General features: G+C 32.0%; 36 protein-coding genes. 34 read left to right on the forward strand and 2 right to left on the reverse strand.

Translation table 11 applies throughout. The features are described from left to right. Positions 1-230: 230 nt before the first annotated feature. Positions 231-1,691, forward strand: coding sequence for a UDP-N-acetylmuramoyl-L-alanyl-D-glutamate--2,6-diaminopimelate ligase (locus ACK2WN_RS06400; RefSeq protein WP_329998359.1), 1,461 nt, complete (start codon positions 231-233; stop codon positions 1,689-1,691). A 105-nt stretch (positions 1,692-1,796) separates the two neighbouring features. On the opposite strand, the gene ACK2WN_RS06405 is transcribed toward ACK2WN_RS06400, so the two are convergent. Continuing rightward, positions 1,797-1,967, reverse strand: a complete 171-nt coding sequence (locus ACK2WN_RS06405) for a hypothetical protein (RefSeq protein ID WP_300529122.1) — start codon at positions 1,965-1,967, stop codon at positions 1,797-1,799. A 277-nt stretch (positions 1,968-2,244) separates the two neighbouring features. Between ACK2WN_RS06405 and ACK2WN_RS06410 the strand changes: the two genes are divergently transcribed. The 20 genes from ACK2WN_RS06410 to ACK2WN_RS06505 all read left to right on the forward strand — a co-directional run bounded on the left by ACK2WN_RS06410 (position 2,245) and on the right by ACK2WN_RS06505 (position 27,763). Then, complete coding sequence (locus ACK2WN_RS06410; RefSeq protein WP_416155132.1) at positions 2,245-3,087, forward strand: metallophosphoesterase; 843 nt, start codon at positions 2,245-2,247, stop codon at positions 3,085-3,087. Positions 3,088-3,221: 134 nt separating this feature from the next. After that, on the forward strand, positions 3,222-4,241 hold the full coding sequence (gene galE, locus ACK2WN_RS06415) for a UDP-glucose 4-epimerase GalE (protein WP_300529118.1): 1,020 nt from the start codon (positions 3,222-3,224) through the stop codon (positions 4,239-4,241). Positions 4,242-4,268: 27 nt separating this feature from the next. Then, a complete protein-coding gene (locus ACK2WN_RS06420; RefSeq protein ID WP_329998364.1) occupies positions 4,269-6,074 on the forward strand; it encodes a cell wall-binding repeat-containing protein in 1,806 nt (601 codons plus the stop codon). A gap of 129 nt (positions 6,075-6,203) precedes the next feature. Further along, positions 6,204-8,069 (forward strand): HIRAN domain-containing protein, encoded by a 1,866-nt coding sequence (locus tag ACK2WN_RS06425; RefSeq protein WP_416155133.1) that lies wholly within the window; start codon positions 6,204-6,206, stop codon positions 8,067-8,069. 186 nt (positions 8,070-8,255) lie between these two features. After that, positions 8,256-9,551: a branched-chain amino acid transport system II carrier protein gene (brnQ, locus tag ACK2WN_RS06430; RefSeq protein WP_300529113.1), complete on the forward strand. Its 1,296-nt coding sequence runs from the start codon at positions 8,256-8,258 to the stop codon at positions 9,549-9,551. 222 nt (positions 9,552-9,773) lie between these two features. Further along, positions 9,774-10,895, forward strand: a complete 1,122-nt coding sequence (locus ACK2WN_RS06435) for a DUF3798 domain-containing protein (RefSeq protein ID WP_416155134.1) — start codon at positions 9,774-9,776, stop codon at positions 10,893-10,895. A gap of 10 nt (positions 10,896-10,905) precedes the next feature. Beyond that, positions 10,906-12,048, forward strand: a complete 1,143-nt coding sequence (locus tag ACK2WN_RS06440; protein ID WP_416155135.1) for a DUF3798 domain-containing protein — start codon at positions 10,906-10,908, stop codon at positions 12,046-12,048. 32 nt (positions 12,049-12,080) lie between these two features. Beyond that, the gene (locus tag ACK2WN_RS06445; protein ID WP_300529106.1) at positions 12,081-13,079 is read left to right on the forward strand and encodes a LacI family DNA-binding transcriptional regulator; all 999 of its coding nucleotides are present in this window, start codon (positions 12,081-12,083) and stop codon (positions 13,077-13,079) included. Between the two features lie 182 nt (positions 13,080-13,261). After that, complete coding sequence (locus tag ACK2WN_RS06450) at positions 13,262-15,187, forward strand: sucrose-specific PTS transporter subunit IIBC (RefSeq protein WP_329998373.1); 1,926 nt, start codon at positions 13,262-13,264, stop codon at positions 15,185-15,187. A 70-nt stretch (positions 15,188-15,257) separates the two neighbouring features. Next, positions 15,258-16,703 carry a glycoside hydrolase family 32 protein gene (locus tag ACK2WN_RS06455; RefSeq protein WP_416155136.1) on the forward strand — a complete coding sequence of 482 codons (1,446 nt, stop codon included), beginning with the start codon at positions 15,258-15,260 and terminating at the stop codon, positions 16,701-16,703. A gap of 16 nt (positions 16,704-16,719) precedes the next feature. Continuing rightward, a complete protein-coding gene (locus ACK2WN_RS06460) occupies positions 16,720-17,685 on the forward strand; it encodes a carbohydrate kinase (protein WP_329998377.1) in 966 nt (321 codons plus the stop codon). Between the two features lie 310 nt (positions 17,686-17,995). Continuing rightward, a complete protein-coding gene (asnA, locus tag ACK2WN_RS06465) occupies positions 17,996-19,003 on the forward strand; it encodes an aspartate--ammonia ligase (protein WP_416155137.1) in 1,008 nt (335 codons plus the stop codon). Positions 19,004-19,216: 213 nt separating this feature from the next. Continuing rightward, positions 19,217-20,425, forward strand: a complete 1,209-nt coding sequence (locus ACK2WN_RS06470; RefSeq protein WP_300528685.1) for a dicarboxylate/amino acid:cation symporter — start codon at positions 19,217-19,219, stop codon at positions 20,423-20,425. Positions 20,426-20,935: 510 nt separating this feature from the next. Then, a complete protein-coding gene (locus ACK2WN_RS06475; RefSeq protein WP_416155138.1) occupies positions 20,936-22,147 on the forward strand; it encodes a dicarboxylate/amino acid:cation symporter in 1,212 nt (403 codons plus the stop codon). A gap of 541 nt (positions 22,148-22,688) precedes the next feature. Further along, positions 22,689-24,071, forward strand: coding sequence for a dicarboxylate/amino acid:cation symporter (locus tag ACK2WN_RS06480; protein WP_416155139.1), 1,383 nt, complete (start codon positions 22,689-22,691; stop codon positions 24,069-24,071). Beyond that, a complete protein-coding gene (locus tag ACK2WN_RS06485; protein WP_416155140.1) occupies positions 24,071-24,556 on the forward strand; it encodes a hypothetical protein in 486 nt (161 codons plus the stop codon). The genes ACK2WN_RS06480 and ACK2WN_RS06485 overlap by 1 nt, the downstream gene beginning before the upstream one ends. A 29-nt stretch (positions 24,557-24,585) precedes the next feature. After that, positions 24,586-26,112, forward strand: a complete 1,527-nt coding sequence (locus tag ACK2WN_RS06490; protein WP_416155141.1) for a hypothetical protein — start codon at positions 24,586-24,588, stop codon at positions 26,110-26,112. Between the two features lie 161 nt (positions 26,113-26,273). Next, positions 26,274-26,807: a TlpA family protein disulfide reductase gene (locus ACK2WN_RS06495; protein WP_416155142.1), complete on the forward strand. Its 534-nt coding sequence runs from the start codon at positions 26,274-26,276 to the stop codon at positions 26,805-26,807. Continuing rightward, a complete protein-coding gene (locus tag ACK2WN_RS06500) occupies positions 26,807-26,947 on the forward strand; it encodes a CD1871A family CXXC motif-containing protein (RefSeq protein ID WP_416155143.1) in 141 nt (46 codons plus the stop codon). The genes ACK2WN_RS06495 and ACK2WN_RS06500 overlap by 1 nt, the downstream gene beginning before the upstream one ends. Beyond that, positions 26,948-27,763, forward strand: coding sequence for a 4Fe-4S binding protein (locus ACK2WN_RS06505; RefSeq protein WP_416155144.1), 816 nt, complete (start codon positions 26,948-26,950; stop codon positions 27,761-27,763). It begins immediately after the preceding gene. 583 nt (positions 27,764-28,346) lie between these two features. On the opposite strand, the gene ychF is transcribed toward ACK2WN_RS06505, so the two are convergent. Then, a complete protein-coding gene (gene ychF / locus ACK2WN_RS06510) occupies positions 28,347-29,444 on the reverse strand; it encodes a redox-regulated ATPase YchF (protein WP_416155145.1) in 1,098 nt (365 codons plus the stop codon). A gap of 218 nt (positions 29,445-29,662) precedes the next feature. Here ychF and yfmF point away from each other — a divergent pair, with 218 nt between their 5' ends. The 13 genes from yfmF to ACK2WN_RS06575 all read left to right on the forward strand — a co-directional run bounded on the left by yfmF (position 29,663) and on the right by ACK2WN_RS06575 (position 44,684). Beyond that, entirely contained in the window at positions 29,663-30,931 is a 1,269-nt protein-coding gene (gene yfmF / locus ACK2WN_RS06515) for an EF-P 5-aminopentanol modification-associated protein YfmF (protein ID WP_329998383.1), read from the forward strand. Between the two features lie 10 nt (positions 30,932-30,941). Further along, entirely contained in the window at positions 30,942-32,243 is a 1,302-nt protein-coding gene (gene yfmH, locus ACK2WN_RS06520; protein WP_199647495.1) for an EF-P 5-aminopentanol modification-associated protein YfmH, read from the forward strand. A gap of 37 nt (positions 32,244-32,280) precedes the next feature. Next, complete coding sequence (gene lgt / locus ACK2WN_RS06525; RefSeq protein ID WP_201416161.1) at positions 32,281-33,027, forward strand: prolipoprotein diacylglyceryl transferase; 747 nt, start codon at positions 32,281-32,283, stop codon at positions 33,025-33,027. Between the two features lie 57 nt (positions 33,028-33,084). Continuing rightward, complete coding sequence (gene rsmH / locus ACK2WN_RS06530) at positions 33,085-34,020, forward strand: 16S rRNA (cytosine(1402)-N(4))-methyltransferase RsmH (RefSeq protein WP_416155146.1); 936 nt, start codon at positions 33,085-33,087, stop codon at positions 34,018-34,020. A gap of 242 nt (positions 34,021-34,262) precedes the next feature. Then, positions 34,263-35,648 (forward strand): UDP-N-acetylmuramoyl-tripeptide--D-alanyl-D-alanine ligase, encoded by a 1,386-nt coding sequence (locus ACK2WN_RS06535; RefSeq protein ID WP_329998387.1) that lies wholly within the window; start codon positions 34,263-34,265, stop codon positions 35,646-35,648. Positions 35,649-35,739: 91 nt separating this feature from the next. Then, on the forward strand, positions 35,740-36,702 hold the full coding sequence (mraY, locus tag ACK2WN_RS06540) for a phospho-N-acetylmuramoyl-pentapeptide-transferase (RefSeq protein WP_300528666.1): 963 nt from the start codon (positions 35,740-35,742) through the stop codon (positions 36,700-36,702). A gap of 19 nt (positions 36,703-36,721) precedes the next feature. Beyond that, the gene (murD, locus tag ACK2WN_RS06545; protein ID WP_300528664.1) at positions 36,722-38,074 is read left to right on the forward strand and encodes a UDP-N-acetylmuramoyl-L-alanine--D-glutamate ligase; all 1,353 of its coding nucleotides are present in this window, start codon (positions 36,722-36,724) and stop codon (positions 38,072-38,074) included. A gap of 287 nt (positions 38,075-38,361) precedes the next feature. After that, on the forward strand, positions 38,362-39,462 hold the full coding sequence (gene murG, locus ACK2WN_RS06550; RefSeq protein WP_416155147.1) for an undecaprenyldiphospho-muramoylpentapeptide beta-N-acetylglucosaminyltransferase: 1,101 nt from the start codon (positions 38,362-38,364) through the stop codon (positions 39,460-39,462). A 256-nt stretch (positions 39,463-39,718) separates the two neighbouring features. Further along, positions 39,719-40,861: a cell division protein FtsZ gene (gene ftsZ, locus ACK2WN_RS06555; protein WP_416155148.1), complete on the forward strand. Its 1,143-nt coding sequence runs from the start codon at positions 39,719-39,721 to the stop codon at positions 40,859-40,861. A gap of 602 nt (positions 40,862-41,463) precedes the next feature. After that, positions 41,464-41,922, forward strand: coding sequence for a transcriptional regulator NrdR (nrdR, locus tag ACK2WN_RS06560; RefSeq protein WP_300528658.1), 459 nt, complete (start codon positions 41,464-41,466; stop codon positions 41,920-41,922). A gap of 4 nt (positions 41,923-41,926) precedes the next feature. Beyond that, positions 41,927-42,661 carry a peptidoglycan editing factor PgeF gene (gene pgeF, locus ACK2WN_RS06565; protein ID WP_329998393.1) on the forward strand — a complete coding sequence of 245 codons (735 nt, stop codon included), beginning with the start codon at positions 41,927-41,929 and terminating at the stop codon, positions 42,659-42,661. Between the two features lie 37 nt (positions 42,662-42,698). Then, positions 42,699-43,388 carry a winged helix-turn-helix domain-containing protein gene (locus ACK2WN_RS06570; RefSeq protein WP_040410400.1) on the forward strand — a complete coding sequence of 230 codons (690 nt, stop codon included), beginning with the start codon at positions 42,699-42,701 and terminating at the stop codon, positions 43,386-43,388. Between the two features lie 27 nt (positions 43,389-43,415). Further along, positions 43,416-44,684, forward strand: a complete 1,269-nt coding sequence (locus tag ACK2WN_RS06575) for a HAMP domain-containing sensor histidine kinase (RefSeq protein ID WP_300528687.1) — start codon at positions 43,416-43,418, stop codon at positions 44,682-44,684. Positions 44,685-44,828: the final 144 nt, after the last annotated feature.

Consider the following 44,828-nt stretch of genomic DNA (forward strand, 5'->3'; position numbering starts at 1 on the left):
ATCTGTCTTATTTGTGTGTTTAAAATATAAAAATAGCAGGAAAGCAAAAATCTTTCCTGCTATTTTTCTTTTAGATAACCTCATTAACAATGCTAACTTAATGACATTGGGATTTAAAACTTCTATCTTTTTTTTATGTTAATGTTAATTCTTATTTTGAGTGAATGCTTACTATTTGTGTGATATAATATATTCAGTATTATTATAGAAAGAAAGAGAAGGTATTTTTTATGAAGCTTAATCATATATTAGAAGGAATTGAAGTTCTTTCAATAGTTGGGAATGAAGATATAGAAGTTTTAAATGTTGAGTACGATTCAAGAAAGGTTGAGGAAGGTACTTTATTTATTTGTATAAAAGGGTTTGTGTCAGACGGACATAAATATATAGACTCAGCTTACGAAAAGGGAGCTAGAGTATTTTTAATACAGGACGATGTAGATTTTAAGGAAGATTGTACTTATGTAAAGGTTGAAGATACTAGAAAGACTATGGCAAAGGTTGCAGCTAATTTCTGTGAGCATCCAGCAGATAAGTTTGATGTTATAGGTGTTACAGGTACAAATGGAAAGACTAGTATAACTACATTTATTAATGAAATACTTAGAAACTGCAATAAAAAAGTTGGTCTTATAGGGACTATAAAGATATTTGACGGGGATAATGAGGTTCCATCAAATTCAACTACTCCAGAAAGTGTTGATTTACAGAAGATATTCAAAAGAATGGTAGATAATGGATGCGATTGTTGTGCTATGGAGGTTTCATCTCATTCTTTAGAGCTTAATAGAGTAGATGATACAAACTTCAAAATAGGTATATTCACAAATTTAACTCCAGACCATTTAGATTTCCACAAGACTTTAGAAAACTACAGAAAAGCTAAGGAAAAGTTATTCCACAAGACTACTCAGGCTAATATAATCAATGTAGATGATGAGGGTGGAAGAAAGATATATGAAAGTATAAAAGGTTTAGACACTCCATGCTACACATACGGAATAGAGCATGAAGCAGATTTTACTGCTAAAAATATAAAATCTGATGCTTCTGGGGTTGCATATACATTAGTTACTCCAAACCATACAGAAGATATATTCATACCAGTTCCAGGGAAGTTTACAGTTTACAATACATTAGCTGTAATTGCAGCATGTGAAATGTTAGGAATAGACAAAGAAGATTACCTAAATTCTTTAAGAAATACAGGTGGGGTTGCAGGTAGATTTGAAACAGTTCCAAATGATAAGGGAATAAGTGTAATAGTAGACTACGCACATACTCCAGATGCACTTGAAAACGTATTAAACACTGCTAGAGAATTTGTTGAAGGTGATTTAATAGCTGTGTTTGGATGCGGTGGAGATAGGGACTCTGAAAAAAGACCTCTTATGGGGGGAATAGGACAGAGATTATCTGACAGATGTATAATAACTAACGACAACCCAAGAACAGAAGATCCTGAGCTTATAATAAAAGACATATTAGCTGGATTAGATGAAAGCAATGAAAACTACAAAGTAGTAATGGATAGAAAAGAAGCTATAAAAGAAGCTATAGAATCTGCTAAAAAAGGCGATGTTATCTTAATAGCTGGAAAAGGACACGAAAACTACCAGATACTAGGAACAGTAAAACATCATTTTGACGATAAAGAAGTTGCTAGAGAAGTATTAGACTCACTAAAATAATGCTTCAAGTGAGATACTTTTTATAAAAACTAAAAATAGGCAAAAATATAGGCTAACACATTTAAAATCAATTAATGTGTTAGCCATTTTTATTGAAAAAATTATCTAATCTTCATCTGGATGAGAAAAATGAGATATTAATAGGTACGCTAGATAAATCAATCCAACACCTAAAAGGCATGCTACGACGCCAAATAATATAGTAAGTGGTGTTACTTTGTCTTCTACAAAATCTTTTGCATTTTCAAGAGGTTCAACAATTCTATTTTTGTTCATAACTTATCCTCCGATCTTTTTGCTAAATAGCAAACAAGTTGATTTTTCTGAAAATAATAAATTTTCTTATCTTTAATTACATTATACAACTTTAGAAGATAAAATAATAGTTTTTTTCTATATAAATTAATCATTATTATAGATTTATAAATGAATTCATAAATTTGAAAATATGATAGAAAAAGAAATTCTAATAGATTATAATATAGAAATAAAAGAAACAAGAATAAAAAAGAAATGCTACTGAATAAAATTAAAAATTGAAAGCGAGATATTTATGAAAAATAATAAAATAAAAATATTAACGGCATTTATCCTAATTGTAGCACTTCTATTAATCTGGGGAACTAATGATATAGTTACAACGAAGTACTTTATCAGCAGTGAAAGAATACCGTCCGACTTTGATGGGTACAGAATAGTGCAGATATCTGACCTTCATAACAAGGAATTTGGGAAAAATCAAAATAGATTAATTAAAAAAATTAAGGCTGCAAATCCCAATTTAATTGTAATTACAGGAGATATTGTTGATAGAAGAAAATGGGGAACTAAGTATATGGAAGAGTTCTTAGCTGAAGCAAAAGGAATAGCTCCAATGTACTATGTATCTGGAAACCATGAGGTATGGTCTTTTAAATACGATAAAGTTAAAAAGATTTTAGAAAAATACAATGTAAATATTTTGGATGACGACGTAAAAACTATAAAACATAAAAATTCAGAGATTAAAATAGCTGGAATAATAGATACTGGATTTGAAGATAGAGAGGAATATGTACCAGAGATATTAGGTAATCTAAAAAATAAAATAAAATCTGATGAATACAGTATATTATTATCTCACAGACCAGAGCATATAGATGATTATGCAGAATTTGGATACGATTTAGTATTTTCAGGACATGCGCATGGAGGACAGATAAGAATTCCTTTTATAGGGGGAATATACGCCCCTCATCAGGGATTTATGCCTAAGTACACAAAAGGGGTAATAAACAAGAAAAAAACAAAAGTGGTGGTCAGTAGAGGACTTGGAAATAGTGTAATACCTATAAGAGTTTTGAACAGACCTGAGATAACATTAACTGTTTTAAAAAGTGAAAAATATATGAATTAATATTATCTGTAAATTTGATGAATTTATCTAAGTGTGTTATTATATCTTTATAGCGTTTGAAATGAAAAATAGTATTTAAAAATGAAATTGTTAAAAATAAAAAAAGAAGTTAATTAGAGAAAGAGGTAAACAAAATGGCAGTATTAGTAACAGGTGGCGCTGGTTATATAGGAAGCCACACATCAATAGAATTACTTGAAGAGGGATATGAAGTAATAATAGCTGATAATTTCTGCAATAGTAATCCTACTGTAATAGAAAAAATAAAAGAATTATCAGGAAAAGACAAAGAAGTAATTTGCTACGAGGTAGATGTTAGAGATTTTGATAAAATGGATGAAATATTTAAAAATCATAAAATAGATTCAATAATTCATTTTGCAGGTCTAAAAGCTGTTGGAGAATCTGTAGAAAAACCTATAGAATACTACAACAACAACCTAATATCAACACTAACATTATTTGATTTAATGAAAAAATACGATGTTAAAAACTTTGTATTTAGTTCTTCAGCAACTGTATACGGGGATCCTCATAAGTGTCCAATACTTGAAGATTTCCCACTATCAGTAACAAACCCTTATGGAAGAACAAAACTTATGATAGAAGAAATGTTAAAAGATATAGCAAAGGTAGACGATAGCATGAATATAGCTATACTTAGATACTTCAATCCAGTTGGTGCTCATAAGAGTGGAAAAATAGGTGAAGATCCAAATGGTATACCTAACAATTTAGTTCCTTACATAACAAAAGTTGCAATAGGGCAGCTTGAAAAAGTAAATGTATTTGGAAACGACTATCCAACTCCAGATGGAACAGGAGTTAGAGATTATATACATGTTGTAGACCTAGCAAAAGGTCATGTAAAAGCAATAGACAAACTAAAAGAAAATCCAGGACTTGTGGTGTACAACTTAGGTACAGGAACAGGTTATAGTGTATTAGAAATGATAAATATGTTCTCTGAAATAAGTGGAATAGACATACCTTATGAAATAGTAGATAGAAGAGCAGGGGATATAGCTGAGTGTTATGCTGATCCTACTAAAGCCGAAAAAGAATTAGGATGGAAAGCTGAGTGTGGATTAAGAGAAATGTGTGAAGACTCTTGGAGATGGCAAAAAAATAATCCAAATGGATATAAAAAATAAATTTAGTTTGTAGGAGGATTTAGAGTAATGAAGAAACTTGTTAAAAAGTATCTCGTTGTACTAATGTCTGTTTTTATGGTGTTTGCAGCAGTCGTTCCAACAACTACTGTAGAAGCAGCCTCAAAACAGTTAATTATAGTTAATACGAAATACAACAAACTATCATTTTACAACAATGATAAGCTAGTAAAAACATTTAATGTAGCATCTGGAAAACCTAGCACACCTACACCAACAGGTAAGACTAGGGTAGCAAACAAAATAGTAAATAGACCATACTATTCTGGTGGTATTCCAGGTGGACACCCAAATAACCCATTAGGAAATAGATGGATAGGTATATTTGGTGGAAGCACTTATGGTATTCATGGAAATAACAAAGAAAGTTCTATAGGGAAACATGTTTCTGGTGGATGTATAAGAATGCACAATGCAGAAATAAGATGGTTATTCCCTCAGGTTAATGTTGGATGTACTGTATTAATAGACTACAGTACAAAAACTGACGCGCAGATAGCTAAAAAATACGGCGTTTCATTCAAAGAACCTATAAAGGCTGGATGGAAAACTGTAAATGGTCAGAAAAAATACTTAAAAGCAAATGGAAAATATGCAGCTAATGAATGGTTAACTATATCAGGTAAAAAATACCACTTCGCAGCAAATGGTTTAACTGATAAAGGAATGCAGACAATAAGCGGTAAAAAATATTACTTCGATAAAGATGGTGTTATGAAAACTGGATGGATAACTGAAGGTGATTTCAAATACTACTTCGATAAAAATGGTCCAGCTCACATAGGATGGTTAGAATTAAATGGTAAATCATACTACTTTGATCAGACTGGAGCAATGGTAACTGGAGAACAGAACATAGACGGAATTGATTACTCATTCAATGAAAATGGGGAAGCAATTTCAAAATGGGATGTAATAAAAGGAAACAACAGATTCTCTACAGCTACTGAAATAAGTAAGATGAACTACGCAACTGGTGGAACTGTAGTACTTGTAAATGGTAATGCAGTTGCAGATGGTATAGCTGCTACACCTCTTGCAGCATCAGAAAATGCTTCAATACTATTAGCAAATACAAATAATTTACCAAGTGAAACAGCTAATAGAATGAAAGAAATAGCACCTCAGAAAGTTATAATAGTAGGTGGAGAAAATGCAGTTAGCAAAGCATTAGAAGCTAAGATAGCAAATGACTATGCTGTTGAAGTACAGAGAATAGCTGGTAAAGACAGATACGCAACTTCATTTGAAATAGCTAAAAAACTTGTTGAAAGTGGAGCAGAAATAAATACAGCTTACATAGTAGCTGGAACAGGTGAAGCAGATGCGCTTTCAGTAGCGTCAAAAGCTGGAGCTGACAAACAGCCAATAATACTAACAGGAAAAGATTCTATAAATCCTGAAATGTATGCATGGTTAAAAGAACAGAACCTTGAAGATGCTTACTTCATAGGTGGAAATAAAGTTATATCAGACAATGTAATAAACTCAGTAAATGAAATAACAACAAATGATGTAACTGCAAATAGAATAGCTGGTAACAACAGAGAAGAAACAAATGCTAAAGTAATAGAAAAACTTTACACAGGTGGATTCAGCAATGTTTACGCAGCTAAATCAAATGTATTAGTTGATGCTCTTTCTGCAGGACCTATGGCAGCACAGAGAAACTGCCCAGTAGTTTTAGTAAATACAAATGGACTTACAGATGCACAGAAAAACGTGCTTTCTGGAAAATATGCAGATCATGTATATCAGATAGGTGGAGGAGTTTCATTTAAAGGAATGAGCGAACTTTACTCTATTTGTAAATAATGAGCCTAATATTTAAAATAATTTATTAGAATTAAATAAATATTAATTGATAAATAAACGCAGTTTCCGAAAAATATCGGCATTATGCTTATAAGTCGGGGACTGCGTTATTTTTAAAGGGGTGGATTTATGTCTGGGATAAGTGTATATGAATCATTAAAAAATGTAGATGGGTATATAGATTACTCAGAAAATATTGAATTTGAGTATAGATATAAGTACAATTTTATTTCCGATGTTGAAAAGAGAAATTATCGGAATATAGTTTTAAAATCCCTAATAGAAATGTACAACGGCGATAGAGAAAATATTAGATTTCCTGAAACAGAGTACCCTGTTGCTGCCTATGTTTCTAGCTTTGTAAATTCTGTAAGAGGTATTGTTTCTGAAGAAATTATCCCTAAAGAATGGGTTGAAGATTTCACTAAAAATACAATACTAAACTCTGAGAATAAAAAAGAAGTACAGATAGCTTTAGCATTAGGAGAATATTTCCTGGTTGATAATCTTGTAAATGAGGTCGGCAAGGTATTTTCTAAATCTGGGAGCTATATATTGTACGATATAGGCATTATAAAGAGAATGAAAAACTACAACACATTCCTTTTTAATCTTATAAAAAATACAGATGGTGTTATAAAGCTTTATGCGGCTGAATACATTGAGGAAATAGATATATCAATAACTAATCATATGTTTAATGAGGGGTATAAGGACAAATATTACCCTGAATTTATGGTTGGTCTTGTTATGAATACATTTAACCGTACAGCGTATTTAAGAAGAGATGATATAACAGATGAGGAAGTAAATAACTTTTGTAAGCTATTTGCAGAAAACTTCAAAATATCAGGTCCAGAGCTATTTGTAGGAGAAATAGACTTCTTAGATACACTTTTATACAAAATAGAAAAGCAAGGGAATAGTATAGAAGCTCTATACAGTATTATTGCTATAGCAGAAATTATTTTAAATGACGATTCTGTTGAGGTAGACGAGGAAGAACTTATCAAAGGAATTAGAGCATTAGCAAGTCAGCAGAGATTTAAAGATGCAGTAAAGGATGCTTTTAAAGAAGGAAACTTTGAATTCTCGTCATTAGTGATTATGGCTGAAGAAGCTGGAGTTGATATTAACTTCAAGATGGTTAAAAACTATCTAGATAAGAATAAATACGATTTGAGTATTTATAAGGAATTGCTAAAAAAAGAATCTAGTACAAATAGAGTTGAACTAGTAAATTATGTAGAAAAAAACTTAGATTTCTCAGATATAGTCGGAAATATGGAGGGAATAAGTCTTAGAGAAGAGAGAGAGTTAAACCCAAAAGAGAAAATATTTGGTTTAATTTTAGTTGAATTAAGAAAAATATACCCTGTTGGTAGAGAACTCTTAAAATTAGGAATGAAAGCAAATAGTACTAGAATTAGAAGGGCTAATGCAAAGGTATTATTAAAGCTAAAAAAACAGCTTCCAGATGAATTTGTCGACTATATATCTTCTAGATTTCCAATGGAAATTATTCCTGAAGTAAAAAAAGCCTATGAAAGGATTATAAATAGAAACGTAGATAAAAGACTGGAAAGAATTTCTACTAATGATATCAAGGTAGAAACAACTCCTAAGGATGTTTATATATTAGATAGTTATATAGCAGGTCTTGCGTATAAGGATAGAGAGATGCTTGAAAGAGAGTTGAGAGAAGACGCTAGACTATACATGAAGAGAGATTGCTCAAACGTATACGATGCTAAAGCGATAAAGATAGTATCTAAGAGTGGTTTTGTTTTGGGATTTGTACCTAAAAGAGATAACGAGATAATAAGTAGACTTATGGATTCTGGCAGATATTTCTACTGTATAGTAGATAAGGTTGATATGGAAAGACTTCATGTGGATATAAAAATATACTTGAGCTACAAGGATATTATGAATGAAGTAAGCCAGGTTGCAAGAGCTATATTGTCAGAACCTAGGGACAAAAAATTCAATTAGTAAAAAAATTTCATAAATGGGAATAGAAAATAGAAAATTTATTAAAATCATGAAAATAATTTAAAAGATTGAGGTTTTTTAGCTTAAATTGGAGATAATCTTTGAAAAAAATAGAAAAATCTGATAAAATAGAATAAAGCTAAAAAAACGGAATAATCAGAAAGTTTAAAAGGGGAGGATTTATTCATGAACAAAAAAACAACTGACATATTTGTCGTGGGGTTTGCACTGTTCTCAATATTCTTTGGGGCAGGTAATTTACTTTTCCCACCATACTTAGGTTTGGTTTCGGGACAAGATTGGTTTATTTCATTCTTAGGATTTATAATTGGTGATGCAGGACTAGCACTTTTAGTTATAGTTGTTGCAGCTAAAAATAAGGGGATACTGGATGAAATTTTAGTTAGAGGTGGAAAGAAGCTGGCAAGATTTATTGGTTGTGCAGCAATCTTATGTATAGGGCCATTCTTAGCAATACCAAGAACAGCAGCTACTACATTTGAAATGAGTATTCTACCGTTTATGCCTAATCTAGGTACTGTAGGGTCTGTTATTTTCTCAATAATATTCTTTGTTGCTACATATTTCTTAACAATAAAATCTACAAGAGTTTTAGATATTATAGGTAAATTCTTAACTCCTGTACTTTTATTGAGTTTATTAGCACTTATAATAAAAGGTGTTATAACACCAATAGGACCTATGAGTCCAGATCATATGATAGACAGAAGTCTATTCAGTGAAGGTCTTTCTCAGGGGTATCTAACAATGGATGCACTTGGAGCATCTGCAATGGCAGGTATAATGATAAGTACTTTAGTGTCTAAAGGTTACACAGATACAAAAGATCAGATATCTATGACTATAAAAGCTGGATTTGTTTCAGGTATAGCATTATCTATAGTATACGGTGGTCTTTGCTACTTAGGAGCTACTATGTCTACTATGCACGATATAAATACTTCTCAGGCTCTTCTAGTTGTTGCAGCTACTGAAGGAATATTTGGAACTCCAGGTAAGATTCTATTAGCGATAATGGTTCTATTTGCATGCTTAACAACATCAATAGGATTAACTTCATCTGCAGGTAGATATTTTGAAGATACAACAGATGGAAGATTATCTTACGAAAAAATAGTTACAGCTATATGTATATTTAGTGCAGTTGTTTCTACTTTTGGTGTAAATAAGATAATACAGATATCTATACCAATACTTCAGACTATATACCCTGTTATGATAATACTTGTTGTGCTTACAATATTCACAAAACAGATTAAAAACGACAACACATTCAAAGGTGCTGCGTACTTCACATTTGTAGCAAGTATATTATCTGTAGCAAATTCTTTAACAGGAGCTTTTGAATTTATAAATGTTCTTCCACTTGCTTCTCTTGGTCTTGGATGGATAGTTCCAGGTTTAGTCGGAGCAGTAGTAGGAAGTTTTATAAAGACTAAAGGATCTATACAGAATGTTTAAAAATTAAATTTACAAGATAAATCAAGGTGTTTGGAAAATTTCCAAGCACCTTTAATTTTGCAGTTAAAAGAGAATAATTAAAATTTATGAGAGGTATGAACAGGAGATTTGAAAGCAAGTTTTGATGTTTTTTTTCTGAAAATGTGATAAACTAAATAAGTATATTGTTTTGATAGAATAGAATTAAACTAAATAAGAATGTAATAGAGAGGAGATATATAGATGTTAAAAAAGATGACCGCATTGGCTCTTTCTTTTTGTGTAGCAATTGGAGCAGTAGGATGCAACAAGAAAGAAGCAAGTAGTGGAGGACTTACAGATGGATATGCATGTACAATGATAGTAACTCCAGAATCTGTGAAGTTGGATAAGGGGTTTTTAGAAAAATATAAAGATGTTAAGAATGTAGTACTTCCAGAGGATTACGATAAAAATTTAGATAAAATAACAGATGAGATAGCTTCATTTGCGGACAACGAAAAGGTTAAATGTATAATAGTTTGTTCAGATAAGGAAGGAATGCTTCCTGTATTTGAAAAGATAAAAGAAAAGAATGAAGATATTACAACTATTGCAGCAGGTGTTGAAGAAATACAAAATGAAGATAAACAAGATGACGTTATAATGAATGAGGATATAAATATAGGATTTAATCCAACTGACAAAGATAACAATCAAAACGCCGTTAGAATGGCTGAAACTATGGGAGCTAAAGTGTTTGTAAATTATGTTGATGAGTTTGCAAAAGACGGTGTAGAGTTTAAACAAAAGAATAGAGAAATGCAGAGAGAATGCGAAAAAAATGGAATTAAGTATGTAGAAGTATTAGTTTCTGGTATGAAAGATGAGAATGATTCAAAAACTGCTGAAGAATTTATAAAAAAGGATGCAGCTAATAAGAAAAAATCATACGGAGAAAATGTAGCTTTATACGGATGTAGAGAAGCTATGGATAAGGCTACAATAGATGCGGCTATGGAAAATAAGCTAATGGTTCCAAATATACATTCTTTAAATAGCACAAAACTATATGGAGATATACTAGGAGTGGATGTAAGTGGAAGTGATTATACTGAAATTAACTCTAAAATATCTGAAAAACTCAAATCAATGGGTATGGAAGGTAGACTAGCTGGTACAGACATACCAGAAAAAGTATTCTGTGTTGAGATAGCTTTAGATACTGCAAATAAATTGTACAAGAAAAAAGTTGAGGAAAATGAGCTATTAAGCGATATCAGAGCAGATATCAAGGAAAAAACAGGTATTTGGGCAGAATACAATAGTATGAAATACTATAATAATTTCTTAAGAACAGTGGAAATGTATCCAATACTGTACTAAGGAGGAAAATATGAAAAAGATAATTGCAATAATTTTAAGTGTAGTGATGTTATCTCTGCCTATGTCAACTTATTCAAAGGCAGAAGGCGCAGATGAAAAACAGGTCAAAGTAGGTATTGTGACAGGAACTATGAGTTCAGATAAGAGCTCTTATGAAGCTGCTAAAAAAATGGTAGCTTTATACAAACTAAAGAACAAAGATAAAAATTCAAATGATGAGATAAAACATTTTGTATTGCCAGCAAATTCAAATGGAGCTAAAAAAGTTGTAGATAAGATAGTTGCTGATGAAGATATGAATGCAGTTGTATTTTCGGGAAATGATAAAAATATGCTTGGCTATATAAAAGATATAAAAGCAAAAAGAAATGACATGCTTCTTATGGGAGCAGACTTAAATATGCCAATAGAAGAAATGAGCGAAAATTTAAATCTAAGCTTTGTACCTACAGAAATTTCTAGTGGTAAGGATACTGCAATGCTTGCAAAAGAAATGGGCGCAGAGGCATTTGTAGTTTATTATTCAGACAAAGATTTAAAGGAAAATAAAAATCTTAGTAAAAAAATAGAAGAGATGAAAAAAGAATGTGCCAATCAGAACATAGAATTTGCAGAAGTTAAGGTAGCTGATATAAATTCTAAAGAAGATGAGTATAAGGTTAAAAAGTTTATTAGTGAAGATATAGAAAAACAGATATATAAATACGGAAAAAATGTAAATCTATACGGAACAAATTCTACTATGGACGATGTAATTGTAAAAAGGGGCATAAAGGAAAGACTTATAATAGCTGAAACTAGCGATGGTTGTATTGAAAATGATTTAAATGAACTTTACAGAACTATTATGAAAACTGCTGAAAGAGGAAACTTTAGAGGAAATGTATCTCTTTTAGCTGGTAAGAATTCAAAATACAACATGGATAGAAGAGTCGGTGGTCTTTTAATGCCTAATGATACATTTGCTATATATTCAGCGGTAGATACAGCAATAGTAGCCTTAGAGCAGGATGTAAATGAAAATAAGCTATGTATGGCTTCTTTTATAGAAAAATCTATATCTGAAAAAGATGGGATTTCTGGTGCGTTTAGAAATGCTAAATCAGGAATAAAAAATGTTAAAGTAACATATGTAGACCAGGTTATATATTAATAATTAATGGAAACTGAAAAGAGGAGAGTAGTATGAAAAAACAGCTTACCATGGCGGATATAGCTAAAATAGCTGGAGTCGGTAAAAGTACTGTATCTAGGTATTTTAATGGGGGCTATGTAAAAGAGGAAACAAAGGAAAAGATAAGGGTAGTAATAGAGGAGTATAACTACAAGCCTAATACATTTGCTCAGAGCTTAAAGGCAAAGGAAACGAAGATAATAGGGGTTGTTGTTCCATGCTTAGATTCTACAGTTACGTCTAGGGTACTTATGTCATTAGATGAAGAATTAAGAGCTGCTGGATATACCATGCTTATTATGAATACTGCCCATGATCACAACCTTGAGATAGAGAATATTGAAAATCTGCAAAGACTTAGAGTGGATGCGATTATTTTGAGTGCGATAAGTATGACTGACGAGCTTAAAAAGGTAATAGGTTCTGTAGATGTACCACTTTTAGTACTTGAGCAGGAATACGCAGCAGGTGTGTCTATAATAAACAACGACTACGATGCAGGATATAAAATGGGAAAATATGTCGCTGATAAGGGTCATAAAAACGTGCTTGTAGTCAGTGTAAATGAAAAAGACATAGCTGTTGGAGTTAAGCGAAGAAGTGGGATATTGGATGCTTTAGAGAATTCAAATGTAGAAAATGTGGATGTACTTGAGAGCAATTTCTCACATCATAAAACTTATGATTGTGTTAAAGAATATTTTAAGGATGGGTTGAAAAATATAGATGCAGTTATATGTAGTACAGACAAACAGGCTGTAGCAGTTATGAACGTACTTGAAGAATTAGAAGTTTCTATTCCAGAAGAAGTATCTATATGTGGATTTGGTGGATATGAAACGAGCAAGCTTTTGAAACCAAGACTTACAACGATAAAATTTGACTCTGAAAAGCTTGGAAAAATAGCTACAGAAACGATTTTAAAGATGATAAAAAAAGAAGAAGTAGAAAAATTACAGAGCGTCGACGCCAAATTTATAGAGGGCGAATCTGTATCAGATATGAATTAAAATATAAAAAAATATATCCGAGATTTGTAAAATTAGCGCAAATTCTCGGATATTTTTTGCTGAAAAATAAGTGTAAAAAATTTAAAAGAATTTGTTGACAAGAAAGTGGAACCGGTACTATAATATAGTTGTAAATATGAAATCGGTACCATTATTAAATATGAACAGGAGGAAAACGATTTATGAATTATTCAGTTGTTGCTAGAGATATAATCTCTTGCGTAGGTGGTAAAGAAAATATAAAATCAGCACAACACTGTGCGACAAGATTAAGATTAGTATTAAAAGATAAAAACATTGTAGACGAAAAAGGTCTTGAAGAAATCGATGCAGTAAAAGGAACATTCTACACAAATGGTCAGTATCAGATAATATTAGGATCAGGTGTAGTAAACCTTGTTTGCGAAGAAGTAGTTAAACAGGCAAATTTAAGTAGTGAAAATAAAAATTCAAAAGAAGATGAAGAAGTTAAACAGGAAGGAAATCTTCTACAGAGAGCAGTTAAAGGACTAAGTGATATATTTGTCCCAATAATACCAGCAATAGTTGCAGGTGGGTTAATGATGGGACTTTACAATGTACTTACTGCGGCATTTTTCGCAGGAGGTAAATCAATTATAGATTTATATCCTCAGTTTGCGGGAATAGCATCAATGGTAAATCTATTCTCAAGTGCAGCATTTACATTCTTACCAGTTTTACTTGGATTCTCAGCTAGTAAAAAATTTGGCGGTAACCCATTCTTAGGGGCAGCAATGGGGATGATAATGGTTCATCCAGATTTATTAAATGCTTATGCAGTTGGAACAGCTACAGAAATTCCATACTGGGATATATTTGGATTACATATAGCTATGGCAGGATATCAGGGAACAGTGCTTCCAGTTTTAGCTGTAGCTTGGATAATGTCTGCTATAGAAAAAAGATTACACAAAATAACTCCAACTTGGTTAGATAACTTAACAACTCCTCTTTTAACAACATTAATCACAGGATTTGTAACATTCTTATTCATAGGGCCAATAATGAGAAGTGCAGGGGATTATTTAGCAGCTGGACTTAGCTGGATGTACAATACTTTAGGATTTATAGGTGGAGGAATATTTGGTTTATTATATGCACCTATAACAATGACAGGTATGCACCACAGTTTTATAGCAGTAGAAACTCAGCTTATAGCAGCTAAAGCGACTACTGGAGGAAGTTTCATATTCCCAACAGCTTCAATGAACAATATAGCTCAGGGTGCTGCAGTTTTAGCAGTTCTTTGGATAACTAAAAACGAAAAAATGAAATCAGTTTGTAGTGCAGCAGGTATCTCAGCATTACTTGGAATAACTGAGCCAGCAATGTTTGGTGTTACTTTAAAACTTAGATACCCATTCATAGCAGCTATAATAGGATCTGCTTGTGGTAGTGCATTCTTAGCGGCATTCCATGTATTAGCAATAGCACAGGGAGCTGCAGGTATACCAGGATTTATATCAATACCAATTCAGAACTGGGGATTCTTTGCAATAGGTGGATTAATAGCATTTGCAGTTGCATTTGGACTAACATTTATACTTGCTAAGAGAGAATCCATGAAAAATGGAAAAGTAAAAGAAGCTGCTGAAGAAGAAGATGCAGCAGAAAAAATGCTTGAAGCAAATGGAATAGAAGAAGTAAAAGAAGAAAAAATATACAGCCCAATGAACGGTGTTGTAAAAGATATAGAGAATTCATCAGATGCAGCATTCTCATCAAAAGCTATGGGAGATGGTGTTGTAATAACTGAGCACGACGGAAATGTTTATGCGCCAGTAGATGGAGAGGTTGTGTTTACATTCCCAACAGGACACGCATGTGGTATAAAAAGCGATGCTGGAGCAGAAATATTAATTCACTGTGGAATAGATACCGTAAAACTAGAAGGAAATGGATTTGACGCTAATTTAGAGTCAAATCAGAAGGTTAAAAAAGGCGATTTATTAATAAGTTTTGATAAAGATTTTGTAGAAAAATCTGGTTGTTCATCAGAAGTTATTATGGTTATAACTGAATCTGAAAAAGAGTTAGAACTTAAAAAACAGGGTGAATGTACTACTGAAGATATAATATTTGAATAAATTATGCATTATATTAACAGATGATACATATTTGAATAATTAGAAAGACTAAAAAATTGGAGAGATAAAAATGAACATAGAAGAATTTAGAAAAGTTTGGGAAGAAAATAAAGGACTTAGAGAACTGGCAGCAAAGGATAAGGATAGATTAAATTACCATATAATGCCTACAAGTGGTTGGGTAAATGATCCAAATGGACTATGCCAATTTGATGGAGTTTACCATATTTACTATCAGTATTCTCCTTTTGATGTAAATGGAAAACTGAAACTATGGGGACATATAACGACAGAGGATTTCATAAAATATCAGGAACATGAACCTGTTTTATATCCGGATTTTAGATACGACCAAAACGGAGTGTATTCAGGAAGTGCGGTAGTTAGAAATGGGAAGATAAACTATTTCTATACAGGAAATGTTAAACATTTAGATGGTGATTACGATTACATAATGACTGGTAGAGAACAGAATTTAATAGCTTGTAGTAGTGAAGATGGGTTTAATTTTAGTGAAAAGGAATTGATAATGACTAACACAGATTTTCCATCTAATTTAAGCCTACATGTAAGAGATCCTAAAGTTTATCACAAAAATGGTATAGACTACATGGTGCTAGGTGCAAGAGATGATAATAGTACAGGTTGCTTATTAGTTTTAAAAGGGAAAGATTTAAAAAACTGGGAATGCCATACTGTAATATACAGCGATGAAAAATTTGGATATATGTGGGAGTGCCCTGATTTATTTGACTTAAATGGAGAAACTGTGCTTGTAACTTGTCCTCAGGGGGTTCCAGAAGAGGGATATATTTACAAAAATGTCCACCAGAACGGATATTTTATAATGAGTGGAGATTTAGCGTCTAAAGACGTGAATTTATCTGAATTTAGATTATTAGACTATGGATTTGATTTCTACGCACCTCAGAGTTTTGAAGATGAGTCAGGAAGAAGAATTCTTGTAGGTTGGATGGGTATTCCAGATGCGGATTATACTAATAGAACTACTGAAAATGGATGGCAGCACGCACTTACTATGCCTAGAGAATTGATATTAAAAGATGGTATAATATATCAAAGACCTGTAGAGGAAATAAAAGCCTTGAGGGGAAATATGCGTACATTTGCAGCTGATGAATTTAAAGATTTAGAAGTAGAAGATCTTTCATTTGAGCTATGTGCTGAGTTTGAAAAATGCAATGAGTTTAAATTAAATTTAAGAAATGATATAAGTTTATCTTTTGATAAATCTAAAGGTTTAATTGAGTTAAATATGGGAGAAAGTGGATGTGGTAGAGATGCTAGATATGCTTACTGCGACGAGATAAGAAATATAGACGTATACTCTGATACATCTGCGTTTGAGATATTTATAAATGATGGAGAAATTGTGTTTACAACTAGAGCATACACAGATGGAGCTCAAAAAATTGGATTTGAAAAACTAGATGGATTAGCAAAAGTTTGTATGTACGATATGAAAAAAATAGTATTTGGAATTGATGAATTTTAGAGAAGGGGATTTTGATATGAAAAAGTTGTGTGCAGTTGGAGAGGCACTTATAGATTTTGTGCCTATGGAAAAAGGACAGAGATTAAAAGATGTTGTTACGTTTAAAAGAGTTGCAGGAGGAGCTCCAGCAAATGTTGCAGGTGCATTCTGTAAGCTTGGAGGACGTGCGAAAATGATAACTAAGCTAGGTAACGACGCTTTTGGAGATTATATCGAGGAAACTCTTAGAGAAGTTGGAATAGAAACAGATTCTGTAATAAGAACTGACGATGCGGATACATCTCTTGCATTTGTTTCGCTTGCTGCAGATGGAAATAGAGATTTTATGTTCTACAGAAGAAATTGCTCTGATTTATCACTAGATTTTTCTGAGTTAGATGAAAATGTACTAGATGATTGCGAAATACTTCATTTCTGCAGTGTTTCACTAAAAGAAAGCCCTATGAAAAATACTCATATAGAGCTTATTAAAAAGGCTTCTGAAAAGGGAATGATTATAAGCTTTGATCCAAATCTAAGATTTTCTCTTTGGGAAAATGAGGCGGATTTAAAAGCTGCTGTTAAAGAATTTTTACCTTATGCAGATATTATAAAAATTTCTGATGAGGAGCTAGAATTTATAACAGGAAAGCAGAAAATAGAAGATGCTTTAGAAGATTTATTTGCGTTAGATAAATGTAAAATTGTAGTATATACAAAAGGTGCAGATGGAGCAGAAGTTTATACTAAAAAAGCGGTTGCAAAGCACGATGGATACAAAGTAGATGCTGTAGATACTACTGGGGCTGGAGATTCGTTTATAGCCGCGTTATTATACAAAATTGCGGACTTTGAAGGCAGACTTGAAGAGTTACCAGAAGAGTTTATTTACGATGCAGTAAAATTTGCCAACGCATATGGAGCTTTAACTACTCAGAAACAGGGTGCTCTTGCGTCTTATGCAAATATGGAAGATACTGTAAAATTTATGGAAAACAATTAAAAATATTAGATAGGGCTGTTGTAAATTATGCAACAGTCCTTTTAATAATAATATATTATGAATTTACTATTCAGAAAATACAGTAAAAAAAATTAAAAAAAATAAAAATTAAATGATAATCAATAGATATATAGATAAAATTAAGTGAGAAAAAGTATTTCCTCTTTAAATAATAATAAAAAAGTTATAATAAAATGTTAATAAAGAAATCAGAAAATTGTCTAATTTCTTGACAAATGAAAAATTAAAGTTTATTATATCTAAAAATCAAACAATTAAAACAAATAACAGATTAGGAGGAGTGTAAGTCATGGGATTAAAATTACCTAAAGATTATAAAGATAAATTAGACATAATGGAAACGCAGATAGCAATAAAAAAACTAAAAGACTATTTTGAGTTAAGATTAAGTAGAGAACTTAACCTAACCAGAGTATCGTCACCTTTATTCGTTTTACCAGAAACGGGTATGAATGACAACTTAAATGGTGTAGAAAAGGCTGTTAATTTCAATGTACCATCCTTAAACAACAAAAATGCAGAGATAGTTCAGTCGCTTGCAAAATGGAAAAGAATGGCATTAAAGAGATATGGATTCTCAGCAGGTTCCGGACTATACACCGACATGAATGCTATAAGAAAAGACGAAGAACTTGATAATTTACACTCCTTATACGTAGACCAGTGGGACTGGGAATTAGTTATAAACAAAGAAGATAGAAATGTACAAACGCTTAAAGAAACAGTAGAAAAGCTTTATAGAGTATTTAAAGATACAGAAGTATTCGTATGTTCTCTTTACCCTCACATACCTGAGATACTTCCAGAAGAGATAACATTTATCACATCTCAGGAACTTTTAGATAAATATCCAGGCTTAGATGCTAAGGCTAGAGAAAATGAGGCAGTAAAAGAATATGGTGCTGTATTTATAATGCAGATTGGGAAAGTTCTTTCAAATGGCGAAAAACACGATGGAAGAAGTCCTGACTATGATGATTGGGAGCTAAATGGAGATATCCTATTCTACAACCCTATCCTAGATGAAGCTATAGAATTATCATCTATGGGTATAAGAGTTGATGAAGAAAGTCTAGACAGACAGCTTACATTAGCTGGATGCGACGACAGAAGAGAGCTTGATTATCATAAAATGCTTTTAAACGGAGAACTACCTTACACAGTAGGTGGAGGTATAGGTCAGTCTAGAATTTGTATGTATTACTTAGGAAAAGCACATATAGGTGAAGTTCAGGTTGGAATATGGCCTAAAGATCAGATTGAAGCATGTGAAAAAGCAGGTATAAAATTATTATAAATGCGACATTGTAAATCGAATACAAATAATAAATTTGATTGTAGTGGATATTACTAAGATTAAATTTATTTAAATACGAACTCGAACCGAGCTACATTGTTTTATGAAGTGAAACTGTATGTAGGCTCGGTTTTTTTATTCAGTTCATAATTCATAAATGAATTAAGATAAAGACCAAAGCTAAAAAAACTAAAAAAACAGGAGGACAAAGCGATGGCAGAGGAAAACAAAAAGAAAAAATTAGGTCTAGTCCCTAAACTGATCATAGGGATTATAGTAGGTATTATAATTGGGTCTTATTGCCCAGCACCAGTAATACAGGTGTTAGTAACAATAAGTGGATTATTCTCATCATTCTTATCATTCGTAATACCATTTATAATAATCGGATTCGTAACAGCAGGTATAGCAGATTTAGCAACAGGTGCTGGTAAATTATTAGGAATAACTACAGCAATAGCTTATGGATCAACTTTAATAGCTGGTACTTTAGCATTTACAGTAGCATCAACATTATTCCCTAAATTCATAACATCAGCAGTAGCAGATAAAATAGGTGACCCTAGTGCAGGACAGCTAAGTGCTATATTCTCAATACCACTAGAACCAATGGTAGATGTAACAGCAGCAATAGTATTCGCATTTATGATGGGTCTTGGGATATCATATCTTAGAAATCATGGAAAAGGTGAAGTACTTTTCAAATTCTTCAATGATTTCCAGGATATAGTAACAGCAACACTATCAACAGTAATAATACCATTATTACCATTATACATAGCTGGAACATTTGCTAACATAGCTTATTCAGGACAGGTTTGGAATATACTTGGAATATTCTGGAAAGTATACTTAACAGTAATACCTCTACACTTAATATACTTACTATGCCAGTTCAGTATAGCTGGTGCTATAGGAAAGAAAAATCCATTTACAATGTTAAAAAATCAGATACCTGGTTACTTAACAGCAGTAGGTACTCAATCTTCAGCAGCTACAATACCAGTAAACGTTGGATGTGCGGAAAAGAATGGAGTTTCTAAACAGATAAGAGAATTTGTTGTTCCTCTATGTGCGACAATACACTTATCAGGATCAATGATATCAATAACTTGCTTCACAACAGCAGTTTTAATGATGAATAACATGCCTCATAACCCAGGTGTTATATTCCCATTCATAGCAATGTTGGGTATAGCAATGGTTGCAGCACCAGGAGCACCAGGTGGAGCAATAATGTCAGCACTTCCATTCTTACCAATGGTTGGTATACCTTCTGATGGTGGATTAGCATCATTAATGATAGCTTTATATTTAACTCAGGATAGTTTCGGAACAGCATGTAATGTATCTGGAGATAACGCAATAGCAGTTATAATAGATAGAATAAATGATAAATTATTCAAAGCTAAAGAAGCTTAATTTATTGATAAAATATATAATTAAGATAAAATAATAACAATAAATATATGTTAAAAATTATAGAAATTAATATATAATGATAAGTAAAACATAATAAAACTTAATAAAACTTAATAAAAAGAGTAGAGAATTTGATGATAATGGAATAAAATAAATTTTTTGATAATTTAAAATTATCGTTCTTATTAAATTTTTGTAGATAAAAAAACAAGTCGGATTGCTTAGTTTCAACATTTATGAACTATGTAGTTCGACTTTTTTTATAGCATTATAAGAAATATTTATAAGAAAAAATTATGAAAACTATTTCATAGTTATTTAAAACGTGATACAATAAAGCGTACAAACATAAAAAAACGTTTTTTATTCACAACTGAATTAAGATATAAAAATTATTTAAATAAATTAAGTCTAAACGGGAAAATATATATCTAGAAATTATATTGCTAATATTTAAAATTCAGTAGTGATTAAAATAAAGCCTAAAAATATGAGTAGGAGGAAAGAGTAATGGCAGAAGAAAAGAAAAAGAAAAAAATTGGTCTAGTCCCTAAACTGATCATGGGGATTATAGTAGGTATCATAATCGGGACATACTGTCCAGCACCAGTAATACAGGTATTAGTAACAATAAGTGGACTGTTCTCATCATTCTTATCATTTGTAATACCATTTATAATAATCGGATTCGTAACAGCAGGTATAGCAGACCTAGCAACAGGTGCTGGTAAATTATTAGGAATAACTACAGGAATAGCTTATGGTTCAACTTTAATAGCGGGAACAATAGCATTCATAGTAGCGTCAACATTATTCCCTAATTTTATAAATGCAGAAGTAGCAAGTAAAATAGGTGACCCAAGTGCAGGTCAGTTAAGCGCAATATTCTCAATACCATTAGAACCAATGGTAGACGTAACTGCAGCTATAGTATTTGCATTCATGATGGGGCTTGGTATATCTTCATTAAGAAATAAAGGTAAAGGCGATGTTCTTTATAAATTCTTCAATGATTTCCAGGATATAGTAACAGCAACTCTTGGAACAATAATAATACCATTATTACCATTATACATAGCAGGTACATTTGCTAACATAGCTTATGCAGGACAGGTTTGGAGCATACTAGGAGTATTCTGGAAAGTATTCGTAACAGTAATACCTCTACACTTCATATACTTAATATGCCAGTTCTCATTTGCTGGTGCTATAGGAAAGAAAAATCCTTTCACAATGTTAAAAAATCAGGTGCCTGGTTACTTAACAGCTATAGGAACTCAGTCTTCAGCAGCAACAATACCAGTAAACGTAGAATGTGCAGAAAAGAATGGAGTTTCTAAACAGATAAGAGAATTTGTTGTTCCTCTATGTGCAACAATACATTTATCAGGATCAATGATATCAATAACTTGCTTCACAACAGCAGTTTTAATGATGAATAATATGCCTCATGGATTTAATGTATTATTACCATATATAGCAATGTTAGGTGTAGCAATGGTTGCAGCACCAGGAGCACCAGGTGGAGCAATAATGTCAGCACTTCCATTCTTACCAATGGTTGGTATACCATCAGAAGGTGGATTAGCATCATTAATGATAGCTCTATACTTAACTCAGGATAGTTTCGGAACAGCATGTAACGTATCAGGAGATAATGCAATAGCAGTTATAGTTGATAGAATAAACGACAAACTATTCAAAAATAAAAAAGAAGTATAAAAAATAGAAAACCCAAAAGACTTTTAATATAAGCTCCTTCTCGGTATATACGGATACCGGGAGGGGGCTTATTTTTTATGTAAAAAATGAAATTAAAATTCATAATGTCACGAATTTATATAAAAATAAAGGTAAAAGTTTTGTTAAATTTACATAAAATTACCCTTTAATTCAAATAAAAACTATACACTTATAGATTTTTTATATACATAAATACAGAAATTTGCACGTATGAATAATGATTCATTCAAAAGTAAAAAAATAAAAAAATATTTAAATGAGAAAAAAGTTTTGTTTAAATACATTGAAAATGCTTATATTAATGATAAAAAAAACTAATGATAAAAAGTTGTACTGAAATATCTGTTTAAACTAAAAAATGCAAGTGTTAATTTATGAAAACGGTAACTAGTAAAAACTAATTTAATTTAAGAATATAGATGAAATCTATTTGAATTTTATTTAGTTTGAAGTTATAATGAAAAAGTCATTTTTTAAGAGAAAACATAAAACAAAGACATAAAATAAAGGAGGTTGAAAAATGATAGACGTAATAGCAAGTGTGAATTGGATTTCACTTTTAGTATTATCTATTACATTACTTTTATTCAAAGCCCTTGTAAAAATATCTTATAAGGTAAACTGGACATTTGTCATACTAATAAGTATGGTAATGGGTGGAGTAATAGGTATAGTATTCGCATCAGAGGGGAACACGTATCTAGTATGGTTAGATTTAATCGGTCAGGTATATGTAAATCTAATAACAGCACTAGTTGCGCCAGTTGTTTTAATTTCAGTAATTTCAGGATTTATAACACTAAACGATAAAGAAAAAATGAAAAATATCGGTGTTAAATCAGTAGTCTGGTTATTATTATCAGCTGTTGGAGCTATAGTAGTAACTATGTTAGTTGGTGTAATTACAGGAATTGGTAAAGGTGGAGGAGCTGTATTTGCTGATATAGCAGCCGTTACTGATACTACTGTAAATGCATATAAAGACATGGGAACTTCATTAAATGAAGTTTTACTTGGATTATTCCCAACAAACGTAATAAAAGATTTATCTGAAGATAATGTCGTAGCAATAATAGTTATGGCGGTATCTGTAGCAGTAGCTTACGTTAGTATATCTTCTGAAGAAGGAGAAGAAACACTATCAAGCTTCAAAAATCTTGTAGAAGCAGTTAAGAAAATAATATTCCGTATATTATCATACATAATAGACTGTACACCATTTGCGGTATTATGCTTAATGGCAACATCTGCAAGCCGGTTATTCAGCGATAAAGATGCTGTTGTTCAGTTATTATTATTATTAGTTGCTATATTCGGAGTATGTTTCTTCCAGACTTATGTATTCAACGGATTACTTTTAAAATTTGTAGCAAAAGTAAATCCATTAGAATTCTTCAAAAAGACTTTCGATGCTCAGGTTACAGCATTTACTACACAGAGTAGTGTTGGTTCACTTCCAATAACTATAGATAGATTAGTTAAAAAAGTAGGGGTAGATGAAGAAGTTGCCAACTTTACAGCACCACTAGGTACTACAATAGGTATGCCAGGATGTACAAGTGTATGGCCAGTTTTACTAGCAATATTCTACATGAATGCTACAGGAATGAACTGGGGATTTGGAGATTATTTAATCCTTGGATTTATGGCACTTATATTAGCTATGGGTAGTGCTGGGGTTCCAGGTATAGGTGTTGTATCTGCGGTTGCGTTATTCAGTGCGGTTGATTTACCAATAGCAGCAGTTGTTCTTTTAATGCCTATAAACAACATGTCAGACATGGCTCGTACATTACTAAACGTTGTTACAGCTAATGTTACAGCTACAGTAGTCGCAAGAAAAACAGGACTTCTTGACGACGAAATATTCAATACAGAGGAAGAAATAAAGGAGGCCAACTAATGAAAAAATCGACAAAATTATTATTTGCATCTGTTGTTGTGTTCTTTATACTTTCAATAGTTTCAGCTAAATGCTCTGTATATAGAACAGAAAAAGCAATATCAAACATAGGTGAAGTAGCTTATACAGATGAATGTAAAGAAAGAATAGATCGTGCAGTTTTCTACTATAATTCTCTTGATCCAGAATTAGGGCTAGAAGAAAAGATATCAAACACAGTAGAATTCGACAAAGCAAAAATAGAATACGCTAGACTTGCAATAAAAGCAGCTAAAGTTGCAGATGCAAGAAAAACAGTTGAAGAATATTCAAACACAGACGTTGAAAACTATGTAAAAGCAGCTAGAGAAGTTGTAACTAACTACTTAAAAGAAGACCAGTATATGTCAATAGAAAACTATGCTGACCTTGTAGCTTTAGAATCAGAATATTCATCAAGTGGCGGTGGCGGTGCTACTGAAGAAGTATCAATTCCAATGTGCTAATTAAATAGGAAAGGAGAAATAAATAAAGTATGAAGATAAATAAGAAAGTTATATCTACAATACTAGCAGCTACACTTGTTGCAGGTGTATTAACGGGATGTGGTAATAAAGAAGCTAGTACAACAGAAAATACATCTAAAAAAGAAACTTTAGCTGATACAAAAGCTCAGCTATCTTCTCCAAAATATGATTTTGAAAAAGAATATGCTTTTGGAGACTTCAATAGACATTCAAATGCTGATATGGATCGTCAGAACGGTGTAGATACATTTGAAGATAAAGAAATAGTATTTAAAGACATAAGTTATGATCAGCTTATGAACTTAATGCAGCAGGAAGGGAACTTCCTTATACAGTTAAGTGGTTCTTGGTGCCACAACAGTAGAGCCATGGGGCCTTCTGTAAATGAATTTGCAAAAAAATATGGAATAGACACAATATACTCATATGACTTTAACGTAGACAATGGGGAAGATGGTTCTATGTTCGTTCGTATGACTAACGGGAAAGACACAGTAGGGGCTAAATACAACTACATGTACGGAGAAATGGTATCTAGATTCTTAACTAACTTAGATGACTGGATAGAATACCCATCTGACTCAGATACTGCAATATCTTACACAAATGCAGATGGTAAAGAGGTTACTGTAGGTAGATTACAGCAGCCAATAATGTTCCTTTACAATAAAGACAATGTAAAAGATAATAGTGGTAAAGGTGTAGCTAGAGGAAAATTCCCAGTAGTTTACGCTTTTGAACAGATGGTTGAACGTGATGAAAAAGGTCTTTATGTAAAAGAAACTGATGCAGAAGGAAATGATGTATTAGATAAAGAAGGAAAACCAGTTAGAAAATATGTTACAGAAGAATACAGAAAAAATCTTCTTAAAATATTTGACTACATAAAAAATAATAAAATAGAATTAGCTCATTATGATAAAGAAAAATATATAAAAGATGCGTTTAATTCTTACGGAAAAGAAATATTCAAAGCAGACGAAAAAGTAAATATATATCCAATAACATATCGTCAGTTAGAGTGGTTAACAGATCAGGACGGAAACTCTCTAATAATGATGGGTGGACCTGGAAATGAAAAAACTCGTTCAATAATATCTACTGTAAACCAGTACGCTGTTAAGAATAATGTAAGAGTTTATATGTATGATCCTCAGATAGATGGAGCTTACACAACAGATAAATGGGGATACAAACAGACTACTAATATATTAGAAGAAAACTCTCCAATAGTTCATATGTACAAAAACCTTATAGATAGACATTTAACTAATCTTGAAGGAACAAGAACAATGGAAGATGGAACAACTATAATAGATGCACCATACTTCTTCGAGTTCAATAAAGATGCTAAGGATGAAGACGGATTTATAGCTCCAATAGCTTCATTTGTTGAAATGCCATACACTTCTAATCCAGAAGCTAGATATTCTATAGGAAAAGAAAAGAATTTAAATGCTTGTAAAGAAAGTATATTAACTGTTATGCAGAAATACGGAGAACTTACAGGTGTTAAAATACAGGATTTAAAATAATCCATCAAAATATATAGGATAAATTATTAAATATATAAATAATATAAATATATCCTTAAATAAAAATTAAAAAAAGTACCTCAGGATATATTCTTGAGGTACTTTTTATTATATAATCTAATTAATTATAATTTAATTAAAAAAGATTAGGAGGAAAATTTATGTCGAAAAAAATAAAAGTTTTAGCGATGTTAATGGGATTAATAATGACATTATCTTTAGTTGGATGTGGAGGAAATTCTGGGTCAAGTTCTTCAGGGGAAGTTAAGGTTGGAGATGAAGCACCTGAGTTTTACGCAGACCTAACTAATGGAAAAAGTTTTATACTTTCAGAAAATAAAGGTAAGGTAGTTTTAATAAACTTTTGGGCTACTTGGTGTGGACCATGTGTTGAAGAATTGCCAGCGATAGAAAAACTTCAGAAAGAGTACGGAGATAAGATAGAAATAGTTGCTGTAAACTACGGTGAGGATAAAAAGACTGTCGATGAGTTTTTAAAAGATAAAAACTATACTTTTAAAGTAGCTTATGATGAAAATATGGATATATGTAATACATATCCTTCAGACGGTATTCCTTATTTAGTTGTTGTAGATAAGGAAGGGAAAGTGCACGAAACTATGGTAGGATCTGCAGGAGCAGATGAGCAGTACAAGAGAGTTTTAAGATCTTTAACGGAGGCTTATGAAAAATAATGAATAAGGGGAAAATACTTAGAAAGGTTATTTTCGTAGCAGCAGTTCTTTTGATAATAGTTGGAGCTTCAAATGGCGGAATTAGAGATGTTATGAACAAGGCTAATAGGATTTGCTACGAATGTATAGGAATAGGATAGATGTTTGAATGGATAAAAGATAGAAAGAGAAGATTAATCCAGGTAATTTCTGCGGTATTATACAACTGCAATATAGGTGGATTTGCTGAGGGTAAAATCTATCAAGGAGCAAGCAAGGGAATGTGTGTACCTGGGCTTAACTGCTACTCATGTCCTGGAGCTATAGGATCTTGCCCACTTGGAAGTGTGCAGTCTGCACTAGTATCTGCCAAGTATAAATTTCCATACTATATAATAGGAATACTTTTACTCTTTGGAATACTTCTAGGTAGGGTGATTTGTGGATTTTTATGTCCTTTTGGGCTAATTCAGGAATTACTTTACAAAATACCTACTAAAAAGGTAAAAAAAGGAAAATGGAGCGAAAAATTATCTCTATTAAAGTATGTAATACTAGTTGTATTTGTCGTAATAATACCTCTAACTATGTCAGTGCCTGGGTTCTGTAAATATATTTGCCCAGCTGGAACACTAGAAGCAGGTGTACCTTTAGTGTCTAGTAATCAGCGGTTACAGTCGCTTACAGGATTCTTATTTAACTGGAAAATAGGGATTATGATAACAATTCTTGTTATGACAGTGTTTGTATTTAGAGGATTTTGTAGATTTCTATGCCCACTTGGAGCATTCTATGGGTTATTTAACAAGATTTCTGTGTTTGGATTTGTAATAGATGAGAATAAATGTACGGGATGTAACGCATGTACAATAACTTGTAAACTTGATGTAAAAAAAGTTGGAGACATGGAATGCGTACAATGTGGGGAATGTATATCTCACTGCAAAGAAAATGCGATAAAATTTAAAAGAAAATAATAATTGGGGTTGCTGCTGTATAGTGGCAACCTCTTTTTTATTGGGTCATATCATTCTACTCCAGGCTTCGACGTGCGTGTAGGTTAATTATTTTGTTGTAATTAAAACCCGCGTCTGCAGATTGTCGGACGAATTGATATGACACCACTAAAAATTTCGGTTGCCATTATAACAGCAGCAACCCCATAAAATTATTAAATTTCTTTTAAAATTTTATTCGCTGGAAATACGTAAGTAAGGCAGTAAAAAGAGTAGAAGTTTTAAGGATTGGCTATCGTTTAATAATATGCAATATATTTATATTTTTAAATAACAAAAAAAGCCCTCGTCTGAGGGCTTTTCTACTATGTATTTCCGTATTATTTAAATTCTAACGGTATAATAAGTTTTCTCAACTTTATTTTAGCAAGTGCTATGTTTTGAGGACTATAACAAATTAAATCGCAGTGACTATCTGCAGACGCTTTCGTCATTGCTTCGAACGGAGTTCGAGCTAGACGAAGAAAGCGTCGAAGCCAGGAACGCGATTAATTGTTATTGGACTCAAAACTACTTGATAAAATAAATTGACGAAAACTTCATATTATACGTTAAATTTGAATAATATTACATCTCCATCTTTAACTACGTATTCTTTTCCTTCTAGTCTTACAGCACCTTTTTCTTTAGCTGCAGTCATGTTTCCATACTGTATTAAGTCTTCGTAAGCTATTGTTTCAGCTTTTATGAATCCTCTTTCTATATCAGAGTGGATTTTTCCACCAGCCTGAGGAGCTTTTGTTCCATTTTTTATAGTCCAAGCTCTAACTTCCATTTCACCAGCAGTTAGGAATGATATTAATCCTAATAAGTGGTAAGAAGCTCTTATAAGCTTGTCAAGACCTGACTGTTCTAATCCTAATGTTTCAAGGAATTCTTTCTTTTCTTCATCAGTTTCAAGTTCAGATATTTCTGCTTCTATCTGAGCACATACAACAACTGTGTCAGAACCTTCTGTTTCAGCGAATTCTCTAACTTTTGCAACCATTGCATTGTTAGTACCGTCATCTGCTAAATCATCTTCACAAACATTAGCTACATATATAACTGGTTTAGAAGTAAGTAAGTTTAATGATTTAACGAAAGCTGCAGTATCTTCGTCAAATTCCATAGTTCTTATACATTTATTGTCTTCTAAAGTAGCCATTAAGCTGTTTAATATATCAACTTCTCCCTGAAGAGTTTTATCAGCTTTTAAAGCTTTAGTAGTTTTAACTAATCTTCTTTCAAGAACTTCTATATCAGAGAATATTAACTCTAAGTTTATAGTTTCTATATCTCTTAATGGATCTACAGAACCATCAACGTGAACAACGTTAGGGTCTTCAAAGCATCTAACAACGTGAACTATAGCGTCAACTTCTCTTATGTTAGATAAGAATTTGTTTCCTAGACCTTCACCTTTTGAAGCTCCTTTAACTAGTCCAGCTATGTCACAGAATTCTATAGCAGTCTGAACTATTTTTTTAGAGTTGTAAAGCTCTTTTAATTTGTCTAATCTTGGATCTGGTACAGATACAACACCTATATTAGGGTCTATTGTACAGAATGGGTAGTTTGCTGACTCAGCTCCAGCCTGAGTTATAGCATTAAATAGTGTACTTTTACCAACGTTTGGTAAACCAACTATACCTAATTTCATAATTTAATCGTCCTCTCTTTATTTTATTTTTAGCCAAATGTAAACTTCACTTGATACATTCAGCGTTATTTATCTATTGACACATAGATTAATTATACAACAGAATAAGTGTCAATGTAAAATATATTTTGTGTAAAGCAAAATATTTTATTATATATATTTCCAATTAAAAAGGTTATAATATTATAATAGGAAATTTTTGAAAGAGGAGGAAGAAAATGGAATCTATAATAAAAAAAGAATTAGCCGATGGAATGGGGCTTACTCTTATAAAAACTGAAAAATTCAAATCAAATCTGATTAGCATAAATATACAGAGAATGTTAGATAAAAACGAGGCTGCAAAAAACTCACTACTACCTCAGGTGCTTGCGAGTGGTTGCAAAAAATATCCTTCAATGAAGGAATTATCTGATAGACTTGACGACCTTTATGGTGCTGCTTTAGCTGCAGATACTTCAAAAAGAGGAGAAAGACAGCTAATATCTTTTAAAGTATTAAATACTAATGATAAGTATATAGATGAAAAAATATTTGGAGATATAATCGAGCTTTTAAATGATTTAATAACAAAACCTCTTGTGATAGACGGTGGATTCAAAAAAGAATACGTTGAAATAGAAAAAGAAAACTTAAAGAATAAAGTTTTATCTATTATAAATGATAAAAGAGCTTATGCACACAAGAGATGTATAGAAATAATGTGCGAAGGAGAAAAATTCAGCATACCGTCAGCTGGTACAATAGAAGATATAGATGCTATAACACCAGAAAATTTATACGAACATTATAAAAAAATAATAAAAAATTCTAGAATAGATATAATAGTAGAAGGAGATTTCGACTGTGAAGAAATCGAAAATACTATAAAGAGCCATTTTTCAATAGAAAGAGGAGATATTCAGCCTGTAGTTAGAGAAGAGTTTACTAAAGAAGTAAAAGAAGTTAAAAGAGTGGACGAAGCTATGGACATAACACAGGGTAAACTTGTTATGGGATTCAGAGCAAATACAGACTACAAAGATGCTAAAAAATACTATGCATTAGTTACTGGAGTTGGTGTTTTAGGTGGAGGACCTCACTCAAAACTATTCAATAATGTTAGAGAAAAAGAAAGTCTTTGCTACTACATATTCGCAAATGTAGATAAATACAAATCTATAATGATGATTTCTTCAGGAATAGAAGTGCAGAACAGAGAAAAAACAGAAAGACTTATAATGGAAAACCTTGATGCTGTAAGAAATGGGGAAATAACAGAATTAGAATTAGTTAATACTAAAAAATCTCTAATAAACGGACTTAGATCTTCTTGTGATGGACTAGGTGGAATGTCAGAATTCGTATTTTCACAGGAACTAGGGCGGACAGATTACACAGTAGAAGAGATAATAGATTATGTTGAAAATATAACTGTTGAAGATATAGTTGAGGCTATGAAGGATATACAGGAAGATACAGTATACTTCCTTACAAATGAAAAATAAGGAGGATATTATGGAAAAGATAGTAAACGATATAATAAAAGAAGAATTATACTTTGAAACATTAGAAAATGGATTAAGAGTTTATTTTATGCCTAAGAGAGGTTTTGTAAAAAAATACGCTGTACTAGCTACAGACTTTGGATCAAATGACTTAGAATTTGTACCAAAGGGTGAGAGTGAAAAAATAAGAGTACACGAAGGTATAGCCCATTTCTTAGAACATAAGATGTTTGAGCAGCCAGATGGTGGAAACGCATTTGATTTATTCTCTAAATACGGAGCTAGTGCAAATGCATTTACAAACTTCAATATGACAGCTTATTTATTCTCAGCTACAGAAAACTTCAATGAGTGTTTAACACATTTAATAGATTATGTTCAGACACCATACTACACAGAAGAAAATGTTGAGAAAGAAAAGGGAATAATTGCTCAGGAAATAAAAATGTACGACGATGACCCAAGTTGGCAGGTATATTTTAACGCATTAAAGGCAATGTACCAGAAACACAATGTTAGAATAGACATAGCTGGAGATGTTGATAGCATATACAAAATAACTCCAGACGAGCTTTATAAATGCTACAACACATTCTACAATCCATCAAATATGATACTATTTGTAATTGGGGATTTAGACGAAAATGAAGTTATGGATGTAATCAAAAAAGCAAACCACTCTGATATAGAAAAAATAGAAGGAAAAATTCAGAGATTCCCAAATGCTGAGCCAAAAGAAATAGCTCAGAAAGAGATAGTTGAAAAATATCAGGTATCAATGCCTATGTTCAACATAGCGTATAAAGACGAGGACGTTAATTTAAGAGGAAAAGAACTTCTTAAAAAGGAAGTAGTCAGCGATATTCTTTGTGATATGATATTTAAAACAGGTAGTGAATTAAATGAGGATATGTACATGAAGGGAATGGTAAACGATAGCTTCTACGGTGGATTCTATTCAGAAGTTGAGTATGCGTTTACATTGATTTCAGGAGAAGGTAAAGATCCTCACAAGGTAAAAGATACTATAACTGAATATCTAGAAAGATATAAGAAAGAAGGACTTTCAAGAGAAGGATTTGAAAGAGCTAAAAAGAAAAAAATAGGAGAATTCTTAAAATACATGGATTCTATGGAATTTATAGCTAATAACTTTATATCTTACGCATTTAAAGATGTAAATATATTAGACTATTTAGAAGTATTAAAAGAGGTAGAATTTGAAGATGTTGAAAACAGACTTAGAACTCACTTCAAAGAGGAAAACTGTGTAATATCAATAGTTGAGCCTATAGAAACAGAAGAAAATTAATATTTAAAAAAAGAAGAAAATTAAGCAGGGGGAAAAGATGGATAGAGTAGCATTTACTATTTTTGGAATAGATGTGATGTGGTACGGGGTACTTATTGCAACTGGGATGCTTATAGGTATTGCACTAGCTGTAAGAGAAGCTAAGAGAGTTGGAATATCTGAAGACGACGTTTTAAACATAGCAATTATAGCTATTCCAGTGGCGATAATATGTGCTAGATTGTACTATGTAATATTTAGTTGGGATTATTATTCACAAAATCCAGGTGAGATTTTTAATATAAGAGGTGGAGGACTTGCGATCCACGGAGGTCTTATAGGAGGAATTCTTACAGGATTTATATATGCAAAGGTAAAGAAATTAGACTTCTTCAAAACAGCAGATGCAGTTATGGTTGGTATGCCACTTGCTCAGGCTATAGGAAGATGGGGAAACTTTATAAATGGTGAAGCTCATGGAGGACCAACATCACTTCCTTGGGGAATTATGGTAGATGGAGTTAAAGTTCATCCAACATTTTTATACGAGTCAATTTGGGACTTTGGAATATTCTTATTCATAATGTTCTATATGAGAAAGAAAAAGACTTATGAAGGTGAGGTTATTGTTTCTTACATAACCTTATACTCAATAGGTAGATTTTTCATAGAAGGACTCAGAACAGATAGCTTAATGTTTGGACCTATAAGAATGGCTCAGTTTATAAGTTTAGTTGGTGTTGTAGGTGGATTAGTACTTCACTTCTATTTAAAGAACAGAGCTAAGAAAAATAATGCAGCTTAAATTAATATCAAGATAATATATAATAGTAGAAAAAATAACATAAAAAAGGAGAAAACAATGGAATTTAATCATGTATCGGTACTTCTTAATGAGTGCATAGATAATCTGAATATAAAGCCAGATGGTGTATATGTCGATTGTACTATGGGTGGTGCTGGACATTCTAAAGAAATAGTCAAAAGACTTTCTAGTGACGGGCTATTTATTGGATTTGACCAGGATAAAAACGCCATAGCGACTGCAAAAGAAAGATTAGCAGAATACAGCGGCAGAGTAAAATTTGTACACAGCAATTTTGAAAATATAAAAGAAGAGCTTGAAAAAATAGGCGTACATAAAATAGATGGTGTGCTTGCAGATTTAGGTGTTTCTTCTCATCAGCTAGACGAGGCTGATAGAGGTTTCTCTTATATGCAGGATGCACCACTTGATATGAGAATGGACGTTAGAAAAGATTTTTCTGCGTATAATGTTGTAAATGAGTACACAGAAGAAGAGTTAGCAAAGATAATAAAAGACTACGGTGAAGATAACTGGGCTAAAAGAATTGCTAAGTTTATCGTTGAAGGAAGAGCAGAAAAACCAATAGAAACTACAGGAGAACTAGTTGATATAATCAAAAAAGCTATACCTAAAAAGGCGAGAATAGATGGACCACATCCAGCTAAGAGAACGTTCCAGGCGATAAGAATAGAGGTAAACAATGAGCTTGGAGTAATAACAAAAATGATAGATGACGCTTGTTCAATAATGAATCCAGGCGGAAGAATTTGTATAATAACATTCCATTCTTTAGAAGATAGAATAGTTAAAAATGAATTTAAATATCTTTCATTAGATTGTATTTGCCCACCAGAGATGCCTTTCTGCCAGTGCGATAAAGTTTCTGAGGTTAAAGTTATAACAAGAAAGCCTATCCTTCCAAGTGCAGAAGAGATAGAAATGAACCCAAGATCGAGAAGTGCTAAGCTTAGAGTTGCTGAAAAGAAGTAATTTTTGTCAAAAGTATTAAATCAAATGTGAATATCATATGAATATGTAACAGTTTGATTACATCTGACTATAAATCACTTCAAAAAATTTTGATTTTGGTATATAATTATAAATGCTAAAATTTATCAGGGCAATGTGTGGACATCTATACATTGCCTTTATTGATAGAAAAAATATTAACTAGAGCACAAAATTTTTTTGCTCAAAACCGATTTGTTGTCGGAAGGTTAGGAGGAAGTAAAATGGAGAGGCTGACAGTAAAAGAGATTGTCGAAGCATCTAAAGGAAATTTAAAAAATGGGGAAGGTAGCGAATCCGTAAAATCTATAGTAATAGATAGTAGACTTGCTAAGGAAGATACAGCATTTGTAGCTATAGTTGGAGAAAACAACGACGCTCATAAATATATCGGTTCTGCTTATGACTTAGGATGCAGAGTATTTATTGTTAATAAAGGAAAAGATATCGATATAAAATCAGATATGAATATAATAGAAGTCAAAGATACTTCAAAAGCGCTTGGAGATATCGGGCACTATTATAAAAAGAAATTTGATATACCATTTATAGGGATAACTGGTAGTGTTGGAAAAACAACAACTAGAGATATGGTGTATGCAGCCCTTTCTTCAGAAAGAGCTACTTTAAAGAATGAAAAGAACTTCAACAACCATTTTGGAGTTCCGCTAACATTATTCAACCTAGATAGTAGTTATGAATGTGCTGTTATAGAAATGGGTATGTCAGGATTTGGAGAAATCGAGTACCTTGCAAATATGGTAAATCCAAAGGTTGCAGTTATATCTAATATAGGACTTTCACACGTTGAAAACCTTGGATCTCAGGAAGGTATTTTCAAAGCTAAAATGGAAATAACTACTGGATTTGGAAAAGGAAACACTCTTGTTGTAAATGGGGACGATAAATTCCTATCTACTTTAAGAGATACAGAAAGAGATTATGACCTTATAACATTTGGATTTGAAAAATATAATGATATATACTGTGTAGCCTATGAAATGACAGAGGATAGCATAGAATTTGAATGTTCTGTTATGGGAAAATTAGAAAAGATATTTATACCAACTGTAGGAAAACACAATATCTACAATGCAATGGCTGCAATAGCTGTTGGGACTGTAGAGGGAATATCTATGGAAGGAATTAAAAGAGGTCTTTCTAATTTTGAAGCTACAGGAATGAGACAGGATATAAGAAAAATAGGTGAGTACACTGTTATAAATGATACTTACAATGCAAGTCCTGACTCAATGGAGGCATCTCTTAGCATACTAGGAAGATACGAAGGCAGAAGAATAGCTGTTCTTGGAGATATGCTTGAAATGGGAGATTTAGCTGAATTTGGACACAGAAGAGTAGGAAAAGCATGTGTTGATAATTCAGATGTTATAATAACAGTTGGAGAAAGTGCGGTATTTATAAATAAAGAAGCAGAAGAAAATGGATTTGATGCAAAAAATTCATACCACTTCGATAATTTAGAAGACGCTAAAAAACTTTTAGGAGATATTATGCAGAGTGGTGATACAATGCTATTTAAGGCTTCTAGAGGAATGAAATTTGAAAAGTTTGTTGAGTATGTAAAGGAAGTTTCTGAAATCAATTAAACTAAAAGAAGATATTTTCTATTTACAAGAAAAAAAGAAGGTATATAATAGATAAAGTAAGATTTAAGAAACAATAGGAGGAAATTTTAATATGGATATTAAAAATCTAACTATTACGATGCTTATGGCATTTGTAATAGTTGTAATAATTGGACCGGTATTTTTACCTATGCTTCATAGATTAAAATTTGGTCAGACAGTAAGGGACGACGGTCCTCAGACTCACCTTGCTAAGAATGGTACACCTACAATGGGTGGAATTATGTTTATGATAGCAATAACAATAACAGTTCTATTCAGAGCAAAATTAGATTCTGATGTATTTGTAGGACTTGTTTGTATGTTAGGTTTTGGATTAGTTGGGTTCCTTGATGACTTTATAATAATAAAGATGAGAAGATCACTAGGATTAAAACCATGGCAGAAGATAGCTATGCAGTTTGTTATATCTGGATATGTAGCATTCTATCAGTATACATCTTCTCCAGCGGCATCAAAAATAATGATACCTTTTACAGATAAATTCTTAGATTTAGGTATTTTATATGTTCCAATAATGATGTTTATAATAATAGGGACAGTAAACGCAGTAAACTTAACTGATGGTCTTGATGGACTAGCTTCAGGAATAACAGCAGTAGTTTCTACTTTCTTCGTAGCATTTGCTTTATTTGTAGCTAAAGATGCAGCAGTTGCAACATTTGCAGCAGCTACAGTAGGTGGATGTATAGGATTCTTAGTATTTAACGTAAACCCAGCTAAAGTATTTATGGGTGATACAGGTTCTATGGCGTTAGGTGGAGCTGTTGTAGCATTTGCAGTTTTAACAAACTCAGTTTTATTAATACCTATAGTAGGTGGAATATACTTCGCTGAAGCATTATCAGTTATAATACAGGTTACATATTTCAAAAAGACTGGAAAAAGAATATTTAAAATGGCACCTCTTCACCACCACTTTGAACAGTGTGGATGGCCTGAAACAAAGGTTGTATTTATATTCTGGATAGTAGCAATTATACTTGCTTGGATAGGAGTAGTAGCAGGATTCTAAAAATTTGGAGGAAGAAGAAATGGAATTAAAAGGAAAAAAAGTTCTACTTGTCGGTCTTGCAAAGACAGGAATATCAACAATAAAATGTCTTGCAAAATACGGAGCAGACATAACAGTTAATGATATAAAGACAGAGGATCAGCTTGAGGAAATAATAGCAGAGATAAAAGATATCGACGGTATAAAATATATTTTAGGACACCATCCTGAAGATATAGCAGACATAGATATGGTTGTTGTTTCGCCGGGAGTTCCTTTAGACCTTCCATTTATCAAAAAAGTAATAGAAGAAAATAAAGAATTAATAGGTGAGGTAGAATTAGCCTATGAATTAGCCAATAAACCATATTTTGTAGGAATAACTGGTACAAATGGTAAGACTACAACTACTAGCCTAACAGGAGAAATATTTGAAAAAGCAGGAAAAGAAACTTATGTTGTCGGAAATATAGGGAACCCTGTAATAGACGCAGTACAGGCCGCAAATGAAGGAGCTAGCTTTGTTACAGAGCTTAGTAGTTTCCAGCTAGAAAGTATAAAAGATTTTAAACCTAGTGTGAGTGCTGTTCTTAATATAACTGAAGATCACATGAACAGACATCATACTATGGAAAATTATATAGATGCTAAAGCTAGAGTATTTATGAACCAGGATAAAAATGATTTCTGTGTTTTAAATTACGATGATGAATTAACAAGAGCTTTAGCAGATAAATGTAATGCAAATGTAGTATTTTTCTCTAGATTAGAAAAACTAGAAAAAGGTATCTACGTTGAAAATGGAGATATCATAATAGATATAGACGAAAAAATAAACTTAATGAAAGTAAATGACCTTTCTCTACCAGGAGGTCATAACCTTGAAAACTGTATGGCAGCAGCTGCAATGGCTTATGTATCAGGAATAGATATAGAAGTTATAAGAGAAGTTTTAAAAACTTTCAAAGCTGTTGAACACAGACTTGAATTTGTAAAAGAAGTAGAAGGAGTTAAATATGTAAACGACTCTAAGGGAACAAACCCAGATTCTACAATAAAAGCAGTTCAGGCTTACGAAAATCCAATAATACTTATAGCAGGTGGATACGATAAAGGAAGTACTTACGATGAACTTCTTGAAATAGCAAAGAAAAATGTTAAAACATTAGTTTTACTTGGACAGACTGCAGATAAAATCGAGGAAGCAGCTAGAAGAATAGGATTTACAGATATACACAGAGTAGAGGATATGAAAGAAGCAGTTAAAACTTGCCACGATATAGCAAAAGAAGGAGATATAGTTTTACTTTCTCCAGCATGTGCTAGTTGGGGTATGTACAAAAACTTTGAGGTAAGAGGAAAAGATTTCAAAGATAACGTAAATAGCTTATAAATAAATCCAAATAATTTATAATAAGAATTCAAAAGAGATTGTTGCAATCAATTGTAACAGTCTCTTTTTTTATTTTTTTTTGAGAAAGAAATTTTATAAGTTTTAAATTTTTTTATTTTGCTTAAAAAATTATGAGTAAAATTATAAGAAATTAATAAATTTTAACGAAAATAGTATAAACTTATAAAGAAGAGTTCAAAAAAATTGTTAATCTGATATAATATTATAGGTGGAATATGAATTAACCATTGCTGAGTTATATAAATTGAAAAAATAGGAGATAAGAAATGAGAGTAATATTATCAGGCGGCGGAACTGGAGGACATGTCTATCCAGCAATAGCCATAGCTAATGAAATAAAAAGTAATAATCCAGATGCAGAAATTCTTTTTGTTGGGACACAGAACGGAATAGAATCTGAGATAGTGCCAAAATATGGATATAGATTAGAAACCGTTACTGTTCAGGGATTTAAGAGAAAAGTAGATTTAGAAAATGTAAAAAGAGTATTTAAACTGATGAAAGGTCTTTATCAGACTAAGAAAATAGTAAAAACATTCAAACCAGATGTTGTAATAGGTACAGGTGGATATGTAAGTGGTCCTGTACTATTTAACGCGTCTATTAAAAAAATACCTTGTGTAGTTCACGAGCAGAACTCATTCCCAGGTGTTACAAATAAAATATTATCAAAAACAGTTACAAAGGTACTTACTAGTTTTGAGGATTCTCATGCAAGATTCCCAGAAGCTAGTCAGCATAAACTAAAATTCGTTGGAAACCCAGTAAGACAGGAAATTTTAGATGCTGATAAAACTGAAGCTAGAAAAAAACTTGGAATAGATCCGGATAAAAAACTAGTGCTATGCTACGGTGGTAGTGGTGGATCTAGTACAATTAATAAAGCCATGAAAAAAGTAATAAAACACATGGTAAAAGAAGATGTAGCTTTTATATTTGCTACAGGTAAGAGATTCTATGATAGCTTTATGGAAGAAATAAAAGATATAAAATTAAACAAAGACCAGAGAGTAATGCCTTATTTAGAAGATATGGCAAATGGTCTAGCTGCAAGTGATATAGTTATAGGAAGTGCTGGAGCGATATCTTTAGCTGAAATAACTGCACTTGGAAAACCATCTATAATAATACCAAAAGCATACACTGCAGAAAATCATCAGGAATACAATGCAAAAAGTATAGAAGCAAAAGGCGCTGGTATAGCGATATTAGAAAAAGAGCTTACTCCTGAGAGATTAGATAAAGCTGTGTTTAAAATGCTAGGGGATGAAGCGCTATTATCAGATATGGCAGCAGCTAGTAAAAAAGCTGGGAAACCAGAAGCTATAAAATTAATTTATGACGAAATTGAGGAATTAGTTAAATAAAACGTAAAGATTTGATTTAAAAAAGAAATGTAATATCATTTTTAAGTGATAAAAATTTTGCATAATTATTGTATAATTGTCAAAATTGACTTGCAATAAGTATATGTTTAGAAGTAAAATGGTATTATAGCTATTAATGTAAATATAATGGAAATTTATAATCATACGAGTTATAAGTATGATTCATGATGGACGAAAATTATATGTAGTAGATGATAAGATGTATTATATTGGAGATAAAGAAGGAGGAGAATTGATGCTAGGCTTTGACGTAGAATTAGAAGAATGGGTCAAAATAAAGGTTGTCGGTGTCGGCGGCGGTGGAAGTAATGCCGTTGATGGAATGGTTGATGCCAAAATAAGTGGGGTAGATTTTATTTCAGTTAATACAGACAAACAGGCTTTATGTAGATCTAAAGCTGAATACAAAGTTCAGATCGGAGAAAAATTAACTAAAGGACTTGGAGCAGGAGCTGATCCAGAAGTTGGAAGAAAAGCTGCTGAAGAAAGTAAAAACGAAATAATAAAATTATTAGAAGACTCAGAAATGGTATTTATAACAGCTGGAATGGGTGGAGGAACAGGAACAGGTGCTGCTCCAGTTATCGCTCAGTTAGCTAAAGAAATGGGAAAACTAACAGTTGGTGTAGTTACTAAACCATTTACTTTTGAAGGTAGAAAAAGAATGAAACAGGCTGAAACTGGTATAGAAGAGTTAAAGAGTAAAGTCGATACTCTTATAACTATACCTAATGATAGATTACTTCAGGTTGTTCAGAAAAATACATCTATGCTTCAGGCATTCTCTATAGCGGATGATGTTTTAAGACAGGCTATACAGTCAGTATCAGAACTTATAAAAGTTCCTGGTATAATCAACTTAGACTTTGCTGATGTTAAGAGAATAATGGGAGACAAAGGTCTTGCTCACATAGGTATAGGTAGCGCTAAAGGTGATAATAAAGCTATAGAAGCTGTAAGACAGGCTATAGAATCTCCACTTCTTGAAACTTCAATAGTTGGAGCAAGAGGCGTTATACTTAACATATCTGGTGGATTAGACCTAAGCTTAGTTGAAATAAACGAAGCTTCAAACATAATCTACGAATCTTGTCACGAAGACGTGGATTTAATCTTCGGTGCTAATGTTAAGGAAGAATTAGGTGATGAAGTAACTGTTACAGTTATAGCAACTGGATTCGATCCTGATATGCAGAAGGTTGCTAAAGAAACTAGAAAAATAATAAAAGAAGAATTAAATAAAGAGGTGGCAACAGTTGAATCAACTGTTGTAGAAGAAGCTCCATCAATAACAAAAGCAGTTTCTGAACCTCGGATAGATGTAGATGAAGACATGGAAATACCTTCATTTATAAGAAATAGAAGAAAAAGAAAATAAGTAGTATATACGGGCTGACGCAATATTTTGCGTCAGCCTTTTTAGAGCTCGGGAATTAACTATCTTCTCCTCTCCAGGCAGTCGAGCTGCATTGTCGAGTTCGAAGATAGTTAAAATTCCCGAGCCAAAAGGCAAGCCGCAAAACATCAGCGCCAGTCCGTCTACATCTAGTAAAAGAGTAGAACCTCCGGTAACAGTATGTGATATATATTATAATAAACTAAATATATAAACATTTTATAATTCGCTTGCGAATTACTTTGCTTACGACTGAAGATTTGTAAATAAGAAAAGGTATCTATATTAGCGCAGTAAATTTATATTCTTGAAAAAAAGTATAAGAAATAAAATTATCAGTGACAATCTGCAGGCGTTTCACAACTTTTAAATGTGTTACATAAAAGGGTGAAACGCCGAAGCCTGGAACGATAATTATTTCTTATACTTTTACAAGGATAAAATCTGTCTGCGATAATTAGCTACCTTTTCTTTTTATATTCAAAAGAGTTGACAAATGTTGAATTAGTGTTATGATAGTATAAACAATTATCTATAGTAAAAAAAGAATTAAGTATAATTAAAAAAATGGAGGAAAGAGAGATATGCAGTGTCCATTTTGTGGTTTTAGAGAGTCAAAGGTTGTCGATTCTAGACATACAGATTCAAATACAATTAGAAGAAGAAGAGAATGTGAAGAGTGTAAGAAGAGATTTACTACATATGAAAAGATAGAAACAACACCTATAATGGTTATAAAGAAAGACGATACTAGAGAAGTGTTTGATAGGGATAAGGTTAAGCGTGGTATTATGAAGGCATGCGAGAAAAGACCTGTTTCTGTTGAAGATATAGAGAAGATAGTGTCAAAGGTTGAGTATGAAATTAATAGAAAGTACACAGGAGAAGTGGAGTCAAATGTTATCGGTGAGATTGTGATGGATAGTTTGAAGGATTTAGACGAGGTTGCGTATATAAGATTTGCTTCGGTGTATAGACAGTTTAAGGATATAAATACATTTGTAAATGAGCTAAAGAATATTCTTACAGAAAAAGGAGAATAAGTTTATGGAAAATTGTAAAGCTAATATAAATGATTGCATAGTTAAGGAAATAAATTTTGATGATGGTGGATTTGCTAAGGTTGTAATAACTGAAAGAAAATACGATGCCAAGAATTCTGATGATATGAAGACTGTTTTATCTGGATGTGGATTAAATTATGAGAATTTAACAGATTGTAAGCAGATTCATTCTGATATTGTAAGAATTATAAAAAGTGAAGATATTGGGGTTACGAAAGAAGCCGATGCAATGATAACAGATATCCAAGATGTTCCACTTATGATATATACTGCAGACTGTGTTCCAATAGTTTTGGTAGATAAAAAAAGGAAAATAATCGCTGATATACATGCTGGTTGGAGAGGAACTTATGCAGAGATAGTTGTTAAAACCATTAAATCTATGTTAAATAATTTTGGCTCAAATCCTGAAGATATCGTCGCAATCATAGGTCCTGCAATAGGTCCGTGCTGTTATGAGGTATCTAAAGAACTAGTGGATAAATTTAACACAATCGTTACAAACAAAGACTTTAAATTCTATATAATAAAAGAGGACAGATTTCATATAGATTTAACAAAAATTAATAGTTATTTACTTGAAAAATGCGGTGTTAAGAAAGAAAATATACAGAATCTTAACATTTGCACATCTTGTCAGAATGATAAATTCTATTCATATAGAAAGGACAACAAGACTGATAAAAGAATAGGTACTATTGTTCAGATAAAATTATAGTGAAGTAAACGGTTAGAGGATAGGAGAGGTGTTTGTAGTGAGTGAGAAAGTTTTGATAATAGACGATGAGATGCATATAGTTGAGTTACTTAGATTTAACTTAGAAACATCTGGATACAAAACAATATATTCATATGATGGATTTGACGGATTTATAAAAGCAAAAGAGGAAAAACCAGATTTAATTCTTTTAGACTGGATGCTGCCAAATATAAGTGGAATAGAAGTGTTAAAGAAAATTAGACAGGATGCAGATTTAAAGAAAATTCCTGTTATAATGCTTACAGCAAAAAATATGGAAGACGATAAAGTTGAAGGTTTAGAGGTTGGTGCTGATGACTACATAACAAAACCATTCAGCATAAAAGAACTTTTAGCGAGAATAACTTCTGTAATGAGAAGATATGGAATGAATACAGGTAAGGAAAGTGAAGAGCTAACAGCAGGAAATTTAAAACTTAACCTTACAAAACATGAAGTTAAAATAAACGATAAAAAAGTGGATTTAACATTAAAAGAATTTGAGCTTCTAAAGCTACTTCTTAAAAATAGAGGAAAGGTTCTTTCAAGAAACTTCCTATTAGATGAGATATGGGGATACGAATACTATGGCGAAACTAGAACTGTAGACGTTCATATAAGATATCTTAGAAAAAAATTAGAAGAAGCTGGAGCAGATGAAAAATATATCGAAACAATAAGAGGCGTTGGATATAAAATAGACTAACTGGGAGGTGTATAGAGATTGGATACAATGAGTTTAGAAATAATAATTACACTTATCTCTGTAGTAATAGCTATAGTTTCGGTTAGATATGCGATTAATGTGAGAAAATATCTTAGAGAGATTATAGAAGTTTCTAAAAGAGTAAGTAATAATGAGCACCATGCCAGAATGGATTTAGGTGGAAATGGTGAACTTGGGGAGTTTGCCAAAAACTACAACGAGATGATAAAAAGTTTGTACAATACATTTGACGAACTTGAATATAAAAACTTGCAGCTGAGATCTATATTAAAAAGTATATCAAATGGTATACTTGCAATAGACATAGAGGGAAATATCCTTCTAATAAATGACGAAGCTAAGAAGATGATAAATTGCCCTAAAGAGGTAATGGTAGAGGGAAGAAATATATCATTTGCTATTAGAAATAATTTAATTCTAAAACAGATAATGATGTTTATGGGGTCAAAAGTAAATGAAAAAACTATCATAAACATGGAAGATGGAAGATTTTTAAGAATAAAACTAGACCCTGTATACCTTCAAAATAATAAAAGCATCGTAATAGGTTCTATAGTAAATATAGAAGATATTTCAGAACGAGTAAGAGCAGAAAATATGAGAAAAGACTTTGTGGCAAATGTCAGCCACGAGTTAAAAACTCCTCTTACATCTATAAGTGGATTTGCTGAAACATTGAAGTTAAACGAAAATATAGATAAAGAAACTAGAAATAGATTTTTAACTATAATCGACGGGGAAGCAAATAGACTTAGAAGACTTATCGAGGATATACTTACCTTATCATTTATAGAAAATGATAAAAAAGAAGAAAAAGAAGCTATAAACTTGTACTCTGTATATAGAAGAGTAGAGGATATGCTAATGATATCTGCAAGAACGAAAAATATTTCGTTAAATTGCGATGCAGATGAAACTATAAAAATAGCGGCAAATGCAGATTATGTTAAACAGATAATATTAAACTTAGTTGACAATGCTATAAAATATACTCCAGAAAATGGAAATGTTAATGTAAAAATATTTGCAGATAAAGATGACGCTGTAATAAAGGTATCTGATACAGGTATGGGAATACCAAAAGAAGATCAGGCAAGAATATTTGAGAGATTTTATAGAGTAGATAAAGCTAGAAGTAGAGAAATAGGAGGAACAGGTCTTGGACTTGCTATAACAAAACATATAGCGATGAACCTTGGAGGAACTATTTCTGTTGAAAGTGAATTAGAAAAGGGAAGTACATTTACTGTAAGAATTCCAATTAAAAGAGATTAATATTTGTGGGTTGTTGTATTATACAACAGCCCATTTTTTATTCTTAAGGAAATTATAATAATTTAAAACTGTGGAAAACTTGTGTATAATAGTAATATGAATGTATTGAAAAAGCGAAAAGATGAAAAAATAATTAATAAAATA

This window comes from Peptacetobacter sp. AB800, assembly GCF_047807365.1.
Lineage (GTDB): Bacteria > Bacillota > Clostridia > Peptostreptococcales > Peptostreptococcaceae > Peptacetobacter.

Bases quoted from the DNA above. Each gene is read 5' to 3' on its own strand.
- ACK2WN_RS06400 (WP_329998359.1), top strand. From the start codon at position 231: ATGAAGCTTAATCATATATTAGAAGGAATTGAAGTTCTTTCAATAGTT.
- ACK2WN_RS06405 (WP_300529122.1), bottom strand. From the start codon at position 1,967: ATGAACAAAAATAGAATTGTTGAACCTCTTGAAAATGCAAAAGATTTT.
- ACK2WN_RS06410 (WP_416155132.1), top strand. From the start codon at position 2,245: ATGAAAAATAATAAAATAAAAATATTAACGGCATTTATCCTAATTGTA.
- galE (WP_300529118.1), top strand. From the start codon at position 3,222: ATGGCAGTATTAGTAACAGGTGGCGCTGGTTATATAGGAAGCCACACA.
- ACK2WN_RS06420 (WP_329998364.1), top strand. From the start codon at position 4,269: ATGAAGAAACTTGTTAAAAAGTATCTCGTTGTACTAATGTCTGTTTTT.
- ACK2WN_RS06425 (WP_416155133.1), top strand. From the start codon at position 6,204: ATGTCTGGGATAAGTGTATATGAATCATTAAAAAATGTAGATGGGTAT.
- brnQ (WP_300529113.1), top strand. From the start codon at position 8,256: ATGAACAAAAAAACAACTGACATATTTGTCGTGGGGTTTGCACTGTTC.
- ACK2WN_RS06435 (WP_416155134.1), top strand. From the start codon at position 9,774: ATGTTAAAAAAGATGACCGCATTGGCTCTTTCTTTTTGTGTAGCAATT.
- ACK2WN_RS06440 (WP_416155135.1), top strand. From the start codon at position 10,906: ATGAAAAAGATAATTGCAATAATTTTAAGTGTAGTGATGTTATCTCTG.
- ACK2WN_RS06445 (WP_300529106.1), top strand. From the start codon at position 12,081: ATGAAAAAACAGCTTACCATGGCGGATATAGCTAAAATAGCTGGAGTC.
- ACK2WN_RS06450 (WP_329998373.1), top strand. From the start codon at position 13,262: ATGAATTATTCAGTTGTTGCTAGAGATATAATCTCTTGCGTAGGTGGT.
- ACK2WN_RS06455 (WP_416155136.1), top strand. From the start codon at position 15,258: ATGAACATAGAAGAATTTAGAAAAGTTTGGGAAGAAAATAAAGGACTT.
- ACK2WN_RS06460 (WP_329998377.1), top strand. From the start codon at position 16,720: ATGAAAAAGTTGTGTGCAGTTGGAGAGGCACTTATAGATTTTGTGCCT.
- asnA (WP_416155137.1), top strand. From the start codon at position 17,996: ATGGGATTAAAATTACCTAAAGATTATAAAGATAAATTAGACATAATG.
- ACK2WN_RS06470 (WP_300528685.1), top strand. From the start codon at position 19,217: ATGGCAGAGGAAAACAAAAAGAAAAAATTAGGTCTAGTCCCTAAACTG.
- ACK2WN_RS06475 (WP_416155138.1), top strand. From the start codon at position 20,936: ATGGCAGAAGAAAAGAAAAAGAAAAAAATTGGTCTAGTCCCTAAACTG.
- ACK2WN_RS06480 (WP_416155139.1), top strand. From the start codon at position 22,689: ATGATAGACGTAATAGCAAGTGTGAATTGGATTTCACTTTTAGTATTA.
- ACK2WN_RS06485 (WP_416155140.1), top strand. From the start codon at position 24,071: ATGAAAAAATCGACAAAATTATTATTTGCATCTGTTGTTGTGTTCTTT.
- ACK2WN_RS06490 (WP_416155141.1), top strand. From the start codon at position 24,586: ATGAAGATAAATAAGAAAGTTATATCTACAATACTAGCAGCTACACTT.
- ACK2WN_RS06495 (WP_416155142.1), top strand. From the start codon at position 26,274: ATGTCGAAAAAAATAAAAGTTTTAGCGATGTTAATGGGATTAATAATG.
- ACK2WN_RS06500 (WP_416155143.1), top strand. From the start codon at position 26,807: ATGAATAAGGGGAAAATACTTAGAAAGGTTATTTTCGTAGCAGCAGTT.
- ACK2WN_RS06505 (WP_416155144.1), top strand. From the start codon at position 26,948: ATGTTTGAATGGATAAAAGATAGAAAGAGAAGATTAATCCAGGTAATT.
- ychF (WP_416155145.1), bottom strand. From the start codon at position 29,444: ATGAAATTAGGTATAGTTGGTTTACCAAACGTTGGTAAAAGTACACTA.
- yfmF (WP_329998383.1), top strand. From the start codon at position 29,663: ATGGAATCTATAATAAAAAAAGAATTAGCCGATGGAATGGGGCTTACT.
- yfmH (WP_199647495.1), top strand. From the start codon at position 30,942: ATGGAAAAGATAGTAAACGATATAATAAAAGAAGAATTATACTTTGAA.
- lgt (WP_201416161.1), top strand. From the start codon at position 32,281: ATGGATAGAGTAGCATTTACTATTTTTGGAATAGATGTGATGTGGTAC.
- rsmH (WP_416155146.1), top strand. From the start codon at position 33,085: ATGGAATTTAATCATGTATCGGTACTTCTTAATGAGTGCATAGATAAT.
- ACK2WN_RS06535 (WP_329998387.1), top strand. From the start codon at position 34,263: ATGGAGAGGCTGACAGTAAAAGAGATTGTCGAAGCATCTAAAGGAAAT.
- mraY (WP_300528666.1), top strand. From the start codon at position 35,740: ATGGATATTAAAAATCTAACTATTACGATGCTTATGGCATTTGTAATA.
- murD (WP_300528664.1), top strand. From the start codon at position 36,722: ATGGAATTAAAAGGAAAAAAAGTTCTACTTGTCGGTCTTGCAAAGACA.
- murG (WP_416155147.1), top strand. From the start codon at position 38,362: ATGAGAGTAATATTATCAGGCGGCGGAACTGGAGGACATGTCTATCCA.
- ftsZ (WP_416155148.1), top strand. From the start codon at position 39,719: ATGCTAGGCTTTGACGTAGAATTAGAAGAATGGGTCAAAATAAAGGTT.
- nrdR (WP_300528658.1), top strand. From the start codon at position 41,464: ATGCAGTGTCCATTTTGTGGTTTTAGAGAGTCAAAGGTTGTCGATTCT.
- pgeF (WP_329998393.1), top strand. From the start codon at position 41,927: ATGGAAAATTGTAAAGCTAATATAAATGATTGCATAGTTAAGGAAATA.
- ACK2WN_RS06575 (WP_300528687.1), top strand. From the start codon at position 43,416: ATGAGTTTAGAAATAATAATTACACTTATCTCTGTAGTAATAGCTATA.